37 protein-coding genes and 1 pseudogene (1 of these 38 running past the window's edge) are annotated in these 57,671 nt (G+C 46.3%); 18 read left to right on the forward strand and 20 right to left on the reverse strand.

Annotation, left to right across the window (positions count from 1 at the left end; translation table 11 throughout):
• Positions 1-179: 179 nt before the first annotated feature.
• From QT996_RS14550 to QT996_RS14570, 5 genes are all read right to left on the reverse strand, one after another.
• Entirely contained in the window at positions 180-1,193 is a 1,014-nt protein-coding gene (locus tag QT996_RS14550) for a glycosyltransferase (protein ID WP_333047334.1), read from the reverse strand.
• A gap of 97 nt (positions 1,194-1,290) precedes the next feature.
• Positions 1,291-1,806 (reverse strand): serine acetyltransferase, encoded by a 516-nt coding sequence (locus QT996_RS14555; RefSeq protein ID WP_333047336.1) that lies wholly within the window; start codon positions 1,804-1,806, stop codon positions 1,291-1,293.
• Positions 1,807-2,209: 403 nt separating this feature from the next.
• The gene (locus tag QT996_RS14560) at positions 2,210-2,791 is read right to left on the reverse strand and encodes a serine acetyltransferase (protein ID WP_333047338.1); all 582 of its coding nucleotides are present in this window, start codon (positions 2,789-2,791) and stop codon (positions 2,210-2,212) included.
• Positions 2,792-2,986: 195 nt separating this feature from the next.
• A complete protein-coding gene (locus QT996_RS14565) occupies positions 2,987-3,997 on the reverse strand; it encodes a glycosyltransferase family 2 protein (RefSeq protein ID WP_333047339.1) in 1,011 nt (336 codons plus the stop codon).
• A 142-nt stretch (positions 3,998-4,139) separates the two neighbouring features.
• Complete coding sequence (locus QT996_RS14570; RefSeq protein ID WP_333047340.1) at positions 4,140-5,057, reverse strand: histone deacetylase; 918 nt, start codon at positions 5,055-5,057, stop codon at positions 4,140-4,142.
• 80 nt (positions 5,058-5,137) lie between these two features.
• Between QT996_RS14570 and QT996_RS14575 the strand changes: the two genes are divergently transcribed.
• The 4 genes from QT996_RS14575 to QT996_RS14590 all read left to right on the forward strand — a co-directional run bounded on the left by QT996_RS14575 (position 5,138) and on the right by QT996_RS14590 (position 14,162).
• Positions 5,138-5,665, forward strand: coding sequence for a hypothetical protein (locus QT996_RS14575; protein ID WP_333047342.1), 528 nt, complete (start codon positions 5,138-5,140; stop codon positions 5,663-5,665).
• 742 nt (positions 5,666-6,407) lie between these two features.
• Positions 6,408-11,120, forward strand: a complete 4,713-nt coding sequence (locus QT996_RS14580; RefSeq protein WP_333047343.1) for a response regulator — start codon at positions 6,408-6,410, stop codon at positions 11,118-11,120.
• The gene (locus tag QT996_RS14585) at positions 11,086-13,113 is read left to right on the forward strand and encodes an adenylate/guanylate cyclase domain-containing protein (protein WP_333047344.1); all 2,028 of its coding nucleotides are present in this window, start codon (positions 11,086-11,088) and stop codon (positions 13,111-13,113) included. Before QT996_RS14580 ends, QT996_RS14585 begins: the two co-directional genes overlap by 35 nt.
• A gap of 158 nt (positions 13,114-13,271) precedes the next feature.
• Positions 13,272-14,162: an alpha/beta fold hydrolase gene (locus QT996_RS14590; RefSeq protein WP_333047345.1), complete on the forward strand. Its 891-nt coding sequence runs from the start codon at positions 13,272-13,274 to the stop codon at positions 14,160-14,162.
• 581 nt (positions 14,163-14,743) lie between these two features.
• Here the strand turns inward: QT996_RS14590 and QT996_RS14595 are convergent.
• Positions 14,744-15,625 carry a Cof-type HAD-IIB family hydrolase gene (locus QT996_RS14595; RefSeq protein WP_333047346.1) on the reverse strand — a complete coding sequence of 294 codons (882 nt, stop codon included), beginning with the start codon at positions 15,623-15,625 and terminating at the stop codon, positions 14,744-14,746.
• Between the two features lie 357 nt (positions 15,626-15,982).
• On the opposite strand from QT996_RS14595, the gene QT996_RS14600 reads away from it, so the two are divergent.
• From QT996_RS14600 to QT996_RS14610, 3 genes are all read left to right on the forward strand, one after another.
• Entirely contained in the window at positions 15,983-21,511 is a 5,529-nt protein-coding gene (locus QT996_RS14600) for an ATP-binding sensor histidine kinase (RefSeq protein ID WP_333047348.1), read from the forward strand.
• A gap of 48 nt (positions 21,512-21,559) precedes the next feature.
• Complete coding sequence (locus tag QT996_RS14605) at positions 21,560-22,972, forward strand: adenylate/guanylate cyclase domain-containing protein (RefSeq protein WP_333047350.1); 1,413 nt, start codon at positions 21,560-21,562, stop codon at positions 22,970-22,972.
• A gap of 156 nt (positions 22,973-23,128) precedes the next feature.
• A complete protein-coding gene (locus QT996_RS14610; RefSeq protein WP_333047352.1) occupies positions 23,129-24,349 on the forward strand; it encodes a heparan-alpha-glucosaminide N-acetyltransferase domain-containing protein in 1,221 nt (406 codons plus the stop codon).
• 125 nt (positions 24,350-24,474) lie between these two features.
• Here QT996_RS14610 and QT996_RS14615 read toward each other — a convergent pair whose 3' ends face one another.
• On the reverse strand, positions 24,475-28,356 hold the full coding sequence (locus QT996_RS14615) for a PAS domain-containing protein (protein ID WP_445304571.1): 3,882 nt from the start codon (positions 28,354-28,356) through the stop codon (positions 24,475-24,477).
• Positions 28,357-29,222: 866 nt separating this feature from the next.
• Here QT996_RS14615 and clpP point away from each other — a divergent pair.
• Positions 29,223-29,855, forward strand: coding sequence for an ATP-dependent Clp endopeptidase proteolytic subunit ClpP (gene clpP / locus QT996_RS14620; RefSeq protein WP_333047400.1), 633 nt, complete (start codon positions 29,223-29,225; stop codon positions 29,853-29,855).
• A 213-nt stretch (positions 29,856-30,068) separates the two neighbouring features.
• On the opposite strand, the gene QT996_RS14625 is transcribed toward clpP, so the two are convergent.
• A complete protein-coding gene (locus QT996_RS14625) occupies positions 30,069-31,076 on the reverse strand; it encodes a hypothetical protein (protein WP_333047354.1) in 1,008 nt (335 codons plus the stop codon).
• An 880-nt stretch (positions 31,077-31,956) separates the two neighbouring features.
• Here QT996_RS14625 and QT996_RS14630 point away from each other — a divergent pair.
• The 4 genes from QT996_RS14630 (at position 31,957) to QT996_RS14645 (ending at position 36,891) form a co-directional block, all read left to right on the forward strand.
• Entirely contained in the window at positions 31,957-34,323 is a 2,367-nt protein-coding gene (locus QT996_RS14630; RefSeq protein ID WP_333047355.1) for a ribonuclease R family protein, read from the forward strand.
• A 391-nt stretch (positions 34,324-34,714) separates the two neighbouring features.
• Positions 34,715-35,338, forward strand: coding sequence for a flavin prenyltransferase UbiX (locus tag QT996_RS14635; protein ID WP_333047356.1), 624 nt, complete (start codon positions 34,715-34,717; stop codon positions 35,336-35,338).
• Positions 35,339-35,432: 94 nt separating this feature from the next.
• Positions 35,433-36,317: a LapA family protein gene (locus QT996_RS14640; RefSeq protein ID WP_333047357.1), complete on the forward strand. Its 885-nt coding sequence runs from the start codon at positions 35,433-35,435 to the stop codon at positions 36,315-36,317.
• A 22-nt stretch (positions 36,318-36,339) separates the two neighbouring features.
• Complete coding sequence (locus tag QT996_RS14645) at positions 36,340-36,891, forward strand: shikimate kinase (protein WP_333047358.1); 552 nt, start codon at positions 36,340-36,342, stop codon at positions 36,889-36,891.
• Between the two features lie 972 nt (positions 36,892-37,863).
• Here the strand turns inward: QT996_RS14645 and QT996_RS14650 are convergent.
• Positions 37,864-38,307 carry a hypothetical protein gene (locus QT996_RS14650; protein WP_333047359.1) on the reverse strand — a complete coding sequence of 148 codons (444 nt, stop codon included), beginning with the start codon at positions 38,305-38,307 and terminating at the stop codon, positions 37,864-37,866.
• Positions 38,308-38,372: 65 nt separating this feature from the next.
• The gene (locus QT996_RS14655; RefSeq protein ID WP_333047361.1) at positions 38,373-38,777 is read right to left on the reverse strand and encodes an NIL domain-containing protein; all 405 of its coding nucleotides are present in this window, start codon (positions 38,775-38,777) and stop codon (positions 38,373-38,375) included.
• A gap of 174 nt (positions 38,778-38,951) precedes the next feature.
• On the opposite strand from QT996_RS14655, the gene QT996_RS14660 reads away from it, so the two are divergent.
• The 3 genes and pseudogenes from QT996_RS14660 (at position 38,952) to QT996_RS14670 (ending at position 42,190) form a co-directional block, all read left to right on the forward strand.
• Positions 38,952-39,554, forward strand: a complete 603-nt coding sequence (locus tag QT996_RS14660) for a thioredoxin family protein (protein WP_333047363.1) — start codon at positions 38,952-38,954, stop codon at positions 39,552-39,554.
• Between the two features lie 148 nt (positions 39,555-39,702).
• Positions 39,703-40,593: pseudogene (locus tag QT996_RS14665) on the forward strand (efflux RND transporter permease subunit); the annotation flags it as partial.
• A gap of 499 nt (positions 40,594-41,092) precedes the next feature.
• Positions 41,093-42,190 carry an RtcB family protein gene (locus tag QT996_RS14670; RefSeq protein WP_445304570.1) on the forward strand — a complete coding sequence of 366 codons (1,098 nt, stop codon included), beginning with the start codon at positions 41,093-41,095 and terminating at the stop codon, positions 42,188-42,190.
• Between the two features lie 120 nt (positions 42,191-42,310).
• Here QT996_RS14670 and QT996_RS14675 read toward each other — a convergent pair whose 3' ends face one another.
• From QT996_RS14675 to purC, 10 genes are all read right to left on the reverse strand, one after another.
• Positions 42,311-42,682, reverse strand: coding sequence for a DUF4278 domain-containing protein (locus QT996_RS14675; protein ID WP_333047365.1), 372 nt, complete (start codon positions 42,680-42,682; stop codon positions 42,311-42,313).
• A gap of 242 nt (positions 42,683-42,924) precedes the next feature.
• Positions 42,925-43,269 carry a phospholipid-binding protein gene (locus QT996_RS14680; RefSeq protein ID WP_333047366.1) on the reverse strand — a complete coding sequence of 115 codons (345 nt, stop codon included), beginning with the start codon at positions 43,267-43,269 and terminating at the stop codon, positions 42,925-42,927.
• 585 nt (positions 43,270-43,854) lie between these two features.
• A complete protein-coding gene (locus QT996_RS14685) occupies positions 43,855-45,117 on the reverse strand; it encodes a DNA cytosine methyltransferase (RefSeq protein WP_333047367.1) in 1,263 nt (420 codons plus the stop codon).
• 136 nt (positions 45,118-45,253) lie between these two features.
• Positions 45,254-46,426 (reverse strand): lipid-A-disaccharide synthase, encoded by a 1,173-nt coding sequence (gene lpxB / locus QT996_RS14690; protein WP_333047369.1) that lies wholly within the window; start codon positions 46,424-46,426, stop codon positions 45,254-45,256.
• A 9-nt stretch (positions 46,427-46,435) separates the two neighbouring features.
• Positions 46,436-47,038 carry a Uma2 family endonuclease gene (locus QT996_RS14695; RefSeq protein ID WP_333047370.1) on the reverse strand — a complete coding sequence of 201 codons (603 nt, stop codon included), beginning with the start codon at positions 47,036-47,038 and terminating at the stop codon, positions 46,436-46,438.
• 41 nt (positions 47,039-47,079) lie between these two features.
• The gene (gene lpxA, locus QT996_RS14700; RefSeq protein WP_333047371.1) at positions 47,080-47,874 is read right to left on the reverse strand and encodes an acyl-ACP--UDP-N-acetylglucosamine O-acyltransferase; all 795 of its coding nucleotides are present in this window, start codon (positions 47,872-47,874) and stop codon (positions 47,080-47,082) included.
• A 240-nt stretch (positions 47,875-48,114) separates the two neighbouring features.
• Positions 48,115-48,636 carry a 3-hydroxyacyl-ACP dehydratase FabZ gene (gene fabZ / locus QT996_RS14705; RefSeq protein ID WP_333047372.1) on the reverse strand — a complete coding sequence of 174 codons (522 nt, stop codon included), beginning with the start codon at positions 48,634-48,636 and terminating at the stop codon, positions 48,115-48,117.
• An 82-nt stretch (positions 48,637-48,718) separates the two neighbouring features.
• The gene (gene lpxC / locus QT996_RS14710) at positions 48,719-49,573 is read right to left on the reverse strand and encodes a UDP-3-O-acyl-N-acetylglucosamine deacetylase (RefSeq protein WP_333047374.1); all 855 of its coding nucleotides are present in this window, start codon (positions 49,571-49,573) and stop codon (positions 48,719-48,721) included.
• 260 nt (positions 49,574-49,833) lie between these two features.
• Positions 49,834-52,230 carry a BamA/TamA family outer membrane protein gene (locus QT996_RS14715; RefSeq protein WP_333047375.1) on the reverse strand — a complete coding sequence of 799 codons (2,397 nt, stop codon included), beginning with the start codon at positions 52,228-52,230 and terminating at the stop codon, positions 49,834-49,836.
• A 174-nt stretch (positions 52,231-52,404) separates the two neighbouring features.
• On the reverse strand, positions 52,405-53,133 hold the full coding sequence (gene purC, locus QT996_RS14720; protein WP_333047376.1) for a phosphoribosylaminoimidazolesuccinocarboxamide synthase: 729 nt from the start codon (positions 53,131-53,133) through the stop codon (positions 52,405-52,407).
• Positions 53,134-53,390: 257 nt separating this feature from the next.
• Here purC and QT996_RS14725 point away from each other — a divergent pair, with 257 nt between their 5' ends.
• The 3 genes from QT996_RS14725 to QT996_RS14735 all read left to right on the forward strand — a co-directional run.
• Entirely contained in the window at positions 53,391-53,822 is a 432-nt protein-coding gene (locus tag QT996_RS14725) for a response regulator (RefSeq protein WP_006631782.1), read from the forward strand.
• A 124-nt stretch (positions 53,823-53,946) separates the two neighbouring features.
• On the forward strand, positions 53,947-57,360 hold the full coding sequence (locus QT996_RS14730) for a response regulator (protein ID WP_333047377.1): 3,414 nt from the start codon (positions 53,947-53,949) through the stop codon (positions 57,358-57,360).
• A gap of 207 nt (positions 57,361-57,567) precedes the next feature.
• Positions 57,568-57,671: the 5' end (the start) of a DNA phosphorothioation-associated putative methyltransferase gene (locus QT996_RS14735; RefSeq protein WP_333047378.1), read on the forward strand. The gene runs 2,203 nt beyond the window's last position; only the first 104 of its 2,307 coding nucleotides appear in the window; it begins with the start codon at positions 57,568-57,570; its stop codon lies off the right edge, out of view.

Here is a 57,671-nt window from a genome sequence, read left to right on the forward strand (position 1 = left end):
TATCCTCGAATGCAGGAACCTCGTTCTGTCTTGAAAGCTAAACTGCGGGTGTGATTAAGCCTTTTTCAGTGCCATTGCACTCAGGATTGCACTGCTCTACAATTAGTAAAACTTTTAATTTTTTATTACTCATTTATTGGCTACTCAGGGGTGAACTTTCTGGGACGTTAGCTGTAATTCTAGCTTGCTGAATTCATAGAGTTGGTTGTTTTGTATTCGATTAGCTTGCTCTGCTGCCCCAGCAATCGGCGCTGGTGAAACTGGATTTGACCTTGTAACTGTGGAAATTTGGCTAATACACATGACAAAGCGTAGATGGCTGCGTCTTTAGTTGTGATATCCCGATGCTTTATATAATAGTTATAGGTGCGATAGGTTGCTAAGGGGTAGCCACTCAATAGTAACAGGCTCCAGCTTTTTGTCGGCCATGTCATTGCCAAGGCTAGCGCTGGCAAGACTAAGCCCCAAAACCAAGTGCTGCGGGTTTCTTTGACCCAATGGCGCTCTGGTTCGCTGCCGTGCATCCAGGAACCTTCGGCATAGGCGTGACCCGTTCTTTGAGCCCGCTTCCACCACTGAGCGAAACTCGTCATTTGCGCGTCGTGCAGGGTCATTTCTGCGTCTAAGCGAAGGATTTTCCAACCTTTTTGGCGCAGCCGCAAGCACAGTTCGGGTTCTTCGCCGGCTATTAGTGCGGGATTGAAACCTTCGACTTGCTGAAATGCGGTGGCGCGTATCATGGAGTCGCCACCGCAGGCTTTGGTTTCGCCGATGGGGGTATCCCACTCGATGTCGCACAATTGGTTGTAGATGCTTGCTTCGGGGTATCGTTCGCGCCTGCGCCCGCATACTGCTGCTACGTCGGGTTTGGCTGCGAGTTCGCTGTAAGCCCGATCGATCCATCCATCAACTACTTCGCAGTCACCGTCCACAAATTGGACAAATTCGATGTCTGGCGCTAGTTCCAGCAAGCGGGCAAAGCCTTCGTTTCTGGCGCGTGCTGCGGTAAACGGTATAGATAAGTCTAGTTCTACTGTATCGGCTCCGATCGATCGGGCTAAATCTAGGCTACCGTCTGTTGAGCCGGAATCGACATAGACGACGCGGGCAACTTTATTGGTGGCCGAGACTAGGCATTGGCGGAGGCGCTCCCCTTCATTTCGTCCGATCGCCACTAATCCAATTTGTGTCAAGTTTTACCTCTTGAATTCGACTACTGAGTAGTTCGTTTTATTTTTTAATAAAAGTCCAGCTAATTTCATAATTTTTCTGCGACTTCTATAATTTTTCTCAGACTTTCGGGGTCTTTTTTTCGATAATTTTTGCGGGAATTCCGACTGCGGTTGCACCCGGTGGCACGTCACAAATCACCACAGCATTAGCACCAATCAAAGCATGATCGCCGATCGTTACGGAGCGAATAATTTTTGCTCCGGCACCGATATCGACGTGACCGCCAATTTTAACATGAGCAACAATTGTGACCTGTTGAAAAATCATACAGTTCGGGCCAATAGATGCCTCTGGATGAATGACAATGCCATTAGGATGAAGCATAACGAGTCCCCCTCCTATCTGGCAGTTCAAAGGGATGTCAGTTCCAGCTACAATAGTCCAGAATAGATGCGGTATTATGTTGAACCGGGATAAAAAATATCCTAAAATTCCACCTCGCTGCTGCCATTTTTGATAGTTGCGGATAGATTTTAGCAGTTGGCGACTGGGTTCCCACCATCTGCTAAGTTTTTCGCGGCTCCAGTCTGCTTCTGTAGCAGAAACGACTGATGTAGTTATTGATTCAACCATTCTTTGTGCAACAAAATAGATAAAATATACATAATCCTGTGACCCTTGATTATCAGTATATGATAACTGGTTGCTGATTGACAGTATTTTTTGAAATTCTCTCGCAATCCTATTTGAGTTGTAATGTTTTTGTAGGTTGCCAGGTTTTTAGGGTAGGCACGGCGGGGGACTAATCCTACAAATTGTTTACAATTCATACAGGATTGCTATACGGTCAACTTATAATTATTTAGTTAAGCGAGTTGATGTATACCAACAAGCAGTAGCGATCGCACCCTTTGTGCAACAATAACAATTGCAAGAGAGCTACACAATTTCGTTAAAGCATCTATCACTATAAAGGTGATATATCTCTAGTTTATTTAAGTAAGAGAAGAGACAGGTCACTTTTTCTGGGACTAATTTAAGGATTGTTTTCCACAGGGCGAGAGTTGATAATTTTGGCAGGGATGCCAACGGCAGTTTGACCAGCAGGAATGTCTGATAAAACGACAGCATTTGCACCGATATTTACGTCGTCTCCCAGGTAGACCTTGCCGAGGATTTTTGCACCAGCGCCGACGTTAACCCGATCGCCCAATTGAGGGGATTCTAGCGGTTTGTCCAAATAGCGGTTTCCCAACGTTACACCTTGGCGGATAATGCAGTCGTCGCCGATTTTACAATATCCATGAATAATAATAGCGTTTTGATGTTCAATCACCACGCGCCGCCCGAGTTTAACGGTGTAAGGCAAGTCTATCCCGTAAGTATTGCGGACTTTTCGGTAGAGCGATCGATAAATAATGCTCAAAGGAGCTCGCAGTAATTTCGGTTCTACCTGCATTCTCCAGACGCCAAAACGCTGCACTGCTACGGCGCGAAATCCCGGTTTTGTCCAATCTCGACCATGAGCAATCCAGTCTTCTTTAATTTGCTGCCACAGTCCCAGCCTGGAATCTTCTACTTGATTTTCACTCGTGATTAAGTTTTGCTCAGTTACCATAAGCTCTAATTCACACTCTTTCTTGTTTACTCTATTGCTAGATGCCGGCGATATTAATTGGTCTATCAGGTTTTTGAAGAAGGAGCAATCCGGTTTTATCGCTCTAGAATACTAATTTTTCGGCTGCATCATAAAATATTTTGCTTGCCTAGGTTAACCTGGTTGAGTTGGCTTTGACCGATTTACCAACTCCCTTTAAAAGTTTTTGGATTTTTCAATCTTACCCCCCTTAAAAAATACACTATTTAATACAAAATCCCTCAGTAATTGTGGTGGATCGCCATCTGGTTTGCCTTGAAGTACGCGGCGCACCCTCCAGGCTGCAAAACCCGAAGCCCAGGATACATCAGTTAATGCTGTGTAAACCAAGCCGTAGTTTTTGATAAAGTACCTACGCCGGGAATCAAACCAATAGGTGGGCAGCCGCTTGGGGGGCTTTTTGGTGTCAGTGACGCCTGAGCTTTGGCCGACTAAGTGGACAACGCGACTTTCGGGTACGTACCAGCAAGTCCAGCCAGCTTTATTCGCTTGCAGACAAAAGTCCATTTCTTCGCAGTACATGAAATAAGCTTCATCCATCAAGCCAATCTTTTCAAATACTTCGCGACGGACGATCATGCTGGCTCCAGCTACCCAATCAGTTTGACAGGTTTCTTGGGAAATGGGAGGCGCTCCGACCCAGTTAGCTAACAAGTTGGATATAAAGCCTGTGCGCCAACCAAAATCGAGTTCGGTCAAGAGATTGTGAAACCGAAACGCTGACTGCTGCGGGGTACCGTCGGGGTCTTCCAAGCGGCTGCCGGCAATGCCTGCGTCGGGATGAGTGTCCATGAAATCGACGAGGCCTTTTAATGCACCGGGGCGAACTACGGTGTCTGGGTTGAGCAGCAGGAAGTAAGGGGGAGGATTAGTGGATTGGAGGGCGGGACGGATCAGGGCGTTGTTGCCGAAGGCAAATCCGCCGTTGCGATCTAGCGGAACGAAGGATGCCCATTCGCTCCAGCCTTCGGAGGCGATCGCGCTGCCAATCTCTTCGACTGAGCGATCGCCGGAAGCATTGTCGGCAACTGCAACCCGCATACCGGGCAGCGATTGAACTTCGCTAACTAGAGAGCGCAAGCAGTCAATTGTCAAACTAGAGGTTCGGTAGTTAACAATGACAACCAGCAGTGGATAGGGGTGATTGGACTCGCTGGCCTTCGACATAAGTACCGTTGTTTGTTTAACAACTTTTTAGCTCAAGTTGTACCCATCTGGCAAGCTGGAGCGATCGCTAATAGTATTTTTATATGTTTGGGTGAGGGAGACTGTTTTTTCGGCCCTATTTCGGAAGTATCGTCGCTCTGCATCAAAGTCGATACTGCCTGTAGGCTTGACTGGCGGCTCGGTGCAGTAGTGAATGTCGATAAACTAAGCCCTGAGCGTCATCGCAATAGCCCCCGCCAATCACGCAGGCAACGGGATAGCCAGCCCTCAAACAGGCCGTCAAAACTTGCATTTCCCGGCGAAATAACCCCGTATCAGTTAAAGCTAATTTTCCCAGTTTGTCACCGTGATGAGGGTCTACTCCAGCATCGTACAAAACTAAATCTGGCTTGACATTTGAAAGCAAATCTGGTAAAAATTTATCCAAAGTTTGTAAATATTGGTCGTCCTCCATACCCACAGGCAAAGGTACATCTAAATCGCCCTTTTGTTTAGTACCCGGAAAATTGACTTCGCAGTGCATTGAGAAAGTAAAAACGCTACTGTCATGTTGGAATATTACGGCGGTTCCGTCTCCTTGGTGTACATCTAAATCGACAATTAAAACTTTGCGAACTAAACCATTTTTTTGTAAGACGCGAGAGGCGATCGCCAAATCATTAAAAATACAAAAACCCGACCCAAAAGCCGGGAAGGCGTGATGAGTTCCGCCTGCAGTATTGCAAGCCAAACCGTAGTCTAAAGCGAGCTTGGCAGTTAGTACAGTTCCTGCAACCGCAGTGCAAGTGCGATTAGCAAGGGCCCGACTCCAAGGCAGACCAATTCGCCGCATCGCTTTGTCATCCAGCGTCCCGTTGCAGTAAGCTTGAACGTAGCGGTGGTCGTGGACTAATTCAATCCATTCTTGAGGCCCAAGTTCTGGAGCGTGAAATTGCGATTTATCTGCTACCCCGTCCGCGAGCAGCATCTGGTAAAGCATCCCAAACTTTGCCATCGGGAAGCGGTGATCCGGTGGCAGGGGTGCAACGTAATCTTCGTGGTAAATAATTGGTAAGTCCATTAAAATTATTGTATAACGAATGAATCTCCAATTGAAAGCCTGCAATCTCAATTTTTTTAAAGTCGCTGGAGAATCTGTATATGCAACAACTAAAAACAGTCTGGCAGTCCGGCAGCACTCACCCCGAAAATGCTGAAAATCTCGATAATATCAGTCAGTGGTGGGGAAACCTCAACGGCAAAGAAATTAGCTGGGTAGAGCGACTAATTCCGCAAATCGGCGGTCTGAGCGAAATTCACTGGCACCCCCAGCGTTTTGACGAAACATTTGTGATAGTCAATCCCGAAATTCGCGAGGAAACTCTCTATTGGTACATACCCGATTCTCCTGTCCAACGTAACAACACTGTTGACAAATTAGAACTTGATAACTTGCAACAGCAATTGTACATCTATCCTCAGTTGGAATCGGAACTGGTAATTCGCGTAGGAATTCCCGAAGTTAAATATCAAACACTTGAATTAAACAATCCCGAAATTGCCTGGGGCGAAGATAATATGCTGCTGTTGTGGGAGGCTGACCAAGAACTAGAAATTAAAATTTGTTTCAGCAATGAAAATATTGCTAAACTTAAGGAATTGCTGGCAGATAAAAGACCGAGACAATAGTTTATATGGTAGGCTTTGGGTGCGGGTGGATGGAGCTATAGCAATCCTTGCAGGAGTCGTAAATTTTTTTACCCTACCCCAACCCCCCCCCGAACCTGCAGGGAGGGAGTAAGAAATTAACAAATGATTGAGGATTGCTATATACTCTTAGTTACCTATTAAATATCTTAAGACTGATGGGCGGGTGCGTCAAAACCGATGTTTTTCACATCCATACTTTGTTTCAGCGACAAGAGTAAAAAAAAACGGTTTCTTCGCCTCGCGGTATGTCCAGGTGTATATCTCTGCTAAAACCCTTTGAATGTGCCAGCATAATATCCAGAAACTTGCGTTATCCTCCTGGGACTTTTAATGCTAAAGTCAAGCAAAAAACAGTTTTGGGCGCATCTACCGGGTTGTACGAAAATACTTGGTTCCAGCCCTTGAACAAAGTTAAAAAACCCGGTTGCTTTGGTCTGGAGTGCCTAAACGAGGATTGTTTTTATGCAAACTTAATTTGGACATCCAATAAGGGGATTGGTTTCGGGAATAAGATATGGTTAAATACGGTTAATTTGAGGGGAAACCTTAAGACAAGCAACCAATAAGTTTAAAAAATAGAAGCTGCGTTAGTTGATGGGCTAATATCTAAAATTCATCCTCTATTTGCTGAGTTTGAAAAGGTTTAATAAATAATTATGATGGGAAAGACTCACTAAATTTATTAAATTCTCAATCTGCTTCTCGCACTAAAAAATTCACAATGATCCAACACAAAATGATATTTGACAAAGAAAATATTCACATTTTAATTATTGACGATCAGCCCCACAACCTGCGGTTTATATCAAACATATTGACCAAAGAAGGGTATAAAGTTCAGCGGGCGATTTCGGGAGAAATGGCGGTTAATGCTAACCTAACCGTTCTCCCCGACTTGATTTTGCTAGATAGTGCCATGCCCAAAATGAACGGATATGAAGTCTGTACCCGACTGAAAGCCAACGAAAGAACGCGGGAAATTCCGGTTATTTTCTTGAGTGTTTTTGATGAAACTTTTCACAAAGTCAAAGCTTTTGAAGTCGGCGGTGTTGACTACATTACTAAGCCTTTTCAAGTGGAAGAAGTTTTAGTGCGGATCGAAAGTCAATTGACTATACAACAGCTATCAAAACAATTAAGACAGCAGAATGCCCAACTGCAACAAGAGGTAGAATTTCGCAAGCGAACAGAACAATCACTCCGGGAAAGCAAAGCGCGGTTGCAGAAATTGGCGGTCAATATACCGGGAGTTCTTTATCAATTTATCAAGAAACCCGATGGAAGTTTCCAATTTGAATATATTAGTTATGCTTGTAGGGAGATTTACGAATTAGAGAGTGAGGAAATTTTAAAAAATCCAGACTTTTGCTTCGATCAAAATCATCCAGATGACCACGAATATCTGGTAAAACAAATTGCTACTAGCGCCCAAACTTTAGAACCTTTTGCCTTTGAATGGCGGATTATTACACCGTCGGGTAAACTCAAATGGCTGCAATCTAATTCTCGCCCCGAAATGCGCGATAATGGCGATATTGTGTGGTATGGCGTACTTTTTGATATCAGCGAGCGCAAGCAAGCAGAAATAGAAATGGCAGGAGCTAAAGCTGCTTTAGAACGGCAAGTTCAGCGAGAATTGCTGATAGCAAAAATAACTAAAGAAATTCGCTCAAGCTTGCAGCCCGAACAAATATTTCAAATAGCTGCAACTCAAATCGGTCTGGCATTCTGCGCCAATCGCTGTTTGATTCATACTTACGTTACTACCCCCCAAGTCGATATTCCTCTGGCGGCCGAGTATCTAGAACCCGAGTGCGAATCTATTTGGAACATAGCCATTCCAATTTGGGGCAATCCTCACGTCGTACAAATGATGATACAAGATCAGGCGATCGCCTCCAACAATGTTTATTCAGACCCTCTGTTGCAAGCTGTTCAACAGATTTGCCAGAAGGTTGGGTTGAAATCGATGCTGGCAATTCGCACTTCCTACCAAGGCAGGGCAAACGGCGCTATCTGTTTGCACCAGTGCGATCGTTACCGGGAATGGACATCCGATGAAATCGACTTGTTAGAATCGGTGGCTGCTCAAGTAGGGATTGCGCTAGCTCAAGCTAAACTGATCGAGGGAGAAAAAAACCGGCTTGTGCAGCTCGATCGACAAAATAAAGTGCTGCAAGCAGAAATTCGCACCCGCATCTGCGCCGAGCAAGCTCTGCAAGAATCTGAAACAGAATTACGAGCTATTTTTGCGGCCATGACTGACACAGTTTTAGTCAGAAATGCAGAAGGGCGCTGCATCAAAATTGCCCCGACAGCATCAACGAATTTGGTGAAACCTCCAAGCGAAATGATTAACAAAACCGCTCACGAAGTCTTGCCGGAACCTGTGGCAGATTTGGTGTTAAATGCCATCAAACAAGTTCTAAAAACGAAGCAAAGCATCAATGTTGAATATAGCTTTAGACTCGGAGAGCGCGAAGTTTGCCTCGACGCTAAAGTTTCTCCACTTACTCCAGATTCAGTAATTATCGTAGCGCGAGATATTAGCGTTCGCAAACAAACAGAATCGGCACTCAGAGAAAGCCAGCACTTCATTCAAGCGATCGCCGATTCCAATCCCAACCTATTGTACGTTTACGATGTAATTGAACAGCGGAATGTCTACAGCAACCGACAAATTGCAACGATGCTCGGATATACCGCCCAAGAAATACAAGATATGGGGAAAGCAATGATGCCAATGCTGCTCAACCCCGACGATTTGCCAGAGTTTTTGGAAAGCGTCAAAAAAGTGGAGCGAGCGAAAAATGGTGATGTCATTGAATGTCAATACCGAATGAAACACAAAAACGGTGAATGGCGGTGGATGCACAGTTGGGATACAGTATTTCTCAGAACAACTGATGGTAAACCCAAACAAATTCTCGGCACTGCTAATGACATCACAGACCGCAAATTATCCGAAGAAAAACTCCTAGCATCGCAGCACAGAATCTCGTTTTTATTGCAGCAAACGCCGATCGCAGTTATCGAGTTAAACCTCAATTTAGAAATTATCACTTGGAATCCCGCAGCCGTTGCTATTTTTGGCTACAGTGAGCAAGAAGCGATTGGTCGAGTCGCCTCCGATTTGATCGGACCTGAAAGCTACCACCCGCAATTATCTGATATTTTCAATCATGACTTGAACGCCAAATCCAGTAGCACTTCCGAAAATCTGACCAAAGACGGCAGAATTATCATCTGTGAGTGGTATAATACTCAGCTAATTGATGATAACGGTACAGCGATCGGCATTGCTTTAATGGCTGTAGATATTACCGAACGCAAGCAGGCAGAAACCGAACTGCAAGAAAGTGCTTTACGACAAAGAGCGATCGCCCGCATCATTGAAAGAATGCGGCAAACTTTAGATATCCGAGAAATTTTTCACGCCACAACCCGAGAATTGCGCCAAACCATAAAGTGCGATCGAGTCGCTATTTACCGTTTCAATCCAGACTGGAGTGGCGATTTTGTAGCCGAATCCCGTGATCACAAGTGGGTTTCTTTCCTCCAAGCACAGGAGCTGGATTCTCACCTTACTGAAGGCGCTTTAGACAGCGAACGTTGCGTTGTCAAAAGATTAGATAGCACCTCACAAGAAGTACGCGATACCTATTTGCAACAAACCCAAGGCGGAGCCTACAGCCGAGGTAAAACTTACCTTTGTGTCTCAGATATTTACAAGCAAGGTTTCGATAATTGTTACATCCAATTGCTAGAAAAATTTCAAGCTAAATCCTACATTATTGTACCAATTTTTTCCGGCAAAAAGCTCTGGGGATTACTAGCATCCTATCAAAATTCTGCTCCCCGCCAGTGGAGTGAAGCGGAAATCAATGTTGCAGTTGATGTAGGTACTCAGCTAGGAGTAGCATTACAGCAAGCGGAATTGTTCGCCCGCACTCAAAGGCAGTCCATGGAACTGATTAAATCCAAAGAAAACGCCGAAGTTGCCAACCGCGCCAAAAGCCAATTTCTAGCTTCCATGAGCCACGAACTCCGCACACCTCTCAACGCCATTCTCGGTTTTTCCCAAGTCATGGCCCGCAACAGTTCTATCACGGAAGACCAAAAAGAATACATAGAAATTATTAACCGCAGTGGCGAACATTTGCTCGAACTCATCAATGATGTTTTGTCAATGTCCAAAATAGAAGCAGGTCAAATTAGTATCAATCCAAGCCGCTTCAATCTATACAACCTTCTCAACAGTCTCAAAGAAATGCTGCAACTAAAAGCAAACTCAAAAGGTTTGCACCTAATTTTTGAAAATGCCGAGGATTTGCCGCAGTACATTCAAACAGACGAAGCTAAATTGCGGCAAGTTTTAATTAACCTACTCGGCAATGCGATTAAATTTACTCAACAGGGAACCGTTACTTTGCGCGTCAGCAGCAACGAGGAAAAAGACCCGACAGAAGAAAACAAATCCCAATTGTATTTTGAAATTGCCGACACTGGGCCAGGCATTTCTCCCTTGGAACTTTCCACATTATTTAAGCCCTTTGTGCAAACCGAAACTGGTCGAAAATCCATGCAGGGAACTGGTCTGGGGTTGCCGATCAGCCAACAGTTTGTCCGGATTATGGGAGGTGATATTGCTGTTGAAAGTCAACTCGACCAAGGCACAACTTTCAGCTTTAATATCTGGGTTAACTTAGTAACAGAAAGTGATGAACAAGAAAAATCGCCGATTAAACAAGTTATCGCTTTAGAAGCCGGACAAGAAACTTATCGGATATTAATAGTTGAAGATGTAGCGGAAAATCGCCAACTGCTGCTTAAGCTGCTGGTTCCCCTGGGATTTGAAGTCCGGGAAGCAACTAACGGTCAAGAAGCAATTGCTTTGCATTCAAGTTGGAAGCCGCACTTGATATTAATGGATATGCTGATGCCCGTGATGGATGGGTATGAAGCGACAAGACAGATCAAAAAAACTATAGAAGGTAGAGAAACAATAATTATTGCCTTGACGGCCAGTGCTTTTGACGAGCAGCGGCAAGTAATTTTGTCTGCTGGTTGTAACGATTTGATATGTAAACCGTTTCGGGAAGAGGTACTCTTTGAAAAGATAGCGCATCACCTCAACCTGCGTTATATTTATGAAAAAGAAAACTTATCTACTTCTTTTTCAACACCGACGCTGCTTAAAAGTTTGACCACCGAGGATTTGAGTGTAATGCCCACAGACTGGGTGGTCGATTTGCACCGAGCAGCACTTTGTGTTGACGACAACCGCATCCTCGAACTGATCAAGGAAATTCCCGAAACTGAGGCAAATCTCGCTAACGCTTTAACAGATTTAGTCGATAATTTTCGGATAGATATCATTATCGATTTAACTCAATTATATGATGAACGACCATCCATTACCAGCGACTCCTAAAGACATTCTGATCGTTGACGATATGCCGGATAATTTGCGACTTTTATCCACTATGCTGACATCTTACGGGTATCATGTCAGGAAGGCTATTAACGGACACTTGGCTCTGCAAGGGGCACAAATATCTCCTCCCGATCTAATTTTACTAGATATTAATATGCCGCAAATGAACGGGTATGAAGTTTGTGAGCAGTTAAAGTTAAGCGAAAAAACTAAAGATATTCCGGTAATTTTTATTAGTGCGCTAGATGACGTGCTGGAAAAAGTTAAAGCTTTTCAAGTAGGAGGAGTGGATTATATTACTAAACCGTTTCAAGTAGAAGAAGTCTTAGCCCGCGTCCAAAACCAACTTTCCCTTCGTTCGCTGCAATCCAAACTGCAACTGCAAGCTAGGGAACTGCATGATCGCAATTCTAGATTGCAGGAAGAAATCGCAGAACGGCAGCGGGCTGAAGAATCAATCCGGTTTTTGCTGGAAACTACGCGGGCGATCGGCGAAGCTGTAGACTTTCACTCAGCTTTAGAAGTAATTTTGCACCAAGTGGGCGAAACAATCGGATGGGATGTAGGAGAAGCTTGGATTCCCGATGCAGAAAGAACTGTCCTAGAATCAGCCCGGGGCTGGTATGCCAGCAACGCCAGCATGGAATCGTTCCGTACCCAAAGCCAACAACTGACATTTGCCCAGAATATAGGACTACCGGGACGAGTTTGGGCATCCAAGCAACCGGAATGGGTAGAAGATATTACCCGTGGATACCCCCATTTTCTCCGAAGTCAAATAGCACTAGAACTCGGATTCAAAGCGGGTTTTGGTGTGCCGATTTTGGTAGGCGATGAAGTATTGGCAGTGCTAGTTTTCTTTAAAATTTCGTCTGGTGGGAAAGACGCACGATTTATAGACGTTTTTAATGCGGTAGGCACTCAATTAGGTTCTTTAATTCAGCGTAAACAAGCAGAAGAATTGCTGCGTATTGCTCAAGAAAAATATCACAGCATTGTAGAAAATGCGATGGAAGGCATTTTTCAAAGCACGCCTTCAGGAGGCTATCTCAGCGCTAATCCAGCTTTGGCAAAATTGTACGGTTACGACTCGCCAGAAGAACTGATGTCCGAGATTAAAAATATTGCTCAGCAACTTTACGTTGACCCAGAACGCCGCCTCGAATTTGTGGCTGCTATGGATGCTGAAAATGCCGTTTCGGGGTTTGAATCTATGGTATGTCGCAAAGACGGACGCCGTATTTGGGTGTCAGAAAATGTTCGGGCTGTTCGAGATTCAAAAGGTGAGCTGCTCTACTATGAGGGTACTGTTTCTGACATTACAGAGCGCAAATTAGCGCAAGAAGCGCTAAAAGTTCAACAAGAACAAAGCGAGAAGTTGCTGTTAAATATTTTACCCAAACCAATCGCAGAACGCTTGAAGGCGGAGCAAAGCACGATCGCCGACAGTTTTGCTCAAGTAAGTGTTTTATTTGCTGATATTGTTGGCTTTACTGAGTTATCGGCGAGAATGTCTCCCACCGAGTTGGTAAAGCGCTTGAACGTAATTTTTTCGCACTTCGACCAGTTAGCTGAAAAGTACGGTGTGGAGAAAATTAAGACTATTGGCGATGCTTACATGGTAGTCGGGGGGTTGCCTACGCCGAGACATGACCACGCCGAGGCGATCGCCCAAATGGCCCTGGGAATGCAGGCAAAAATAGCAAAGTTGTGCGCCGAGACAGGGGAAAAACTGGCAATTCGCGTTGGCATCAATTCCGGGCCAGTTGTTGCGGGAGTGATTGGTGTGAGCAAGTTTACGTATGATTTATGGGGAGATACGGTGAATGTGGCGGCGAGGATGGAAGCTACGGGTTTTGCAGGCAGCATTCAAGTTACTGATGTTACTTATAAGCTTCTGAAAGATAAGTATTGGTTTGAGAGGCGAGGCGTGATCCCGGTAAAAGGTAAGGGGGATATGATGACTTATTGGTTGCTAGGAAAAAAGTAAAAATGGGAATTGGGCATCGGGAATTGGGCATCGGGCATCGGGCATTGGCCAAACAGGGCATTGGGAATAATGTTTTTGTGCGGCATTGCTTCTAGCCAGCTCCTAAAGAGATGGTGCTGCTATGATGAAAGTAGTTAACGAAACTTTACATAATAGCCGTGACTGCACAACAATTAGTATCTGCAACGAGTTTTGAAAAGCTAATTTGGACTTGGAAAGGTCACAAAATCCAATATACCGTCCAAGGAACCGGCCGCCCTCTGATTTTGATTCACGGATTTGGCGCTTCGATCGGACATTGGCGACAAAATATCCCCGCACTCGCGGCCGGCGGCTATCGTGTATTTGCTCTGGACTTGCTGGGATTCGGCGCTTCCGCCAAACCTGCCCTCGATTACACTCTGGAATTGTGGGAAGAATTGCTGACAGATTTCTGGGCGGATCTGGTACAGGAACCGGCGGTATTTGTCGGGAATTCGATCGGCGCTTTGCTGAGTTTGATGGTAGTCGCCAACCATCCAGAAATATCAGCAGGCGGTGTCTTAATCAACTGTGCCGGCGGGCTCAACCACCGGCCCGACGAACTGAATTTCCCCCTGCGAGTAGTGATGGGGACTTTTACTAAATTAGTTCGATCGCCCCTGATCGGCCCCTTTGTCTTCAACAACATCCGCCAAAAACACCGCATCCGCAACACCCTGCGCCAAGTCTACGGGAACCGCGAAGCCATCACCGACGAACTCGTAGAACTCCTCCACGCCCCCTCCTGCGAGCCTGGAGCTCAACAAGTGTTTGCCTCGATTCTCACGGCCCCAGCAGGCCCTCAACCGTCAGAATTGCTGCCCAAAGTCGATCGTCCGTTATTGGTACTTTGGGGCGCAGACGACCCCTGGACGCCAATCGCCGGCAGCCAGATTTATCAACAATTGGCCGCCAACGGTAAACCAGTGAAATTTGTGTCAATTCCCAACACAGGCCACTGTCCCCACGACGAGCGGCCAAGTGAAGTCAACGCTCTGATTTTGGACTGGCTGGTGGAATTGAAGTAAAATTTTTCTGCTCAAGGCAACCCTTGGGCGATCGACAAAAACCCCTGCATTACAAAGGTTCAGCCTCGCTCCACCGCACCAGCACCCCGGCAGCAGCCGACTCACAAAACAATTTTTGTAAAAAGTATTGACACAATTTACTGAGTCAGCTATATTGATGGACGTGTGAGGAGCGAACCAGAAGAAGCACCGAGACGAAACACGGCCAGTCGTCGGTGCTTTTTCTGTTGAAACCCGTTTTTAAGAGTTTTAAATTATCTATAATTCACATCGAGAAGATCTGTAAGCCCGCCACGCTTTCTTCATATCTTCCTACCCTTCGGGAACGGCTTCGCCGAACGCGTTCTTAGCGTCTTCGCGGTTCGTTAAATAAATATTCGGATGTTGCAAAAAAAGTAATTGACTGGACTTAATCTCAAAAAATCACAAATTGTGGATTTTTTTTATAATCAAAATTTGATTGCATAGAACTCAAAACTAGAGAGTTATATAATAATAAATTGTCGCTGGGTCGGGGCGGGTTGATATACATTTTTTCCAAATGTCGCTAAACCCGCCCCTGCGGTGTGGGTGTAAAAATATCAACGATCGCCCAAAACAAATTGTTCGATCGCAGCCGCCACCCCATCTTCCTCCACATCCGGCGCCACCCAATCAGCAGCAGCCTTCACCCCATCAGGAGCATTGCCCATTGCCACGCCCACACCCGCGTAGGCAATCATTTCTACATCATTAAAATTGTCGCCGATCGCCATCACATTCGCCGCCTGTAAACCCAAAAGTTCCTCCGCTAAATACTGCACCGCATCTCCCTTATTCGCCAAAGGATGCGTAGCTTCAAAAAAAGTAGCAACGGATCGAGTCAAATAAAGCTCCGCAGGCGTGTAGCGCTGCCGCATACTGCTGAGCAAGCCGTCGAGTACCCCCGGATTCTCGCACAAAGCCAAAACTTTCGTCGGTTCCCCCGGAAGATCTCGCCGCAAATCTTTAATCACATTTGGTTCAATGCCCGATCGTTCGGCATAAATTCGGGTAGCTGCGGTAATTTCCGGCACGTAAAGTTGGTCGTCAATGTAGAAATGGATCGAAAGCAGCGGTCGCAAATGCGGTTCTTCAAAATAATCTAACAGTTGCAGAGCAGTTTGTTTCGACAGCGGCAAGTGTCGCAGCCGTTTTTGAGTAGCGTGATCTTGAATCCATGCGCCCTGGTAGCAAATCAGTGGCAATGTTGAGCCGATGTCGCGGTGAAAACGCAAAGCCGATCGGTACATCCTGCCCGTAGCGACGGCCACTTTCACTCCCCGCGACTCGGCAGCCAAAATTGCCTGCTTGACTGGTTCTCGGATGGTATTTGACAAACCTGCGATCGTGCCGTCTATATCCACTACCAGCAATTGAATGTCTGCGGTGCCAAAAGCGCGATCGGTCGCATTAGCTGGATTTGAGGCAGTTATATTCTGCATGATTTTTTTAGATTTTAGCTGTTGATTTGCACGCACCCGTTTATTTTGGCACTGGCGGGATAGCAAAAGGCAACTTCTGATTTTTTGAAGACTAAAATATAGATAACTAAATAAACGACAAAAAAAGTATCTACGATAACTCTTTAGGGAGGGTTTTAGCTCAGCTATATAATAGTAGCCAGTTTACCGCCGTAAAAACCGCACTCGCTCGGTGATGTGTATTTCCACTTACTTAATAATACTTGTGGCCAAAAAGAATGCAACTGTAGGTCAGATCCAAAACCTTATGTCATCAATCATTCCAAATCTAAAATTTAAAATTGTATAACCGGATCTTTCAAATTACCCCCCACTCTCATGATTTCTATCCCTGGATACCGCATTGACGAAGAACTTTATACAAACCCTCACACAGTTATTTATCGAGGGATGCAGCTTGAGGAACAAAAACCCGTTATCCTCAAAACTCTCACGTCGCCATACCCTACCCCAGCGCAAATATCCCAACTCCTGCACGAATCCGAAATTCTTAAAAATTTGAGTTTGCCCGGAATAGTCAAGCTTTACAAAATAGAAACCTACAATCACTTTCCTGTTTTAGTTTTAGAAGATTTTGGGGGAATTTCCCTAAAAGACTTTCTCAGCAACAACCAGCTAGAGTTACAACAATTTCTGCATATTGCCATCAAACTAGCAGAAACTATTGGGCAACTCCACGAACACCACATCATCCACAAAGATATTAAACCCAGCAATATTATTGTCAATATCGAGACAGGAGATGTCAAGATTGCTGATTTTGCGATCGCCTCCCTACTACCGGGCGACAACCCCACCCCCAGCCATCCCCATTTACTCGAAGGCACTCTCGCCTATATGTCTCCTGAACAAACGGGACGCATGAATCGGGCGATCGACTACCGCACCGATTTTTATTCTTTAGGCGTCACCTTTTATGAAATGCTTTGTGGCGAATTGCCTTTTCAGGCGATCGATCCCATGGAATTAGTACACTGCCATATTGCCAAAACGCCAGTTTCTCCTTGTGAAAACAGAAAGCAGAAAGTAGAAAGCAGAACCATCGAAGGCAGAATCAATCAAGTAGGAACCAAGGAGATTCCTCAAGTCATTTCCGATATCGTCATAAAACTCTTAGCAAAAACGGCAGAAGACAGGTATCAAAGTGCTTTGGGACTTTTGTATGACTTGGAAAATTGTCTCGATCAACTGCAAACAACAGGCGAAATTTCTCATATAACCCTCGGCGAACAAGATCAGTCAAGTCACCTGCAAATTTCCCAAAAATTTTACGGGCGAGAAGCAGAAGTTAATATGCTTCTTAGTATCTTCCAGCGGATGAGGCGAGGTAATACAGAGATCGTGCTAATTTCTGGTGGTGCAGGTGTGGGAAAATCTTCGTTAGTATATGAAGTTTACAAGCCGATTCGGCGGAAAAACGGGTATTTTATTGACAGCAAATTTGAGCAATTCAAGCACGATATTCCCTACGCTTTTTTGCTCCAAGCTTTTCAAGATTTGTTGCGACAAATTTTCACAGAAAATGCCACAGAAATCAATGTTTGGAAACAAAAAATTTTAAAAGCACTCGGCGGCAACTGCCAAGTAATTATTGAAGCCATTCCCGAATTAGAACAGATTGTTGGGCCGCAGCCCCCCGTCCCAGATTTAGGGGCAAATGAATCTCAAAATCGTTTTAATTTAGTATTTCAAAACTTCATCCGCGTCTTTGCTCAAAAAGAACACCCCTTAGTAATTTTCCTCGACGACTTGCAATGGGTCGATTCAGCATCTCTCAAGTTAATAGAACTGCTAGCAACTGACCTAGAAACTCAATATTTATTAATAATTGGAGCTTATAGAGAGCAGGAAGTAAATGCAAACCATCCTGTAATGCTGACCGCCGAAGCAATTAAAAAAGCAGGCGGCACTGTAAGTGCGATCGCCCTTTCGCCTTTAGATATAAGCAGCGTCAACCAATTTGTCGCCGATACTTTGAACTGCGCCCCAGAAAAATCCCTAACTTTAGCAGAATTGCTTTTTCAAAAAACCGCTGGAAATCCATTCTTTTTAACTCAATTAATAAAATTTATTTACTCAAAAAGTTTGATTCAATTTAAGCTTTCACCATCGAATAATGTGGTAGAGCTAGCTGAACCTAACCGATCGGGCTTAGCGCAACCAATCTCAGAGCAAATTGTGAAAAAAGGCAATATCACAGGTGAGTGGCAGTGGGATATCGAACAAATACAAGAAATGGGAATAACTGACAATGTTGTAGAATTAATGATAGATAACATTCAGAAACTTTCAGAGAATACCCAGGAACTGCTTAAATTAGCCGCTTGTATCGGCAACAGATTTGATTTAGAAATTCTCTCTACAATAGCCGAAAAACCTCTGGCGTCCGCAGCAACAGACCTCGGTGAGGCACTTCAGTCCGGTCTGATTTTACTCGTGAATAACGCCTACAAACTTCCGATCACACTAGCAGCAACCACAGAAATAACAGACACAATATCTAGAGACTTTACCGATGACTTGTCTCTACCCGTGGCTGATGTTCCTAGGGCAAATTACAAATTTTTGCATGAGCGAGTGCAGCAAGCAGCTTATGCTTTAATATCCGATTATCAGAAACAAGAAACCCATCTTAAAATAGGTCAGATTCTGCTACAAAACGCCCCGCCCGAGCAATTAGAAGAGCATATTTTTGATACCGTAAACCAACTAAATTTAGCAAAACCCATAATCAGCAGCAAATTAGAAAAATTTCAATTATGCCAATTAAATTTAATGGCAGGTCGCAAAGCAAAAGCAAGTGCAGCTTACGAACTCGCCCTTAAGTATTTAACCGCAGGTATTGAACTGCTTCCCCCCGCAAGTTGGCAAACTGACTACGACTTGACTCTTGCAGTGTACGAGTCAGCAGCAGAAGCTGCTTACCTCAATACCGACTTTGAACCAATGGAAAAATGGGCTGAAATTGTTCTGCAACACGCAAAAAATGAACTAGACAAAATCAAAGTTTTTGAAATCAGAATCATAGCTTGTGCGATGCAAACCAAACTCCAAGAATCGGTAAAAATTGGTCGCGAAGCACTACAAATGTTAGGAATTAACTTTCCCGAATCGCCTATTCCCCTCCACATTCAGCAAGCACTGACTAAAACCGCCGCTTATTTAACAGATAAAAAGATCGAAGATTTAATTAACTTGCCACTCATGACAAATCCGCACAAATTAGCAACTATGCGCGTGCTTTCCAGTATGTTTTCAGCTACATTTATAGTTGAACCTGTGCTGCTGCCGCTGATTGTGTGCGAGCAAGTTAATTTATCTATAAACCACGGAAATTCTGTTTTTTCTGCCTTCGGTTATGCTAATTACGGAGCAATTTTAAAAGGAATAGTTAGAGATATTGAATCGGGCGATCGCTTCGGTCAATTAGCTTTAAATTTGAGCGATAGATTAAATGCGTTAGAATTCAAAAGCAAAACGCTTAATTTAGTAGCATTCATTTTGATGAACGGCAAGCATCACGTTAAAGACTCTTTGCCGCTGTTAGAGGACGCCTATAAAAGCGCCCTAGAAAATGGAGATTTAGAATGTGTCGGATCTGCTGCCGTAAATATTTGTCAGTCTTTGTATTTCATCGGTCAAGAATTGCCACAACTAGAAAGGAGAATGGTAAGTTACAACCACTTGCTGTTTCAAATTAAGCAAGAAACTGTATTGATTTGGAATCAAATATATCGGCAAACTGTTTTGCAATTGATGGGAAAATGGGAAATCTCAGACCTTGTATTAGGTGAAGCTTACAGCGAAGAAAAATTGTTGGCGCTGCTGTTGAAAGCTAACGATCGAGTGGGGCTCCAGCACTTTTATGTGCAAAAACTAATACTAGCTTATTTATTTGGAGATGCCCAAGGAGCGCTAGAAAATGCAGCGCAAGCCGAAGTTTATTTAGACGGAGTTGCAGGCTTCATTAATGTTTCGGAGTACCAGTTCTACGATTCTCTAGCCCGCCTAGCAGCCTATCCATCGGCAACACAAGAGGAACAAGAAGAGCATATTTTTTACGCTGTCAGTAATCGGAAAAAACTGCAACAAAAAGCGCTTTCGGCGCCCATGAATCTTCAGCACAAATGCGACTTACTTACGGCTGAGAAAGCGCGCGTTTTGGGCAATGTGGTGAGAGCAATGGAATATTACGATCGCGCAATTGAAGGAGCCCAAGAAAACGGATACATACAAGTACAAGCACTAGCAGCAGAATTGGCAGGAGCATTTTATCTATCCATAGGACGAGAAAAAAATTCTAAAACTTACTTGACAGAAGCGCGTTATTGCTATCAGCGCTGGGGAGCAACAGCCAAAGCAGCACATTTAGAATCGAAATACTCGCACTTGCTAACTTCAGGCTCGATTTCAACTAATATCGAAACTCACAAATCTACCAGCAGCGCTTCCACTAAGAGCGACAGTGCAGGCGTGCTAGACTTGACCACAGCAGTTAAAGCATCGCAAACCTTAGCCGGCGAAATAGTTCTAGACAAACTGCTGGCAAAAATGATGAAAATTGTTATTGAAAATGCCGGGGGGCAAAGAGGATTTTTAATACTAGACAAAGACGGTGAATGGGTGATTGAAGCATCAGGATCTGTAGATGTCGATCGCGTTGCTGTCATGCAATCAATTCCGATAGATTTTGTTGCCGACGATCAACAAGTAACTTTACTGGCAGTTGCAGTTGTGAATTACGTCGCCCGCACCCAGGAAAGTATAGTTTTAAACGATGCCAGCAGCGAAGGACAATTTACTCACACACCCTATATAATGGCCGTTCAACCTAAATCAATTCTTTGCACTCCGTTAATTAATCAAGGCCAACTCACTGGCATTCTATATTTAGAAAACAACCTGACTACAGGCGCTTTTACACAAGACAGGTTAGAAATATTAAAACTGCTGTCTTCTCAAATTTCTATCTCTATCGAAAACGCCCAACTTTACGACAACTTGCACCAATTCAATCAGAATCTCGAAAATTTAGTACAGCAACGTACCTCGGAACTCTCCCAAACTTTAGAAGACTTAAAATCCGCTCAAAATAAACTGGTAGAATCGGAAAAAATGGCTGCCCTCGGAGGGTTGGTTGCAGGGGTTGCCCACGAAATCAATACTCCCATAGGCATCGGCATCACCGCCGCCTCCTTGCTTGCTGAAAAAGCCACAAAGTTTTTTGAGGTTTACAGTAACGGCCAAATAAAACGTTCCGAGTTAGAAAAGTTTCTGGATACCGCCATGCAAAGCAGTAATATGATCTTATCTAACCTCACGCGGGCCGCAGACTTAATTCACAGTTTTAAAGAAGTAGCTGTGGATCAGTCGAGCGAGTTAAAACGCACGTTTAATGTTAAAAACTATCTAGAGGAAATTTTGACATCCTTAACAGCCAAACTAAAAAGAACTAAGCACAAAATAGAGATTAAGTGTGATGAAAATATTGTAGTGGACAGTTACCCCGGCGTAGTGTGTCAAATTGTGACAAATCTGGTGTTGAATTCCCTAATTCACGCCTACGATGGAGAGGACGAAGGAGTTCTGGCTTTTGATTTCAAACTAGAGGGCGATCGGCTAATATTTGAATATGCCGATAACGGCAAAGGTATTGACCCAGAAAATCTCAGTAAAATTTTTGAACCGTTTTTTACCACCAAAAGAGGTCAGGGAGGCACGGGATTGGGACTGCACATTATTTATAACCTTGTTACTCAAAAACTAAAAGGCACAATTAGCTGCACAAGTCAAGTAAAAAAAGGCACAAAATTTATGATTGAATTTCCCGCTAACATGAGCAGTTAGTTATTAGACCGCCAACATGGATATAAGTTTTATATAGGAGAACGATATATGTCAGAAGCTAGTAAAAACCTGTTGGCTGCAGGCGATGATGAATTAATCGCCGCAGGCGACGATGAATTAATATTTGCCGAGGAAGATGAGGCTGAACAAAAACCGCTAGAAGAAAGTTGGAAAATATTAATTGTGGATGATGAAATAGAAATTCACAATATTACTAAATTAGCGTTAAATGATTTTAAATTTGAAGGAAAAAGTATAACATTTATCAGCGCTTACTCAGGAAAAGAAGCTAAAGAAATAATCCAAAATAACTACGACATAGCATTGATTTTACTCGATGTAGTTATGGAAACAGAAGAAGCAGGCTTGGAAGTAGTTAAATACATCCGCGATATTTTAAATAATCAAGTAGTGCGGATTATTTTACGCACTGGACAGCCCGGCCAAATACCAGAAGATGTAGTAATTGTCAGCTACGATATCAATGATTACAAAACCAAAACAGAACTTACTAACAAAAAATTATTTACCACAGTAGTCACCGCCCTGAGAGCATTTAGATCACTCAATCAAATCGAATCCAGCAAAAGCGAACTCGAAAAAATTGCAGCCGCATCAGCCCGTTTTGTACCCCGTGAATTTTTGAAGTTTCTCAAAAGAGAAAGCATCGTTGATGCGAGACTAGGAGACGCTGTACAAGCAGAAATGACGATTATGTTTGCCGACATTCGCTCATTTACAAGTCTGTCCGAGAGTATGTCTCCCCGAGAAAACTTTGAATTTCTTAACTCTTACTTAAGCCGAGTTGGCCCAGTTATCCGCGAGTACAACGGTTTTATAGATAAATATATTGGTGACGGGATTATGGCTTTGTTTCCTAACAGGGCTGAAGATGCTGTGCAAGCAGCAATTGAGATGCAGCAGCAAGTTAAAATTTATAACAGACACAGGCAAAACAGTGGTTATCAACCTATTTCGATAGGGATTGGTTTGCATACGGGGACTCTAATGTTAGGTACGATTGGCGAAGCGGAACGAATGGAAAGTACGGTGATTTCTGATGCCGTTAATTTAGCTTCCCGCGTGGAAGGATTGACAAAGCTTTATGGGGTGGCTATTGTAGCTAGTGTCCAAACCCTTTGCCGGATAGACGATCCTCAACATTACAAGTGTCGGTTTCTCGATCGCGTTCAAGTAAAAGGAAAACAAACACCTGTGGCTGTATTTGAAATTTACGATGGCGACTCGCCGACAATGATCGAACTAAAAGCACAAACTCAAACTTATTTTGAACAGGGAATTTTTTTTCACTACCAGCAGCAATTCGCGCAAGCACGACAAATGTTTCTGCGCGTTTTGCAAATTAATAAGTATGATAAGGCAGCATCTTTTTATGCAGAACGCTGCGATATGTTGATGAAGAATGCAGTCATTATGACTCTGGAAGGAATTGAAATTTAGTTGAGGGGTAATGGGGAATTGGGCATGGGGCATAGGGCATAGGGCATAGGGCATAGGGCATAGGGCCGAAAAGAATTAGGAAATGGGCATCAGCTAAGATAGTGAACAGTCAACAGTCAACAGTCAACAGTCAACAGTCAACAAATAACTTAATTTATGCGCTTAAAATCCCTTGATGTTTTTCGCGGAATTGCGATCGCCTCGATGATTCTAGTCAACAACCCCGGTAGTTGGGAACAGGTATATCCACCGCTAGACCACGCAGAATGGCACGGCTGCACCCCGACAGACTTAGTATTTCCGTTTTTCTTGTTCATCGTTGGCTGCGCGATGTCTTTCTCGCTGTCTAAATATATTCAAAATTATCCAAAAACCCCAATAGAAACCTCAAAAATTACACCAACAAAGGAAAAATCAGAATCTGCTAAAAACCCTCTTCCTTCTTCCTTCTTCCTTCTTCCTTCTTCAAATATTTACTGGCGAATTGCGCGCCGCGCCGCGATTCTATTTATATTAGGATTGCTGCTAAATACATCTTCGATCGCCCTTGACGTACTTCTCAACAGCGCCCCCGTAGAAAACTTCGGTAAAATCCGCATCATGGGAGTATTGCAGCGCATCGGCTTAGCTTATTTCATCAGTGTGATCGCCATTCTCAACCTTTCCCCCCGCAATCAAAAGCTGCTCGCTGTTGCTGTGCTTTTGGGCTATTGGGCTGCCTTAACCGTAGTGCCTGTAGGGGGGTACACTGCCGGGGAACTCACGCCAGAAGGAAATTTAGGAGGATATGTCGATCGGCTAATTCTCGGTAGCCAACACCTGTACAAAGGCGGCCCCTTCGACCCCGAAGGATTGTTGAGTACCTTACCCGCAGTTGTAACAGTCCTGATCGGCTACTTTACAGGAGAGTGGCTGCGACTAGAACCAATCAAAACCCGCACCAGTATTAACTTAGCAATCTGCGGCCTCTGTTGCGTGGTAATCGGCCACTTGTGGGGATTTTCATTTCCGATCAACAAACAACTTTGGACAAGTTCCTATGTAGTTTTTACGGCTGGTTGGGCGTTGCTATTGCTAGCAGCTTGCTACGAAACAATAGAAGTGCGAGGTTGGAAATGGGGGAAGCCGTTTGAAATCATGGGAGTGAATGCAATTTTCCTGTTTGTTGCTTCCGGTATAGTTGCCAGAATCCTGTTGAAAACCCATATTGGCAGGGGCGAAAGTCCTCCAAGTACCTACACTTGGATTTACGAGAACTGGTTTGTGCCGTGGGCGGGGCCGCTGAATGGTTCCCTAGCGTTTGCCGTGAGTGCGGTCTTATTTTGGTGGTTAATTTTGTATGGAATGTACCGACGTGATTGGGCGATAAAAATTTGAGTAGTTTGGTATCTAGTGGATATAACTCTTTTATGGGTAGCGCCCGATCTACTTGAAAAGGCTTTGGGTATTGTCGGTGAATACCGCGGTAAAACTCGGGCTGACTATATTGTTTAATTACTAAATTAACTACAAGAGCATACTAATTCGGTGACGATCGCAACCACTGCATCTGGGTCAATAGGTTTGGCAAGGTGACGTTGAAAGCCTGCTGCGATCGCCTGCTGTATATCCATCTCTCCAGCATAGGCAGTGAGGGCGATCGCGGGAACTTGTCCGCCTTGCTCGATCGGCAGACTGCGAATCTGACGCAGCAACATATAGCCATCCATTTCTGGCATCCCAATATCACTCACAATGATGTCGGGAACCGCTTGAGAAAAAGCTTGTAGTGCCTCGATTGCAGAGGCGACGTTAGTGACGATCGCACCCGCTTGTTCTAAAACAAACGCCACAAACTCGCGTGAGTCTGTATCATCATCCACAACTAAGACGTGAATGCCGCTTAAATCTCCGGTTGAGTCGGATGGCTGCTCGATCGCGGGCAATTCATGAGAGCGAGGCGCAAGCGGAATGCGAACTGTAAACGTCGCTCCTTGTCCTTCACCAAGGCTATCAACTGCGACTGTTCCCCCGTGCAATTCTACAATTTGCTGCACGATCGCCAGTCCTAATCCCAAGCCGCCAAAGTTGCGGGTGGTGGCTCCATCTTCTTGCCGGAAATGCTCGAAAACATAGGGCAGGAAGTCAGAGCGAATGCCTTTTCCAGTATCAGTAACTTGAATTTCAGCGTGGATTTCATCCACAGCTAGAGTAACAGCGACTTGTCCCCGGTGAGGTGTGAATTTGACCGCGTTAGACAACAGATTCCAGATTACCTGCTGCAACCGTCCAGCATCGCCGATGACGATGCCAACACTGGGTAAAATCGTTGTGCAAATTTGAATGGCTTTCGCTTCTGCGGCTAATCGAACCGTCTCCAGCGCTTCTGAGATGACTTTACTCAGATCGACCGGCAACACGGTTAAAATCAGTTTGCCGCGCAAAATCCGAGAGATATCCAGCAAATCGTCAATGAGTTGCGCCTGGAGTCGGGCGTTACGCTCGATCGTCATCAATGCCATTGCGGTTTTTGCCGCGTCCAATTTTCTCTGCTGCAATAGTTTTGACCAGCCGAGAATCGGATTGAGGGGCGATCGCAATTCATGGGACAGCACCGCCAAAAACTCATCTTTAATCTGGTTGGCGCGATCGGCAGCTTCTCGCGCAACTTTCTCTTGCGCCAGCAGTCGTTCCAGTTCAGTTTCAGCTTGCTTTTGCTTCGTGATATCGCGGGAAATTGCTAAAAGTTGCGTCACTTGTCCAGTGGTATTCCGCACGGGTGTGATAATAATGTCCCACCACTTCGGGGTACCCTTGTAAGTGGGAAGATAGCCTTGCAACTGACCTGTATTGCCTGCTTTGGCAGCCGCGATCGCGGCCTTGGCATTTTCATAATATTTACCTTGCCAGATATCTTGCCAACTGGTGTTTAGAACGAGTGACGGATCATCGATTTCCAACAGGCACAACCCGCCTGGATTGATATAGACGATTTCGGTATCGAGCATTAAGACTTTAATGCAATCTTGACTGCTTTCCAGTATGCGTTGCTTTAGTTCCTCACTGTCGCGCAAGGCTGCTTCGGAGCGGGCGCGTTCGGCTGCCGCCCAAGTACGCTCGGCAACTTCTTCCACCAGAGACACCTCGTCCAGCGTCCAAGCTCGTGGCTCGGATGTGTGGACTGCCAGCCCCGCTACAAACTCGCCTTCCTTGACCAGGGGTATACCGATGTATGCCCCAATCTGGCTCGCGGCGTAGGCCGATCGCTGCTCTGGAGATAGGTTGGGATCGGCTTCCACATCGGATGCGACCACAGGGCAACCCGTGCGGTACGCTGCAAGCAGCTTTGGGCCGAACGAATCAATCGCGTATTTGCCAGCCATTGTTTCGGCTCCGTTGACGTAATCGCGCTCAACGACGTAATCAGCGCCACGAACCTCAAAGTACAGCACGCGGTTCGCGCCGAGATATTCGCCCAGCACGCGGCTGGCCGTAGCCTGAATCTCTACTGAGTCGGCAAGCGGGCGGAGCGCGTCGGCGATAGAGACACGGAAAGCATCAAATTCGGCGTTTCGCCGCGCAATTTCTTCTGCCCGTTTGCGATCGCTAATATCTTTGAAGACGATCGCCACTTTTCGCGCTTGGGCTTCACCCGTGCGACAGGCATACACATCGAACCAACGGTCCAGTGCTTTAGCATAATTCTCAAACTGAAGCGGTTCGCCCGTTATCGAGATTCTGCCATAAATTTCAAACCAATGCTGCTCATGATCTGGGGCGAGTTCAAGCATCCGCTTGCCCACTGCCTGCACCAATCCTGATTGTTGTTCAAACGACGGATTGACTTCTAAAAAGCGGTAGTCAATCGCGCGATCGTCTTTATCAAACAGCATCTCGATGACGCAAAAGCCATCGCCAATCGACTCAAACAGCGTCCGGTAGCGTTCTTCGGATTGACGCAGAGTTGCGGCAGTTTGAATCTGCTCGGTAAGATTTTTGAAATAAACGGTGATGCCGTTTGGGGCGGGGTAGGTGCGAACTTCGTACCAGCGATCGTGGTTTTGGTAAAACGCGGTCATTGAGGCAGCCACGCGATCGCGCATGGCCCTCCAGTGAATCTCCTCCAACTCATGGCCAATCAGTTCTGGATATTCTTCCCATAAATTTTTGCCAATCAAATCATCTGGAGGGCGATCGAGCAGTACCCCAGCAGATCGATTGACGTAAGTGAACCGCCAGTTTTCATCCAGGGCAAAGAAGGCTTCAGCGATGCTCTCCACAATATTCCGAGTCTGCTCCTCGCTTTGGCGCAAGGCTTGTTCTGCCAGTTTGCGATCGGTCATGTCTCGCGTCACGCCTGCCACTGCTTCGACTGCGCCGTTTATGTCTAAAAGCGGCACGAAAATGTATTCATAGGTGCGCGTACCGATCGCGCTAGTGTAGGGTGCTTCATCCTTGAGCGGCTGGCGCGTCTTGATGACTTGTTGAATCTGTTCCTGATGTCGAGTCGCTAAATCGGTGGGATAATCCAGCTCGAAAAAGTTCTTTCCCAAAGCTTCATCCGAAGTTTTCTGCCAAAGATCGAGCAACGCCGGACTGATATAAGTGAACCGTCCTGACAGGTTGAAGGTGTAAATAAAATCGGGAATTGCACCGACGATCGCATCGAACTTTCGCAGTTGCCGTTCGAGTTCGGTGCGACTCTCAAGCGAAACGGCTTCAGCACGGGCACGTTCAACGGCTGCCCACGTTTGCTCTGCGGTTTCCTCAACTCGTCTTACCTCGTCTTCCCTCCACTGGCGAGGGTTTGCCTGATGCACCGCTAGCAACGCGACGAATCGCTCGTTCTTAATCAGTGGCACATCAATATGCGCGGCAATATCTATCGAGTCATACCTTGCCTTCTGGCTGGCTGTGTATTTAGGGTAGTTTGCCACATCGGGAACGATCGCCGTTTGCCCCGCTCGATGGTCGTCTGTTAGGTCGCGTCCGAAGTCTTCCGTATGGTACACCCCACTCAGTTCGGCAACATTGTTCGTGTAGTTTTTATGAACGACGACCTCTTTGCCACCGGGTAACACTTCAACGTAAATGACGCGGCTTGCGCCTAGAGACTCGCCCAGAACACGGGCCGCGATCGCCTGAATCTCATTAGCATCAGTCAGCGGGCGCAGCGCATTGGTGAGCCTGACTCGAAACGCATCGGCTTGGGCAGTTTGATACAAGGCATCTGTTGATGGGCGTTTCTGCAGCAGATCGGATTCTAGCTGCGTCTTTTCTGGGTGCTGGGTGCGATCGAGTTCTGTCAACAGGATCTGCACAGCCGTTTTCAGGCTATCTGACCAAGTTTCGACAGCCCCCAGTGGTGTTTGCGACCAATCGTGCGATCGCATCCGCATCGCCATCTCGCTATCGCCTGCAAATAAATTTTGAGGAGCAGCCTCATCTACCACATCAATCACACACTCTACCTCGCTGAAAATACTGAGCTAAAAGCTGTTTGCTGCCCTCTCGAATGACGATTGAAGAGGATTGACCCAGTTCAGCAACCCGCGTCCGAATTTGCCTTAATGCCAAAGGTGAGGGTTGAATCCCTCGATTTTCCCAACGATTAATCGTTACTCTTAGAATATCTCATACACTTTAAGGACATGGTATCTATCATACTCAATATCTGTCAAAAAGTAGACAGACCGATCTCCCTTAACAATAGTCTGGACAGTTTTTAAGCAGCATTGATTAAATTGTGGAAAGTTAAACAATGAGCGAAACTGACGACGAGCAGTTTTTTCATTTAAACAACTCTAACAACTGAAATTGGTCAGTTTAACCGAACCATAAACGAGCAAAATTGTTGACGATAAAACCACTAAAAACTTGTTTTGGGGTTGACGAATCGCTGTATTTGTTGTATTATTGATTTAATAATATTCATAAGCCAACCATCTAAAAAGCTGGTGTTTTTTGTAGTTTAACTTAAAATAATGCCTTTTTTTCTGTTTGTTTTTAGCTTTGATTCCACTCACTTTTTCGCTTCTGTGCTGTACTGCGTTAGCGAAGTTTGCCGTAGGCATCGCATCCCTATCTAAAACCTCTCCGGAGTATTGAATTAGTCTAAAGCAGAAAAAGCAGATCGAGCTTCCGAATCGAGAAAGTGCGACGGCCCAAATGCCTCAACCAATCCCAGCTTAAGGATTTTGCGCGTAAAAGCCGATCGCGCGCCGGGAATCCGTAACTACAAATGAACCCAAATCGCTAAAATAAAAAAAAGATACGTAATAGGCAGGCCCTGTCAATGATCCCAACAGTTATAGAACAATCCGGTCGCGGCGAACGCGCCTTTGACATTTACTCGCGACTCCTGCGCGATCGCATCGTCTTCTTGGGCCAACAGGTTGACTCTGACTTAGCTAACCTGATCGTTGCCCAATTGCTATTTTTAGACGCCGAAGATCCCGAGAAAGATATTTACCTCTATATCAATTCCCCAGGGGGTTCGGTAACAGCAGGTATGGGCATTTTTGATACGATGAACCACATCCGCCCCGACATTTGCACTATTTGTCTCGGTTTGGCCGCCAGCATGGGCGCTTTCCTGTTGAGTGCCGGCGCTAAAGGCAAGCGGATGAGTTTGCCTCATTCCCGGATTATGATCCACCAACCTCTAGGCGGAGCTCAAGGACAAGCAACTGATATTGAAATTCAGGCCAAAGAGATTTTGTATCACAAACGCCGCCTGAACGAACATCTTGCCAACCATACCGGTCAGCCGCTTTCCCGCATTGAAGAAGATACCGAACGGGATTTCTTCATGTCCGCTGAAGAAGCAAAGGACTACGGATTAGTCGATCAAGTCATCGATCGCCGTCCTTCCGCCAGCCGCCCGATCGCCGCTGTCGTCTAAATAAAAAGTTAAAAATCAAAAATGAAGAATATTTCCTCATTTTTGATTTTTAATTTTTAACGGTTATATAGCAGTTTTCAGTCGAGTGAATTACAGATGCTGGGGCACATGATACGGCGTCATTGTTAAGTCCTTACTGTATTTCATACAATTGAAAACTGCTATATGTAGCTTTTTCTAAAAAAACCTCACACCTAGAAACCCACATAATTACTAGGGCAAAGATTCGAGATATTGCAGGAAGTCGAGCAATTCTACTTGATTTAAGAAATGGCGCGCTTCTTTGCCATAACCTTGTTTGAGATAATCTTTTCCTTGGTTGGGAGTCCAGTTCAACCGCTTGATTTCCTCAGTAGTTCTGCTGTAGATTTCCAGATATTCTAGGAAGTCTACCAACTGTTCGCTAGAAAGCTCTCTCTGCGACGACTTGCCGTAATTTTGTTCGAGACAGTCGCTTTCCTGTTTTTTCTTCCATTGCAGGCGTTTGAGGATGGCGTCTATTTCGGCGATCGTATCAGAATTATCCTCGATCGCATCGCTGGGGATTCCCACTGCGATCGGTTGCAATTCCCTGACTTCTGCTGCACCTTGTAGCAGTTCACTTTGGCTAGAAGTCGGCACCTCCAGTTCCTGAAGTGGTTCGCCGTAGCTAGAAGAAAGCCAAGCGTCTGAGTCTAACTGCTTTGGTACAAATCCACTAGCCTCCGTCAGATCGACCTTTGGAGGCAGCGGTTCCGGTACAGGTGCGATCGGCTCTTCATTTAATTTCGCTTCAGTCTTGACAAAATTGCTTTGATGTGGTTCAGGCAATTTGTCAGCAACAGGCATTTCTAGAACAGGAAGAGGAACACTTGTCGGCGCAACAGGAACCGGAACAGCAGCAGGAGGGGGAGGGGGAACAGCAGCAACCGGGGAAACAGCAGCAACGGGAGGAACAGCAGCAACGGGAGGAACAGCAGCAACGGGAGGAACAGCAGCAACGGGAGCCGGCTCAACACTTGCGATCGCACGATCGGGCTCAGCAAATCCGAGGACAGCGATCGCTCGCAACCGGGCGCGGTCTTCAGCATCCTCAACAGACTCAGCAGCCGACATAGCCGTAGCCAGAGTTTTGCCGTCAACCTGAACCAGACAGCGAACAACAAACTTACCGTGATGAACAGTCAGCAACTCACAAATTAACTGTCCAGCGGGATAAAGGGCGCGAAATTCAGCAAACATAATTTTTTGACCCCGAAACCAGAAGGGGCTTATGACTTAAGTGTAGTACAGCCTAGAGAAAACAATTTTCTGAAAGCACATATTCAACATACAATAAATTAAAGGTGAGTCATCCGCGCAACCTTTCACGCCACTAAACCCCATCCCACATCCGGCAGTTTAAGCTAACAAGCACCGGGCGTCATTTCTACCTATAGGAGATGGCACAGCAACTAAGCAAAAGTAGTAAAAGTCTCCGGTTTTGTGTACCTTGCACTTTCTACAGCACAGATTGCTCCCGACCCGCTCGTTGCACCTCCGTCCGCAAGGACCGATCGCGTGCAAAAAACAGGGGCATCGCAGCAGCGAGCTACTAGCAATTTTGCCTTAAAGCTCCGGTAAATTCTTTGCTAAAGCAAGAAGCAAGAGGCACTTCAAAAGGAAGAAGGAACAAGGCAGAAGGAACAAGGCAGAAGGAAGAAATGCAAATTTTATCCCTCTCCATCCCTCCATCGGCTCATCCTCGACTCAAGCCGTCGCTTTCAGTATCGAGCCATCTTTTAAGAACCGACAGGGGCTTTCTAATTCGCGAAGTGCTCGGCGCTGCTGACCTAAAAGCAAACAAACCAACGCTAAAAAATTGTATTGGGGAATAGCGTGCGGGACAGTTGTCTGCACCGTCAGCAGTCAGTTCAAGACAGACAGCAGACAATTAGCACGAAGCCGGTGTCGGGAGAGAATCTCAAAAAAACCTCGCGATCAAACAAGGTGGCTGTGCTCGCGTCTCCACCTATTAATCCGCCCATTTGTTGGGAAGCAGGCACTGCGAGGGCCCGAGGGGGTGCGGCTGATTTCGCCAAAATTTAGACTAATTGCTGGAAACAAGAGGATCGATCGCTACATGGAATTTTCTATCGCTGCACTGCTGGCAAATTTTACAGAAGACAAATTAGTGGCTCCTAAAGCATTGGAGAAAAAACTCGACTGCAACGACGCCACCAGTCAACTCAAACTTCAAATCGCATTAGAAGCTCTAGAGAAAATTGGCATATTAGTCAAAGACAAAGGCCGCTATCGCCGAGTAGCTGAAGACGACGTAGTGGAAGCAAAACTGCGCTGTTCGAGCAAAGGATTTTGCTTTGCAATTCAAGACGCCGAAGGCTCAGAAGACGTTTACGTGCGGGAAAGTCACCTCTCGACTGCTTGGAATGGCGATCGAGTTTTAGTCAAAATCATCAAAGAAGGTAGCCGCCGCCGATCGCCCGAAGGCGAAGTCATGCTCATCCTCGAACGCGCCAACCCCTCGGTACTCGCGCGAGTCAAGCAAACCGCCACCCCCACCGGCCGCGTCAGCTACAGAGCAATCCCCCTGGACGATCGCCTGTTGTTTGAACTAGACTTGCTCGCAAATGGCACAAATCTCCAAGAGGCGATCGACCACCTAGTACACGTCGAAGTCAAACGCTACCCCCTCGGCACCCATCGCCCAGTCGGCAAAGTAGTACAGGTACTCGGTTCCGACGCCGAAGCCGCTGACGACCTCGACATCGTATGCTGCAAACACGACTTGCCGCGATCGTTCCCCGCCGCCGTCATCAAAGCAGCGGAAAATTTGCCCAGCAAAGTCAAAAAAACCGACATCAAAAAACGCCTAGATTTGCGTAACATTCTGACTGTTAGCTTCAGCAAAAACGAACCGGGAACAACCAACAGCGAAAACAATGCTCCTCAAGTCCAGGAGGAAAATCTCTCCGAAGGAGGAGGCGAAAACGAGTTTGACCCGACATCCTTCCTCTCCGATCCGCCAGTAGAACGCGCTTTGTCGATCGAAACCCTGAAGCCCGGCCGCTGGCAAATAGGAATCCACATCAGCGACGCCGCCGAGTACGTGCAGCCAGAAACCCCGATCGACCGCGAAGCCCGCAAGCGAGGCACTGCAGCCCATCTGGGAGAAAAAATCATCGCCGTACTGCCAGAACTCCTCAACGAGCGCTGCTCCCTGCTGCCAGACAGCGAACGGCTGGCCTTCAGCATACTGCTCACCCTAGACGAATCTGGAGAACTCCTAGAATACGAAATTCAAGCCAGCGTCATTCAAATTGACTACCACCTCACCTACGAGCAAGCTCAAGCAATTCTCGAACCAAGCGATGCCGAAGAGCACCCTTTATCCTCCGCCCTCCGTCCTTTCCTAGATCAAATCGGGGCCGCCTCACAGGCAGCCAGACAGACAAGGCTGAAGCGGGGAGCTTTTGAACTAAATTTGCCCGACGCTAACTCTCACTTCGACGACGAAGGCGAATTAGGAGCTTTTGCAACAGCTACCCCTGCTCAGTCGGCTGTCTCCGAGTTGGTGGTACTCGCCAACCAAGCTGTCGCCACCCACCTACAAGCCTTGGGAGTCCCAGCAATTTACCGTGTCCAGCCAATGCCAGACCCGGCAGACATTCAAGAGTTCATCAAACTCTCGAACAACCTCGGAGGCGAACTGTATCTCGAAACCGAAGAAGAAGTTTTGCCCTTGGACTTTCAGCGATTTACCCAGCAGTTTGCCGGCCTTAAGTCCGAAAGAGTTCTCACCTACCTGCTTGAAGACACCATGAAGCCCGCTGTTTACAGCACCACTCCTAAGCCACACTTCGGTTTGGGGCTGTCAGAGGGTTACACGCGCTGCACTTCGCCACTTTCCCGCTACGCCGATTTGCTGGTACTGCGGGTGTTGCAAGCGGTGTTCGAGCAAGGCCGCAGCAGCCGCACAACACGGGCTAAGGAAAAAGTTGACTTGCACCATTCCTCCTGTCACGGTCAAATTACTTGGAATGTTCTCCCCCCTGATTTGCACCACGAATTTGAGACAGAGTTTGCATCGGCCGTGGTACACCTGACAGAACGCGAAAGGGTTGCTGAGGATGCCGAAAGCGATTTGCAGGGATTGAAGAAAACCGGATTGATGAAAGAGCGCACCGGTCAAACTTTCCAGGGTTTGATTACAGGTGTGCAGTCTTACGGTTTCTTTGTGGAAATTGAGGTGCGGCCGCCGGAGAGCGACATCTTGCGTGTTGAGGGATTGGTGCACGTTTCTTCGCTGAAGGATGACTGGTACGAATATCGATCGCGCCAGCAAACTCTGGTGGGCCGGAAAAACCGCAATCAGTACCGTTTGGGCGATCGGGTAGAAGTTCAAGTCAAGAGTGTTGACTACTACCGCCAGCAAATTGATTTAGTTGCAGTTGGTGGCGGCAGTCAAGCTTTTGATGATGATGAATAATCAGTTGACTGTTGACTGTTGACTGTTAACTTTTCTAAATACTTAGTTGTCATTGTCTAGCAACTAAGTATTAAGAAGTGGGCTGCCAACTATACTCAGCAATCATCAATAAATAATTAAGGACTAATATCAAATCCGATTGCATCGGAGTTGTAAAAGCCCGTCAACAGTTAAGAATCACGGACGGTGCAACCGGAATCGATCTAATTAATCTGCGTTAATCTGCCTGTATCTGTGGTTTAAAAAAGAGAATTTATTAAGCCCAGATAACAAGGGATTAACGCTGATTCACGCAGAGGTCGAGAAGAGATATAGGAAGAACTCCGATCTAAGAGATTTGATATAACAACTAATTACTAACAACAGTCAACCCTCAACTAACGAATAACTAATGACGAATAACTACCCCCTAATCTTAGGAGTTACTGGAGCATCGGGACTGATTTATGCGGTGCGAACATTGAAATATTTGTTGGAAGCCGATCGCGCCGTGGAACTGGTAGCATCGAAATCTACTTACATGGTTTGGCAAAGCGAACAGAACATCCGAATGCCCGCAGAACCGACGCTTCAAGAGGAATTCTGGCGGGAACAAGCAGGAGTAGCCACAATGGGTAAACTTCGGTGCCATCCCTGGCAAGATGTGGGTGCTAATATTGCTAGTGGCTCCTTTCGTACCCAAGGGATGATGGTTATTCCCTGTAGCATGAGTACGCTGGGCAAATTGGCGGCTGGCTTGAGTTCGGATTTGCTCGAAAGAGCGGCCGACGTTCAGCTCAAGGAAGGGAGAAAATTGGTACTCGTGCCTCGCGAAACGCCTTTTAGCTTGATTCACCTGCGGAATTTGACTACCTTGGCGGAAGCTGGAGCTAGAATTGTACCAGCGATTCCTGCTTGGTATCACAATCCGCAAACTATTGAAGATTTGGTAGACTTTGTGGTGGCTCGCGCTTTAGACCAGTTGGGGATTGATTGCGTTCCTATCAAACGCTGGAAGGAAGAAGAAGGGAGTTAGTTGACAGTTGACAGTTTGTTATTTGTTATTGATGATTTGTTAGTTTAAATTACCAATTAGCAATTAGCAATTACCAATTACCAATATTTTTAATATGCGACCTGTATTTTTGCTAGTAATTGTGGTGGGGCTGACTATTTTTGCCCTGCAAAATGTGGAGCCAGCATTATCGCTGGTGTTTTTGGGAGTTCGATCGCCTGCTTTGCCCTTATCTATCTGGATTCTTCTCAGCATGGTGGTGGGAGCTCTCACATCTTTATTGATTTCTGGTTTGCTGGCTTTTTCAAATTACCTATCTCTAACGAGAGACCGCACCGGCCGATCCAGTCGCAGCCGGCCCGATACTTTCCCAGAGGAAAGGAGAACGCCTTACACGCCACCTCCCCCTCCTAGAAAAGAGGGAATTGACCCGGATATGAATAGGGAAAATAGCCAAACTCAGGCTGCTGGTTCCTACCGAACAGACTACGGTACGCCGGCCGGTTACAGTTCCCGGACTTTCCTGCAAGAAACTCCGAACCCGGATGGGGCGAAGGATTACGCTCAACCGGGGACTTATGCAGCGGCAGACGATGAGGATGATTGGGTCTCAGATGGCTCAAAATCCGGCTCTCAAGGGGGTGATGACGATTGGGGGGACGATCGCGATTTTCCCGCCGGGCCTGCGGTAAATGATGTTCCAGCGGCAAATCCGAGGGCTTACGAAGCTCAGCAGGAACCGAAAAGCCAGTCTTGGGCTGGCTCGGTATACTCTTACGGCTATCGAGATCCAAACCAGTCTGGGGTGGGGCAAACTGAGGCTGTATACGATGCGGAGTATCGAGTGCTGGTTCCTCCGGGAGGGGAGATTCCTAAACCCGCTGATGAAGCACCAATAAATCCTCTTGCAGAAGCAGAGGATGATTGGGGATTGGATGAGGGTGATGAGTTTGATGACGACGATCGCCCCAGTGGCGGATCGATTAACCTGAAAAAATAGAAAAATATCGGAGGATTTGGCAGTGGATGGGTTGAGGGGAGTAAATATCTATCTTGTCGGGATGATGGGTGCGGGAAAAACAACGGTAGGGCGGATTCTGGCAAGAAAATTAAAATACCGTTTTTTTGATACTGATGAGCTAATTGTTCGAGTTGCTAATCAGTCAATTGCTGAGATTTTCGAGCGAGAAGGGGAAGAGGCTTTTCGGGAACTAGAAACTAAAGTGCTCGGCGAATTGTCTGCGTATCAAAATTCGGTTGTGGCTACGGGCGGTGGCATTGTGGCCCGATCGATGAATTGGGGTTACTTGCACTACGGTGTAGTGGTTTGGCTGGATGTGCCTGTAGATCAACTGTACGATCGACTGCGTTCGGACACCGCTCGACCCCTACTGCAGGAGGGCGAGATCAAATCTAAGCTGCAAAGCCTTTTTAAAGAGCGAGAGCGTTTCTACACTCAAGCAGATGTCCGAGTCTATGCTGGTGTGGGCGAAAGGCCTGAAGCAGTGGCGACTAGGGCGATCGAGGAAATCCAAAAAGTTATCAAATCAGAAACCGGGCCTGATCTCAATTGATACATTCAGAAACTGAGTTGCTGACAAAATAACAGGTTGCTCAGGACTTTTGGTATTAGTTCCCAAAAATAATGCAACCCTACACAAGCTCCAAACAACCAGATTCATCAGTCATTCCCAACCTCTAAAATCTAAAATCTAAAATCTAAAATCTAAAATGGTATGACTTCGGTAAAAATACTGGTTTTTGCCTGAGTGTCTCCGTTTAACCTTCCAATGTTTGGGAATCCACCGGGTTTGAGTGGATGTGATGCGTAACTTTTATAAGTATGAGGATGTGGCGATGCGGAAATTTTATACAAGAACTAATGGCAGACTCGTCTGATGCGTTAAAGTCGGCTATTGAGTTCTCCCTAAAAATAAAATGGCCCCACCGCTGAAGGGCTGTAGGGCGCAAGGACAGTTAAACGCTAACTTGATTGTCGGGAAATTTAGCATCAATGCTATCGTGCTATGTGACGATTTTACGATCGTCCATTCACTCATCAACTCTCCCGTATCAAAAAATGTAACCCAGCACCGATCGAATTCAACCTGTCCTATTCTAAAAACAATACCTCATGCATTCTGACGAGCAGCTCCCTAAAGCTGCTTTTTTATTGCGATCAAGTTTTTGGCTGCCCGACTTGCGGACTCTTGGGAATAACATTTTGAGCAAAAGTCGCTACACCTCAATATTGCCATAGCGGTTTTCAGTTCCACTCCAGGTTCGTCGGTAATTGGTAATTGGTAATGGGGAATGGGTAGTTGGGAATGGGGCATTAGTAACAACCAAGGAGGAATCGGCAATTGAGATGCTGTACCTCACCAGGCTTGAAAACTGCTATGATTACGCCGCAGAACCGGGCATTAATCCGGGGGTGGGGGATAGAAAAAAAATAAGCTGTATTTATTGATGGGCGCTCTGATAGTTTTGGGCTAAATCTGCGTTGCGACTTGTAGAATTGGGTTGGGTGAATTTCCCGTTTCTAATTAAGATAATACGAGCCTGCCTGTTTTTAATAAAAACTCGATCCCTCCACCCAGCCCCACACCTGTTAAACAAATACTAGCTAATACCGCAAAAGCCCGCCAATTTTTCCAACCAGATATTTGAATATCGAGTCTTGCCAAAGCTCCGGCTGAAATCAAGACTAAACAAGTAGCAAAAAGGTGCATCCAGGTAAAAACTACCACTGCCACAAAAGCTCCTAGAATAATAGAAAGAAAAGCACCGAAATCACTCGAAAACCAGCGCACCATGAAGGCTTTTATGTCTCTCAGAGGGAACGACAAGGCGACAGCCAACACTAAAATTGAAGCTATGGCTAGAAACCAAGTCAGGTGCGGGGGAACATCAAACTCAGATAATTTCCAGCCAAAAGTGAAATAAGTAACAAAAAGTAGAGTTAGGGAAACCCAAGAGTTTTTTTTCATCCAATGGCACAATTAGGAGAACCCGGCAAAAAAAAGATGATGATCCAGAAAACTTTGTACAGGGGCTAGAGGTTAGTAGAAATAGCTTGCACGGGACAGGTAGGGATGCACTGCTCGCAAACGATACACCGCGATCGAGTAAAACTTAGTTTAAAGCTTTCTGGGTCAAGGGTCAAGGCTTCTGTCGGGCAAACTCCGGTACACAAACCGCAGTTAACGCAGATATCTTCGTCTATGAGTATTTCCCGGCTGGCTAAGGAAACGCCGATGTTTTGCGATCGCATCCAGTCGATCGCCGCTTCTAGTTGGTCAATGTCCCCTGATAACTCTAGCACCAGTTTGCCCACTTGATTTGGAGCCACCTGAGCGCGGATAATGTTGGCGGCAACATTAAAATCCTTTGCTAGTCGATAGGTGACAGGCATTTGGATCGATCGTTGGGGAAACGTCAGTGTTACCCGTTTTTTCACCCTGCAAGTCCTCGATAATTTACAAACAATCTTAGTTATCTTATGTTTTAGCGCACTTGGTCTAATTCTGGCCTCTTCAAAAATTTTTATGAGATTGGTCTGATTATCTCAAAAGGTGGTATAATCTGAATCTATTTAAAATACAAACATAGAAATAAAACCGCAATTTATTTTATGACGCAGAATTCGCCCAACTCAACTGTCCCCCCCGCTGCCAAGAATCCCGAAACAAAAGTCGCCACGCGCCTCAGAAACTTATTGATCGTGTTAGCCGCGATCGCCCTTTCAATATCCATCTTCTTCGGGCTGCAAACCCAAACGCCCTCAAGCAGTCTCACCGAAATGGCAACAGCTTCGACGCCATTAGAAACAGCTTTGGTAAACGGCAAACCCACACTCATGGAATTTTATGCTAATTGGTGCGGTAGCTGTCAGGCAATGGCTAACGATCTCAGAGAAATCAAAGAGAAGTATGCCGAACCTCTAAATTTTGTAATGCTGAATGTAGACAATGACAAATGGCTGCCAGAAATCACAAAATATCGAGTAGATGGCATTCCGCACTTTGTTTATTTGACCGATAAAGGTAGCGCCGTTGCTGAAACGATGGGCGAAATGCCGCGCAGTATTATGGAAGCTAACTTAGAAGCTTTAATTGCAGGAAAACCCCTGCCACACGCGAAATCTTCTGGTCAAGTTTCTAATTTTACTCCTCCCACAGGGGCTGTGAAAACAAGTAGCTCCGATCCCCGCGCCCACGGCAGTCAAGTACAGTAAATGAAGGAAGAAGGAAGAAAGAAGAGGGAAAAGGGAAGAAGACTTTAGGAACAGGCAAGATGCCTGTTCCTGATTGCGATAACTTACAGAGATTCCAAAGCCCCTCGCAACTTATGTCAATCTGCGTTTTAGGCGATCGACTACCTTTAACCGTTTGGTTGATGTGCGGGTACAGTTCGATCGCGCTGCTGTTCAATCGATTTGTGCACTAAAATTTATTCCTTTAACTGCTAGGGATAACAGCATTATCCGCTTGAGCGATGTGGCGAATATTGAACTGGGAAAAGCGCCTGGGGAAATTCAAAGACTTAACCAGCGCCAAGTTTTCATGATTGCTGGGAATGTTAATAAGGGCGCGAGTTTGGGGGATGCTTTGAAACAAGTGGATGCAGTTTTGTCGGAAATCAAATTGCCGCCGGGAGTACGAGTTATACCGAGTTCTGCGGCGGAAACTAACCGGGAATTGCAAAGTTCGCTGATTGTTTTGGGATCTTTGGCGGCGTTTTTGGTATTTGTGGTGATGGCGGTGTAGTACAATTCGCTTGTCGATCCGCTGGTGATTATGTTAACGGTGCCGCTGGCTTTGGCGGGGGGGATTTTCGGGCTGTATGCGACTAAAACTGCGATCGGCGCAACGGTGATTGTGGGGGCGATTTTGCTGGTGGGAATTGTTGTGAATAATGCGATTATTATGGTGGAGTTGGCGAACCAAATTCTGGAAGATGAAAAGGTCGATCGCACCACGGCAATTCTCAGGGCGGCACCTCAGCGCTTGCGGCCGATTTTGATGACAACTATTACCACAGTTTTGGGTTTATTTCCCCTAGCTTTGGGAATTGGAGAGGGTTCGGAGTTTCTGCAACCTTTGGGTGTGGTGGTGTTTTCCGGTTTGTCGCTGGCAACTTTGCTGACGCTGTTTATTATTCCCTGTTTCTATATTTGGCTGCACGACTTCTTTGGGATGTTGGCAGGGAAGAAGAAACCGCAGACAGTTGCTATTCCCCTGCAGAAGACGGCGGGAAAGACTCCGAATTTGTAAAATCCTGAGCTCTTACACCATTTTTAAGAACAGGCAAGATGCCTGTTCCACAAAGAATGAGTTTTCTTGTGGGGACTAGGGGTTGGGCAGGAGAGTCCGCCCTGAAAGGATTATTGAGAATGGTGCAAGAGCTCATTTTTAACCGACTGTAGAAAATATGAGCGATAAGAGGCAGGATGCCTGTTCCACAAAGCAACGGAAAGTGCGATCGATTTTAGTCCTCTTTTAGAGGACTTTCGCTATGAGACAGGGAATTCATTCCCTGTCGGACTGTCGGATTTACCAACAATACCCCTACTGTATTTGATCTTCTGTTGAGACGCCTAGAATTAGTCAATAAGGTGTCTTTGACATCCAAAATTTTTATGTTACAATAATACTACATAACAACCTGGCAAAACAAACTTAAACAAAAATGCCCTACGAAAAATTAGACATATCAACCCCAAAACCAGTATTATCTTGGGCCAATCACGCCCTAGGCGAAAAAGAAACCAAGATGACCGCAAACGTAGCATCTTTACCCTTTGTATTCAAACACGTCGCACTAATGCCCGATGTACATTTAGGAAAAGGTGCTTTAGTCGGTTCAGTAATTACCACAAAAGAAGCGATTATTCCGGCTGCCGTGGGTGTGGATATTGGTTGCGGTATGATAGCTGTGAAAATGCCTTTCACCGCCAACAAATTAGAAGGTAAACTCAAACAAATTCGCCTCGATATCGAAGCCGCAATTCCCGTGGGATTTGCGGAAAACAAAGAAGTAGAAAAAACTGTCACTAATTGGCAGGGATGGGGCGAGTTTAAGGAACTTCATCAAGGCGTGCAGCACCAAGACAATAAAGCCTTAAAACAATTGGGTTCCCTCGGCGGCGGTAATCATTTTATTGAGGTGTGCGTTGATACTGAAAACTTTGTTTGGCTAATGCTGCATTCCGGTTCTCGCGGCATTGGAAATTTGCTCGCACAGCAGCATATCGAGACTGCTAAAGATTTAGCTAAACTGGCAGAAATCAATCTGGCTGACAAAGATTTGGCTTATTTTGTAGCAGGTACGCGGGAGTTTGCTGCTTACTGGCACGATTTGCAGTGGGCGCAAGATTATGCTCGTTTTAATCGCGATGTGATGATGAATCGGTTTAAGCGAATTGTGGAAAAGCACGTCGCGGGCGGCAAATCTGTTAAGCCGTTATTAGAGGTGAATTGCCACCACAATTACGCGGAAAAAGAGGTGCATTTTGGCGAAGATGTGTATGTGACTCGCAAGGGTGCTGTGCGCGCACAAGTAGAGGATTACGGGATTATTCCGGGTTCGATGGGGGCGAAGTCTTTCATTGTTAAAGGGAAGGGAAATGCTGAAAGTTACTGTAGTTGCAGTCACGGCGCGGGGCGATTGATGTCTCGAAATCAAGCGAAGAATGTATTTACTCTCGATGATTTTGTGCGGCAGACTGAGGGGGTTGAGTGCCGGAAAGATGAGCAATTTTTAGATGAAATTCCGGGGGCTTATAAGCCAATTGATGAGGTGATGAGTCAGCAGTCGGATTTGGTGGAAGTGGTGGCGACTCTGAAGCAGGTGGTTTGTGTCAAGGGGTGACAGAAACTGGTTTATTTGTACTTTACTTACCTGAAAATTGCTTTATGGGAAGAGGGGGGAAATCAAGCCACTTTTGATTTCTCCCCTCTTGACAAACGCTTTGTTTTCTGAAGCTTTTCTCTAACACACCATCTGTCTCGACTCAATTTCTAGCAAGCGCAGCAGTCTTTCATCGCCATTGGCTTTGGCTGCTTGCTTTCTGCGATCGAGAATATTGCAAATATTCGCCTGGTGCACTTGCGCCACTTCCACAACTGTTGGATAATATTCCGGCGTCGCTGAGGCGCGAGCTGCTGCGACATCCAGATCGCCAGCTTGAGAATCTCGCTTTGTAGTATAGTTTGTGCCACCGTATTTATTTGGGGCGGGAATGTGTCTCGGATAGCGATAGTTCCAGTTTTGGCCCCGATATTTGCCCGCAACTTCCCCTTCGATCATATCGACAGTCGGAATATCATACTCGTAGTTTGCGCCGCGATAAGTAAGTTTCATATTTTTTGATCCTTATATGTCTGGAGATAAAAAGGGCAGTCAGGTCAGGGTGGGTTTTCTTAGCTAAAACTTTTTTAGTTTCTGTATTCAATTATACTGTTTTTTAACATAAATCCGTTAATTTTACAAAAATTAATATTTTTCGGGGGAGAGGGCAGGAAAAAACCCGCCGCAGCGGGTTTAATCGAGCTTTTGACTAATTCGAGCCGCACCCGGAGCGAAACAGCTTCGCTTGGGAAGAACTACCCGACTGTCACCTGATCGGTTTGCACGTTTGTGGCACCTTCTTCCGCAGAGGCGATCGCCACCAACTTGTCGAGAATTTCCTGACTCGGAACTTGACCTTTGAGAACAACCGTGCTGCTGAGCTGAGCTACATAAACAGTCTCGATATCCGCAACTTCTGGATCGCCGTCAAAAGCTAAAGCCACCCGCTTCGCCAGGCCGCTTTCGTCAAAAGTGCCCTCAGGGCCGACTTTAGCAGGATCGATGGAATTCGCTTGGGCTGCTTCCTGTACTACTTGTGCCATCGGTTGAGCCTGCTCTTGAGGCTTTTCGAGTCCGAACAGTCTTTTAAACCAACCCATAGTATTTGAGTCTCCTGAAAATACACTTTTTACACAATAGCTCTAGAATTCCAAAAGACTTGTAATTGTTGCAAAACTCAGTGAAATTTCTCAAAATGTTTTCCGGCAGACTTTCACAATCTAAAATCTTAAATGGTATCCAGATGTTGATGTTTCTATTTGATGTATAGGACGCTACGCCTTGGATTGCAGGCCCGTAGTCGAAGTAGTTCCCACTGTCATCTTAAAAAAACTGCACAACGGGCTGGAATACATTCCCAGTTTGTTGAACTACCCAGGACATCTTGTGCGGGTCACCGAACTGTGTTCACTGATGCAGGGGACGCTAACCCGCGCTTAATTCAGGGTAGTCCTGCATATAGCAATCCTTGCATGAGTCGTAAATTTTTTACCCCACCCCAACCCTCCCCGAACCCAAGGGGAGGGAGTAAGAAATTCACAAATGATTTAGGATTGCTATAAGTAGTTATGCGATTGGATCTAACCCGGCCTGTAGAAGGAGATGAAAGGCAAAAATTACTACTTATTTACCAATTAGCAATTACCAATTTCCCCTTCCCAATTACAGATAATTAAATCTAACTCTTAACTTTTTAGATAATATTGTTCTGCTTCCGACCAATTCAGTTTAAGCAACGAATCATCTCCCCATGTCAGTTTGAGACTCGGCTTAATTGCTTGCACGCCCAAAGCGTTAATGATCTGCGCTGCTACAGCTTTGGCCAGTAGCGGTGGTACAGAATTTCCGACTTGGCGAAAACCGTGCCATTTTGTAACGTGAAATCTAAACCAGTCAGGATAGGAATGCAGTCGCGCAGCTTCTCTGACTGTAATGCACCGAGGCGCGATCGGGTGAATCGGTCTCGGCGAAGTATAAGCACCCCTAGCCCTGTCGGTTCCCGCCCTGAGAGTGTTGCAAACTCCGTCGGGGTGAAGCTTGTAAAAACGACTGATCGGCTCTTTTTCGCCGTGTTTGGCAGCATGAAACCTTTCCATACATTCCAGAGAATGTTTAGTTCGCAAACTACAAGAGAGGATTTGTCGATCGTACTCGCGATCGTAGGAATAATCATCATCCAAACCATCAATTCCGCGCATTATACTCGCATAAGTGCTGCACTTTCCGTACTCCGCCATTACCCAATCTCGGTGCAGCAACTCGCTGTACTTTTCCACTTCCGGCAAATCTCCAATCGCATCCCAAACTGTCGGGACAGCAGGTAAATTAATTTTTTTATAGCGTTTAGGAATTTTAATTTTAGGCAGTATCGTAGTTTGCTGAGGGTACTTGGGTAGCTCATAACCTGCTTTGCACCCAATCAAAAACAATCGTTTGCGAGCTTGCGGCACTCCATAGTGAACAGCGTTGAGAACTTGATAATTTTCTTCTACTTTATAGCCACATTTCATGAAAGAGCTAATTAAAACATTCAGGAGTTCTTTGTGTTCTCCTGATGCAATTCCCGGCACATTTTCCATTACAAAAAACTTCGGTTTTAGCTCCAAAACTAAGCGCTGAAAGTGAAAAATTAGAGAATTTCGTGGGTCGTCCACATCGCGCTTGCCCATCATTGAGAATCCTTGACAGGGCGAACCGCTGATTACTACGTCTATCTCGCGCCGCCCGATCGCCGATTTTTTCCGAATTTCCGAGCCTGTAAGCTGTGTGACATCTTTGCACAGAATAGAACACAGCGGGAAATTAAACTCGTGTGTGGCGCAGTGAATAGGGTCAATTTCGACTGATGCAAGTACATCAAAACCTGCTTGTTCAAAGCCCAGGGTCATGCCGCCCGCGCCTGCAAATAAATCAACAGCGATCGGTCGCTTTTTCCGATTGCTTGGCATAACATTTCAATAACAAAGTTGCTTTAATAGAAATTAAAAAAATTAACCTGGTTTTTGGTAATAAATCTTGGGTTTGTCAAGGAGCCATCCACAAAGAAACCGGGTTTATACATAACTTTTCAATACCAAAATTGCTTTAAGAAGCTGTATTTAATTTGACATTTTTCATTATTTCCGCAGCGGCCCGATCGCACACGCCCACATCTCCGAGACTTTCGCGCATTTCCCGATAACCTGTCAAAGTTTGCTGGCGTCGATCGGCATTTTGCAGCAATTCCAGTGCGTGATTCACTATATTTTCCGCAGTAGCGTCGTCTTGCAGCAACTCCGGGACGATCGGCTTCATTTGCACCAAATTGGGCGGAGACATAAAAGGAATCGAAAATTTCAGCACGTGGCGAGCAATAATCGCCGTAATCGGACTGACGCGGTAGGCGACAACTTGCGGAACGTCGAGCAAAGCTAGCTCCAGATTAACAGTACCAGATTTAGCGATCGCCAAATCGGCAGCAGCCAATATTTCCAGAGTTTGATTTTCTAACAAAGTAGCCCGCAAACCGTAATTCTCGATTGCTTTTTCGATTTTGCTGCGAAAAGCTTGATTAGCAAGCGGAATCCAAAAATGAACTTCCGGCAATTTAGCTTGAATAATTTGAGCGGCCTCAAATATAACCGGCATCAGGTACTTGAGTTCTTGGTGCCTGGAAGCGGGAATTAGCGCGATCGACACCTGTTCCGGCAAAATTCCCAAAGTTTTGCGGGCAACTTCCCGGCTGGGCGCAGATTGCATTCTATCCACCAAAGGATGACCAACCCAACTCACTTGAGCTCCTTTTTTTTGATAATAACAAGCTTCTTCAGGGAAAATGGCCAAAAGTTGGTCGCAAATATTGACAATCAGATCAGTATTGCGAGGAGAAATACACCAAACCCATTCTTGAGGTGCGATGTACCAAATCACCGGCAAATCAGGCAAACAGCGGCGGATATAGCTGCCAATGCCGAGATTTGGAGTCAAATAATCAATCAATACAACCGCATCGGGGCGGAATTTTTTGAGATATTGTTTAGCTTTTTCCTGAACTTTGATCGTTGGCCAAATATACGGCACTGATTCTATCAGACCCATAGAACCAATGCCCACAGTATCGCCTAAAATAGTAGCCCCAGCTTCTGCCATACGAGGGCCGCCCAATCCAGTTATTTCTAGCTCAAAACCAGCCGCGACAGCGTGACGTTTTAAGGCTGCAACTAACAAAGATCCTTGCAAATCCCCAGAAACTTCACCAGTGCTAATAAAAATTTTCATATTCTAACTTTAAACAGGTGAGATGTTTGCTAATAACTCGGTAACAGCATCATATTGATCGGGCATATTAGCACAGCGTAGGAGTAATTCTAAGTCTAGAGCTGGAAGGAATGTACTCCGGGCCACCTGCTCATAATTTTCACCTGTTAAGTAATAGAGAGATAACTGACTATTTTGCCGAAACCAGACTTCCCGAACGCCCAATTTTTTGTAGAACTCTAGAGTATTTATGCCACCACTGGTAATTACGACTTCAATAGCAATATCTGGGACTATTTTTTTAGTTCCTATATCATAGGAATCATCCGGCTCTTTTCTACCGCCTAATTCTCTGTCACCCAAAGTCGGCCCGCCCTTGCCGTAAAATCGAATCCCATTTGCTCTCATATATGCCTCTAGGAGCATACAGAGAGTTTTATTGATTATTTCGTGTTCGGGCGAGACTGTCATAATTTGCAGTATTTGATCGAGATAGAAAAATTTCACACCTCTGACATCTTTAAAAGCTGCTTCTATCGCTTCAAATTGCTGCCAACTAATATCTGAGAACCTAATGCAGCCATCTTGTTCTGTTTCAGGGGATGTAGATTTGACTGAAGTATATACATTCATAGGGCAACAGTCGCTTAATTCATAGGTTTATTCTACCTCATTTACTTTTTGCCAGGAATCAAACCGCGCCGCCCTTTGGTTATAGACTGCTGCACAAATCTTTGAAGGTGCTGCAAGTGGGCGTTTTCTGGCAACAAATCCAACTGTTCCAAAGCTTGATTTAGAGTGTAGCCAGAATGGTATAGAATACGAAAAGTTTTCTTCAAAACTAGCAAATCTTCTTCTGTCAAACCAGCGCGTTGGAGACCGACTTTGTTGATTGCTCGCACTCTCGAAGGATTCCCCTCAACTAACATATAAGGAGGCACATCTCGATCGATCCTGCTCAAGCCGCCCACCATAGACAAGCGGCCGATGTGGACAAACTGGTGAACGCCTAAAACACCGCTCAAGCGGGCTTGAGACTCGATTTTAACGTGTCCGGCTAAGGCTACAGCATTCGCGATAATTACTCGATCGGCGATCGCGCAATTGTGTCCCACATGAACATAAGCCATCAATAGATTATGATTGCCAATAGTCGTGCTTTCCCCCGCTCCAGTAGCGCGGTTAATTGTCACATATTCCCGAATTTGATTGCTGTCACCAATTTTCACCCTAGTCGGAGAACCCTCGTATTTCAAATCTTGAGGTTCCAAACCAATCGCCGCACCGGGGAAAATTTGATTGCGAGCTCCTATTTCTGTTAGCCCGTCGATAATTGCATGGGCGCCAATCTTAGTATCCGGCCCGATTTTCACTCTTTCCCCAATTACAGCATAAGCTCCCACTTCTACAGTCGGGTGAAGTTCAGCACCGGGATGAATCACAGCAGTTGGGTGAATCAAAGTAAGCATTTGTCTGTTTTTTGCTGGTAAGTGGGAAGGAAGTTCGGCAAGGCGCAGTGTAAGGGATTGAACCGATTTAACGGATTTAACGGATGGATGTTGGCGGAAGACGGAAGGAAGAAGTTAAGCGTGAAGAAGGAATTTTTTAAATTTTAAGATTGCTTCCTTCCGAGGAAGGCTTCGCAGTTTTAATTTAAATTAAAAACTCACAACTCAAAACTACCCGCAAGCCCTCACCACTTCCCCAATTTAATCTACCATCGAAAACATCAATTCTCCTTCACAAACTTTTTGCCCGTCTACTTCAGCCAGAGCCTGCACTTTTGCGAAGCGGCGGCGTTTTACCCACAGCAATTCTACAGTCATCAGCAACTGATCGCCCGGTACAACCTGACGACGGAACTTGACTTGATCAATTCCGGTAAACATCCACAATCCTTGCTTGATGTCGGGCAACTGAGCGAGAACAATACCGCCAACTTGAGCCATAGCTTCAACAATTAATACCCCAGGCATAATCGGCCGTCCGGGAAAATGCCCTTGAAAATGTGGTTCATTGAAAGTCACATTTTTAATTCCTACAGCCTTCTCGGACGGCACGTAATCAACAATCTTGTCAACCAGTGCAAAAGGATAGCGATGAGGCAATAATTCTTGAATTTCTTCGAGAGTAAAAGTAGATTTAACCGCTGGAGAATCCTCACCGTTTTCGGTAGGAACGAATTCAGAATTAGCAGTATTAAGGGTGTTAACTTCAGTCAGCGTAGACATTGCTTGAAGACTTTTGAGTGTGGTATGGCAGAAGGAAGAAGGAAGAAGGAAGATGTAATCTTAACAGATCAACTGTTTTTTCCTAACTTTTATCTAGGGTGGCTAGAGCTTCCGATTTCAGGGCTTGGGCGAGTTGGACGTGCAGGTTGTGACTGGCTTTGTAAGCCAAGTAGTGAGCTTTTGGCCAAGTTCCGAGCAGACTGAGGTCGCCTACTAAGTCTAGGATTTTATGGCGCACCGGTTCGTTGGCAAATCTCAAAGGCGGGTTGAGCCAGCCGGATTGATCGCAAACTAGGGCGTTCTCTAGGGTACCACCTTTGATCAAACCTGCTTGTCGCAATTGGTCAACTTGGCGAGCAAGTCCAAAAGTGCGGGCTGGGGCGATCGCCGTCGCAAAACTTTCTGCCTCTGGCGACCAACTGTACCATTGATTGCCGATCGCCTGTTCTTCAAAATCAATTCCGTAACTAAATCGAGTTTCGGCTGAGGGTAAAGCCGCTGCAAAAGCATCCCCGTGACGCACCCAAATTGGCTGTTCTAGGACAAAGGAGGGAGTGGGGTCTTGCTTCGATTCTTGAGGAACTAAGCCGCTATGGGCGATCGCTTCTACCCAAACCTGAGCCGAACCGTCCAGCAGAGGCACTTCCGGCCCATCAACCTCAATTCGAGCATTATCCGCTCCCATCCCCGCCAAAGCGCCTAATAGATGCTCTACAGTGCGAATTTGAGCATCGATACCTGCCAGTTCAGTTGAAAGTGCAGTCTGGCAAACCACCTCAATTTTGGCAGGAATTATCGGAGCACCCGGCAAGTCTATTCTGACAAAATAGCGGCCTTCCCCAACCGCAGCAGGCAAAACTCGGACGCGAGTTTGTTCGCCGCTGTGCAAACCGATTCCCGACAGTTCAAATTCAGATTTTAAGGTACGTTGAGTCATTAGTTATTGGGAATTGGGAATTGGGCATGGGCCAAACAGGGAATTGGGTATCGGTAATTGGTAATTGGTAATTGGTTATTGGGCATCGGTAATTGGTTATTGGTTATTGGTTATTAGTTATTAGTTATTAGTTAATTACTACCAATTACCAATTCTAAATGTCCAATGCCCCATACTTCGACTACGCTCAGTATGAGTGTCCAATGCCCAATTTCCCATGTCCAATGCCCAATGCCCAATGCCCAATGCCCAATGCCCAATTAGAATCGCTCACCAATCCCAAAGTGAATTTGATTGTTCCCGGTGTCGTTGATACCGTAATCGATGCGGATCGGGCCTAAAGGAGATTGAATCCGCACGCCCAGGCCGTAACCGTAACCGCTACCGGGCTTTTTGCGGATGCCGGCCGGGTCGCCCGGGACATCTTTGCCCGTGCCCAAGTCGGTGCCAGCATCCAAAAATAGGGCTCCGCCGAGAAACGAAATAATCGGGAAACGGTACTCAACGCTGGCTTCTAGGAAGCTGCGGCCGGCTCCCATGTCGCCTTCGTCGTATCCGCGAACCGAGTTGGCGCCGCCCAAGGCAAAGGCTTCGTAGGGAGGCAAATCTCCGAATACGGTGCCACCTCTAAAACTGAATGCCAGGGTTTGAGGGCCGGGGGCAAACTTAGTGTACTTGACTGGTAGGTAAAAGCTGTAGCTGGCCCGCAGGCGGTTTAACAGGATGCTGCCGGAACCGACAGGAATCGATTGTTCTATCCCAAACCTGAGCAGGGAACCGCTAGTGGGGCGGAGGGGGTCGTTGCGCCGATCGCGCACAACACCTGCTTGCAGTGTTGTCAAGTCGTCCGAGCCCGAATCGCTAAAACTCAACAGGTTGCCAAGTTCGTCCTTGGATTCGCGCCTGCCTTTACGATCGGTAATTGAGACACGCTGGTACTGCAAGCCGACTGAAGCTGTCCACTCAGAATCGGCAAAAGGATTGCGCGACAGGGGACGGGTGAAATTGATACCGGCACCGGTGCGGACGATGCGGGGTCGATCGTCGTTGGGCAATCTGACTTCCCGTTCGCCACCGTCAAAAATCACGCTGATCGATCGTCTTCTAAACGCATTAATCGTATAAGAAGTCCGGTAAGGATCGCCCGCAATCCAGGGGTCGGTAAAACTCAGGTCAAACAGGGTTTGGCGTTCCCCGATTTGTACTTCAGCACCCAATTTCTGGTTCCTACCTCTCAAGTTTTGCTGCTGGTAACTCAGCGTGCCGAACAAACCAGTCGCGGAACTCAAACCCGCACCAGCCGCCAGAGAACCGGTATTTTTCTCAATGACGTTGACAATTACCCTTGCCTTGCGGGGGTCAGTCGTTCCCGGTTCCAAGGCAAGTCGCACGTCTTCAAAAATTCCCAAACCAAACACCCGCCTCAAATCTCTTTCCGCCTTGGTGCGGTTAAAGATGTCTCCGGGCTTGAGTTCTACTTCGCGGGTGATGACAAACTGACGGGTGTTGCCTCCGATCGGCTGACCCGTGGCATCTGTTGCTTCTCCCTCCTTGTTCAGGAAGCGGACATCAACGGATTCGATCTGGCCTTCTGCCACTACCAGAGTGACAGTGCCGTCGTCTCCTACTTGCGGGGCATCAGTGATTTGGCCCAAAACATAGCCGTTCTCTTGATACCACGCATTAATTTTTTTCACTCCCTCCTCAAAGCGGCGGAGGTTGAGAATTTTGCCGTATTGATCGCGGAAGCTTTCGTCAATTACGCTTTGGGGCAGCACTTGCTGACCAGTGATTGTCACTCCCCGCAGCACCGGATTTGCCTGCACAATAAAAGTTACCCGGACGCCCAACGGGGTGTCTTCGGGTACTGCCCGCACGTTTCTGAAAAAGCCCGTGGCAAAAATGGCGTTGATGTCTTGTTGCAGTTGGCTGCGGTTGGTCGTGCGTCCTGGTTGGGTGCTGATGACTCGGTAAATTTCGCTTTCCAAGTCTCCCGTCGCCCCGGTGACTGTAACTTCTGCAACTAGCACTTGCGGTTCTGCCGCCCCGGCGGGTGCGGGCGTTTGTCTGGGCAGCGGTGCTGGGCCAGGGGGCAATGGGGGAACGGTGTTAGTCGGCGGTCTGGTCGGGGCCGGTCTGGTTGGAACCGGTCTGGGGGGAACTTGGGCGTTTTGAGCGATCGCCCCGGATTCCTCTGGTTTCCCTAGCTCTGCTGCGATCCAGGCGGGTGTTACAGCCGCTTCCGATGGGGGGAGCGAGCTGTCCTGTTGCGCGTCTGGCAGAGCGTTTTGGCTGCTAGAGGCAGGGGAGGGGTTGGATGCTAGCTCGGGTTTGAGTTGAAAGCTGGCAGGGGAAACCGGGGAGGGGCTGTCTGTGACTCGGTTTGGGGGTTCGCGGTCGTCCCCTCCTCTGGTAGGTGCCACTGCTATTGTTAGGGCTTCCCCTTTGCCGGTTTTAGCGGCTTTGCGGTTTTGAGGAGGGTTTGGGGTTAATTCTGCAATGGGGCGATCGGGTACTTCGATCGACGGGGCGGGGGGAACGGCAGCCAAAGCTTCCTCTGCTGATTCAGAGTAGGATGTTTGGCCGCTTGCAGAATTTGATAACCCGAATGTTGCTGAGGCAGTAAAAACTGCCACCAATACAGCAGATAAACGCATTTTTGTTCACTTTTTTAGGCAATCCACACACCACATTAGCCATCAGTCATCAGTCATTAGTCATTAGTCATTAGTTATTGAGTCGGTTGAATTTGCCGCTGACTGCTAACTGTTGACTGCTGAGTGCTGAATGTCCGTGACAAACTGTGCAATTGTAGCGCATTACCAAAGCCTCTAGAGTTTCTGAGCGAGAACCCGTTGGAGAACTTGCTGGTAAGCGGTTTCTACCGATCCTAAGTCGCGCCGGAATCGGTCTTTGTCCATCACACGGGCGTCGGGGTCGGCTTCTGCGTTGTCCCAGAGGCGGCAAGTGTCGGGACTGATTTCGTCGGCGAGGATCAGATTTTGATGTTGGTCGATACCGAATTCTAGTTTGAAGTCTACTAGGGTGATGCCGCACTCGGTGAAAAATTCTTTGAGTATTTCGTTAATTTCGCGGGCGGCGATTTCTAGTTGGTCTACTTGTTCGGGGGTGGCTAGCTGCATTAACTGGAGTCGGCTGCGGGTCAGCAGCGGGTCTCCCAAATCGTCGTTTTTGTAATAAAACTCCACCAGCGGCGGATTGACAATTGTGCCGAGGGCGAGTCCGGTTTGCTTGCAAAGACTGCCGGCGGCAATGTTTCTGACTACGACTTCCAATGGCAAGATTTGGACGCGACAGACTCGCATTTGGTTCGGGGCCGGCGTGTCGATGAAGTGGGTGGGAATGCCTTTGGCTTCTAGCATCCGAAACAGGTGGGCGGATACGGCGCAGTTGATTTCGCCTTTGCCGACGATGCTGCCGCGTTTCTGGGCGTTAAAGGCTGTGGCGTCGTCTTTGAAGTGGGTCAGCAAAATTTCGCTGTCTTCGGTGGAGTAGAGGATTTTGGCTTTGCCTTCGTAGAGTTTGCGATCGGCTGACATGGCGATTAATAATGTAGATGAGTTTTAGATTTTACCGTAGCTCGATCGGGCGTTATTGGCGAGTTTTTGGATGTCCGCTGCGCCCCTGAGAGCATGAGGGGCGAGTACACCTGTAGGTAGATACCATCATTTGCCCGGGCATAAATGATTCTTGACAAAGGACAATAGAGATTAAACCTGCTGGGTTCGCGATCCGTGCTGACTCAACCTCGCCAACGAGACGGGCGCTTAAAAAACATCTATAAAATGGCTGATTTATGGAAGACAAAAAAATTCATATTCTCTTGGTAGAAGATGATGAGGTTGATGTGATGAACGTCCGGCGAGCATTCAAAAAAAATAACATCGTCAACCCCCTCTACATTGCTGCCAATGGATTAGAAGCTTTGGCTATATTGCGTGGAGAAGGGAAAATAGAGCCTCCAATGCCTCAAGCCCGCCGGTTGATTTTGCTGGACTTGAATATGCCGAGAATGAGCGGGATCGAGTTTTTGCAAGAATTGCGACTGGATGAATGTTTGAGGTCGATTCCGGTAATCGTCCTCACAACTTCTAATGAAGATAGAGATAAAGTAAAAGCTTATAATTTGAATGTAGCTGGCTATATTCTTAAACCTGTTACTTTTTCTAACTTTGTGGAAGTGATGGCTACCCTAAACAGATACTGGATGCTGAGCGAAATTCCTTAAAATAGGGGAAATTTAATAAAAAATTTATTTTTTAATGTGGCTTGGTGATTTTTCAGCGATGCAGTTGTTTTAATTCCTTTTTCCAGACTGCAGCTTTTTCGGAGTAATCCACAATTCGGTTGTTATGGACAAAATTCTCACAATTCTGATAGTTGATGACGATGCAGTCGATCGAATGGCGATCAAACGTTCGCTCAAGTCCGCTGGTGTTTCGGCAGAAGTTACTGAAACAGAAGACTGTGCGGAGGCGCTGGCCCAACTCTCGGTCAGCAAAAATTCTATGCAGGCTACCTCGAAACTCTCCAAAGAAAATAAATCTCCCCCTTTAAGCGAGGTTGAAGAGCTAGAAAATGGGCTATTAAATCAAATATTTGAGTGCAAATTTGACTGCGTATTGCTCGACTACGGATTGCCCGACGGAGACGGACTCAGTTTGGTAAAAAATCTACGAGAAGCTGGGCTGAAAGTTCCCTTAATTGTGCTCACAGGTCAAGGCGACGAACAAATCGCTGTGGAATTGATGAAGGCAGGAGCTTCTGATTATATCGCTAAAAATAAGCTTTCTCCAGAGAGTTTGTCTCGCAGTTTGTACAATGCGATGCGCGTTTACCGCGCCGAATCTCAGGCGTTTCATACCAGTCAAAAACTCAAGGAAAGTGAGGAACGATACAGGTTAGTTTTAGAGGGAGTGAACGACGGAATTTGGGATTGGGATTTAAGTAAAAATGAGGTTTATTGGAACGATCGCCTTTTGGAAATTATCGGTTTGTCGCGAAAGCAATTTGGCAGGACTATGGACGCTCTATACAACCGCCTGCACCCCGATGACAAGGAGGGAATCGTCAGGGCGATCGTGGCTCACTTGGAACAAGAAATAGACTATAATGTAGAATTCCGCCTGCTACACTCGAACGGTGTTTACCGCTACTGCACTTCTCAGGGAAAAGCTCAGCGCAATTCCAAAGGAAAACCGCTGCGAATGGCAGGCATGATTAGCGATATTACTGAGCGGAAACAGGCGGAATATGCTCTGGAAAGGGAACGGCAGCAACTGAGACAAATTATTACTTGCGTGCCTGTAGCAATGGCGATGTTCGATACACAAATGCGCTATATGGCTAACTCTAAAAAATGGGTTAGTCAATTTAATTTGGAGTTGCCGTCCCTGAATAATCTCAGCCATTACGAATTGTTTCCAGATACGCCAAATCGCTGGAAAGTAATGTACCAAGAAGTGCTCCAAGGCAAGGTAGTTTCTGTGAGCGAAGAGGCCTGGGAACGAGCAGACGGATCTGTTCTGTACCTGCGGTGGGCTGCTCACCCTTGGTACGATCCAGACGAGAAAGTGGGGGGAATTGTGATGGTTGCCGACAAGATTAATGAGTTGGTGGAAGGGCGGGAAACTGCCTTAGAAGCGAGCCGAGTGAAGTCGCAATTCTTGGCGAACATGAGTCACGAAATTCGCACTCCGATGAATGGGGTTTTGGCAATGGCTCAATTGCTGCTGCGCGCTCCTCTGGAACCGAAACAGCGGGACTGCGCTCAGACTATTTACCGCAGTGCTGAACATTTGCTGAATGTTATTAATGATATCCTCGATTTCTCTAAGATTGAAGCGGGAGAAATGCGGTTGGACAAGGCTAATTTTGATTTGGATAGTTGCGTTGAGTCGGTGATAGAAATCCTAGCGCATTTGGCCGAAGAAAAAGGCATTGAATTGAATATTTTAGTTGACAGCTCAGTGCCGAGAAAGTTGGTGGGCGACGCGGGCAGATTGAAGCAAGTTTTGCTGAATTTGACGGGTAATGCCATAAAATTTACCGATCGCGGTCAAGTTCTAGTTCACGTAACTGTGAAACAGGGCAACCGACTGGCAGAGGGTAGACAAGGGGCAAGATTGCTATTTTCGGTGCGGGATACTGGCATTGGAATTTCGCCCGAAGGGCAAACAAAGCTGTTCCAATCTTTTACTCAGGTAGACGATTCTCCTACTAGGCCTTACGGCGGGACGGGTTTGGGTTTGGCTATTTGCAAGCAGTTAGTGGAGATGATGGGAGGGGAGATTGGAGTTCGCAGTGTGCTAGGCAGCGGTGCGACTTTTTGGTTTGCTGTACCTTTGGAAAAACAGTTGCAAGTTGAGCCTCATGATCCCGAACTTGCGGGCAAGAAGCTATTAGTAGTCTCTGGAAGCGCTGTGAGAAGGGCTGCGGTGCGATCGCTCGCTCAAAGTTGGGGGGCCCGCTGCGATGAGGCAGAAACTGCTGCTGAGGCTTTGAGTGGGTTGAACAGGGCCCAGGGCGGGATTTCTCAGGATTCGGGGGAGAGGGAAAAAAGCTGGGATGTGGTGCTTGTGGACTTGCAAATGCCAGAGTTGGATGCGGAGGAATTTGCTAGGAAAGTGCGATCGACCTCGAATTTTGGCTCGTTAATCGCCATGACTGCTTTGCGGGAACAGCCGAAGGCTGAAGCGCTTTGTCATCAGGGTTTTAACGGATATTTGATCGAGCCAGTGCGGCCAAGCCACCTGCTTGAGGCAATGCTTGCGCCGGCGAAGGGAACGGGAGTTTTTGGGAGAGTGGAGGCTGCTAATACTTGCAAGTTGCCACCAGTTAATTCTCAATATATTACTCCCAATTCGCCCTCATCGCTGAGAATTTTGGTGGCGGAAGACCACCCCATCAATCAACAAGTTCTTGTCGAACAGTTAGCAGTTTTAGGCTATCACGCTGACTGCGTGGTCAACGGTCAAGAAGCGCTGGATTTGCTGGCAAAAAAAAGCTATGATTTAGTGCTTATGGACTGTCAAATGCCCGTACTTGACGGTTATAAAACGGCACAAAAGTTAAGGCAAATCGAAGGAAGCGATCGGCATACTTTTGTGATGGCTTTAACTGCTCATGCTATGCCGGGGGAACGAGAAAAGTGTCTGGCGGCGGGGATGGATGATTATCTCAGCAAACCTGTAGATTTAGATGCTTTGGCGGCGGCCCTGAAAAAGTATGAAGCCCTAAATGTTCAGGGTGAAAATAAGTATGGAGTTAAAAGTATTAATCCCGAAAATAAATCTCAATTAGCAACAAATTATACAGAAGTTGTGGAAAAAACGCAGGCGGTGGCTGGGCCGACACCAAGGGCGATCGCACTTCAGACTTGGGCACATAGAGACTACGACGGACTGTTCGACAAGAGCAGATTGGAGCAACTCGGACGAGTTAATATTAAATTGCCAGAGCGACTTTTGCAAGCTTTTGTGGCAGAGGCCCAAGCTGATATGGCTGCTGCCAAAATAGCCGTAGAAGCTAAAGATTGGCAAGCTGTGGAATATCAAGCCCACCGTCTCAAAGGAACTTCTGCTAATGTGGGAGTTGCTCTGATGTCAGATTTAGCCGCACAATTAGAGCATCAAGCGCGAGGCTTTCAATCTGACCCACCAGGGGTAAAATTGTTAAATATTGAGAGGGTTGAGAACCTATTAGTGAGTTTGTCCAGTCATTTAGCCCGGGTTCAAGAATTTGTGGAAACTCGAATGTTTGGTTAATATCTTACTCGATCATACTTGATCGTAGTTGGCGATTAAATTCGCCCTTACACAAACGAAGTCTCTCTCGCTTGAGACTAAAAAATAAAGCGGTACGGTACGGAGTGTGCATCCTACATAGAGAAATTCTAGGAAAATTTTGTTTGTTTCTTCTCTCCGTGTCCTCTGCGTTCTCTGCGGTTAATTAAAAAAATAATTAATTTAGCTATGAATTACGATACCAGTACAAACACTATTTTAGACAGCGATTCATTAGAAAATGATGAAAAACTGCTAACGCCTTTGATGATTTTTGCTCGGGAAGTTTTATT

It is taken from the genome of Microcoleus sp. S13C4 (genome assembly GCF_036700865.1).
Taxonomy (GTDB): domain Bacteria; phylum Cyanobacteriota; class Cyanobacteriia; order Cyanobacteriales; family Microcoleaceae; genus Microcoleus.

Bases quoted from the DNA above. Each gene is read 5' to 3' on its own strand.
- fabZ (WP_333047372.1), bottom strand. From the start codon at position 48,636: ATGTCTACGCTGACTGAAGTTAACACCCTTAATACTGCTAATTCTGAA.
- QT996_RS14595 (WP_333047346.1), bottom strand. From the start codon at position 15,625: ATGCAGAATATAACTGCCTCAAATCCAGCTAATGCGACCGATCGCGCT.
- QT996_RS14575 (WP_333047342.1), top strand. From the start codon at position 5,138: ATGCAACAACTAAAAACAGTCTGGCAGTCCGGCAGCACTCACCCCGAA.
- QT996_RS14615 (WP_445304571.1), bottom strand. From the start codon at position 28,356: ATGGCGATGCGGATGCGATCGCACGATTGGTCGCAAACACCACTGGGG.
- QT996_RS14580 (WP_333047343.1), top strand. From the start codon at position 6,408: ATGATCCAACACAAAATGATATTTGACAAAGAAAATATTCACATTTTA.
- QT996_RS14670 (WP_445304570.1), top strand. From the start codon at position 41,093: ATGACCGCAAACGTAGCATCTTTACCCTTTGTATTCAAACACGTCGCA.
- QT996_RS14660 (WP_333047363.1), top strand. From the start codon at position 38,952: ATGACGCAGAATTCGCCCAACTCAACTGTCCCCCCCGCTGCCAAGAAT.
- QT996_RS14685 (WP_333047367.1), bottom strand. From the start codon at position 45,117: ATGCCAAGCAATCGGAAAAAGCGACCGATCGCTGTTGATTTATTTGCA.
- QT996_RS14630 (WP_333047355.1), top strand. From the start codon at position 31,957: ATGGAATTTTCTATCGCTGCACTGCTGGCAAATTTTACAGAAGACAAA.
- QT996_RS14650 (WP_333047359.1), bottom strand. From the start codon at position 38,307: ATGAAAAAAAACTCTTGGGTTTCCCTAACTCTACTTTTTGTTACTTAT.
- QT996_RS14680 (WP_333047366.1), bottom strand. From the start codon at position 43,269: ATGGGTTGGTTTAAAAGACTGTTCGGACTCGAAAAGCCTCAAGAGCAG.
- purC (WP_333047376.1), bottom strand. From the start codon at position 53,133: ATGTCAGCCGATCGCAAACTCTACGAAGGCAAAGCCAAAATCCTCTAC.
- QT996_RS14565 (WP_333047339.1), bottom strand. From the start codon at position 3,997: ATGTCGAAGGCCAGCGAGTCCAATCACCCCTATCCACTGCTGGTTGTC.
- QT996_RS14605 (WP_333047350.1), top strand. From the start codon at position 21,560: ATGTCAGAAGCTAGTAAAAACCTGTTGGCTGCAGGCGATGATGAATTA.
- lpxC (WP_333047374.1), bottom strand. From the start codon at position 49,573: ATGACTCAACGTACCTTAAAATCTGAATTTGAACTGTCGGGAATCGGT.
- QT996_RS14675 (WP_333047365.1), bottom strand. From the start codon at position 42,682: ATGAAACTTACTTATCGCGGCGCAAACTACGAGTATGATATTCCGACT.
- QT996_RS14635 (WP_333047356.1), top strand. From the start codon at position 34,715: ATGACGAATAACTACCCCCTAATCTTAGGAGTTACTGGAGCATCGGGA.
- QT996_RS14600 (WP_333047348.1), top strand. From the start codon at position 15,983: ATGATTTCTATCCCTGGATACCGCATTGACGAAGAACTTTATACAAAC.
- QT996_RS14570 (WP_333047340.1), bottom strand. From the start codon at position 5,057: ATGGACTTACCAATTATTTACCACGAAGATTACGTTGCACCCCTGCCA.
- QT996_RS14715 (WP_333047375.1), bottom strand. From the start codon at position 52,230: ATGCGTTTATCTGCTGTATTGGTGGCAGTTTTTACTGCCTCAGCAACA.
- QT996_RS14560 (WP_333047338.1), bottom strand. From the start codon at position 2,791: ATGGTAACTGAGCAAAACTTAATCACGAGTGAAAATCAAGTAGAAGAT.
- QT996_RS14585 (WP_333047344.1), top strand. From the start codon at position 11,086: ATGATGAACGACCATCCATTACCAGCGACTCCTAAAGACATTCTGATC.
- lpxB (WP_333047369.1), bottom strand. From the start codon at position 46,426: ATGAAAATTTTTATTAGCACTGGTGAAGTTTCTGGGGATTTGCAAGGA.
- QT996_RS14625 (WP_333047354.1), bottom strand. From the start codon at position 31,076: ATGTTTGCTGAATTTCGCGCCCTTTATCCCGCTGGACAGTTAATTTGT.
- QT996_RS14730 (WP_333047377.1), top strand. From the start codon at position 53,947: ATGGACAAAATTCTCACAATTCTGATAGTTGATGACGATGCAGTCGAT.
- QT996_RS14640 (WP_333047357.1), top strand. From the start codon at position 35,433: ATGCGACCTGTATTTTTGCTAGTAATTGTGGTGGGGCTGACTATTTTT.
- QT996_RS14610 (WP_333047352.1), top strand. From the start codon at position 23,129: ATGCGCTTAAAATCCCTTGATGTTTTTCGCGGAATTGCGATCGCCTCG.
- QT996_RS14725 (WP_006631782.1), top strand. From the start codon at position 53,391: ATGGAAGACAAAAAAATTCATATTCTCTTGGTAGAAGATGATGAGGTT.
- lpxA (WP_333047371.1), bottom strand. From the start codon at position 47,874: ATGCTTACTTTGATTCACCCAACTGCTGTGATTCATCCCGGTGCTGAA.
- QT996_RS14555 (WP_333047336.1), bottom strand. From the start codon at position 1,806: ATGGTTGAATCAATAACTACATCAGTCGTTTCTGCTACAGAAGCAGAC.
- QT996_RS14695 (WP_333047370.1), bottom strand. From the start codon at position 47,038: ATGAATGTATATACTTCAGTCAAATCTACATCCCCTGAAACAGAACAA.